54 protein-coding genes and 1 pseudogene (2 of these 55 only partly in view) are annotated in these 56,542 nt (G+C 71.5%); 40 read left to right on the top strand and 15 right to left on the bottom strand.

All coding sequences use genetic code 11. From position 1 onward, the window contains the following. The 18 genes from ACFYQ6_RS31610 to ACFYQ6_RS31525 all read left to right on the top strand — a co-directional run. Positions 1-1,736, top strand: the 3' portion of a protein-coding gene (locus ACFYQ6_RS31610) for a non-ribosomal peptide synthetase (RefSeq protein WP_361579826.1). The gene continues 46 nt to the left of window position 1, outside the view; only the last 1,736 of its 1,782 coding nucleotides appear in the window; the start codon falls outside the window, past its left edge; its stop codon occupies positions 1,734-1,736. Beyond that, positions 1,733-2,938, top strand: coding sequence for an NAD(P)/FAD-dependent oxidoreductase (locus ACFYQ6_RS31605; RefSeq protein ID WP_388766258.1), 1,206 nt, complete (start codon positions 1,733-1,735; stop codon positions 2,936-2,938). Before ACFYQ6_RS31610 ends, ACFYQ6_RS31605 begins: the two co-directional genes overlap by 4 nt. A 280-nt stretch (positions 2,939-3,218) precedes the next feature. Then, the gene (locus ACFYQ6_RS31600; RefSeq protein WP_361579822.1) at positions 3,219-4,046 is read left to right on the top strand and encodes an alpha/beta hydrolase; all 828 of its coding nucleotides are present in this window, start codon (positions 3,219-3,221) and stop codon (positions 4,044-4,046) included. A 15-nt stretch (positions 4,047-4,061) separates the two neighbouring features. Beyond that, entirely contained in the window at positions 4,062-5,063 is a 1,002-nt protein-coding gene (locus tag ACFYQ6_RS31595; protein ID WP_361579820.1) for a thioesterase family protein, read from the top strand. Positions 5,064-5,108: 45 nt separating this feature from the next. Further along, complete coding sequence (locus ACFYQ6_RS31590) at positions 5,109-5,828, top strand: DsbA family protein (RefSeq protein WP_361579818.1); 720 nt, start codon at positions 5,109-5,111, stop codon at positions 5,826-5,828. Positions 5,829-5,917: 89 nt separating this feature from the next. Further along, complete coding sequence (locus ACFYQ6_RS31585) at positions 5,918-7,630, top strand: NAD(P)/FAD-dependent oxidoreductase (RefSeq protein ID WP_361579816.1); 1,713 nt, start codon at positions 5,918-5,920, stop codon at positions 7,628-7,630. Between the two features lie 108 nt (positions 7,631-7,738). Further along, complete coding sequence (locus ACFYQ6_RS31580) at positions 7,739-7,993, top strand: acyl carrier protein (protein ID WP_145809406.1); 255 nt, start codon at positions 7,739-7,741, stop codon at positions 7,991-7,993. A 414-nt stretch (positions 7,994-8,407) separates the two neighbouring features. Beyond that, on the top strand, positions 8,408-9,664 hold the full coding sequence (locus ACFYQ6_RS31575; protein WP_388766254.1) for a beta-ketoacyl-[acyl-carrier-protein] synthase family protein: 1,257 nt from the start codon (positions 8,408-8,410) through the stop codon (positions 9,662-9,664). After that, positions 9,661-10,800, top strand: a complete 1,140-nt coding sequence (locus tag ACFYQ6_RS31570) for a beta-ketoacyl synthase N-terminal-like domain-containing protein (RefSeq protein ID WP_361579812.1) — start codon at positions 9,661-9,663, stop codon at positions 10,798-10,800. Before ACFYQ6_RS31575 ends, ACFYQ6_RS31570 begins: the two co-directional genes overlap by 4 nt. Further along, positions 10,797-11,747 (top strand): beta-ketoacyl synthase N-terminal-like domain-containing protein, encoded by a 951-nt coding sequence (locus tag ACFYQ6_RS31565; protein ID WP_388766252.1) that lies wholly within the window; start codon positions 10,797-10,799, stop codon positions 11,745-11,747. The genes ACFYQ6_RS31570 and ACFYQ6_RS31565 overlap by 4 nt, the downstream gene beginning before the upstream one ends. Before the next feature lie 43 nt (positions 11,748-11,790). Further along, positions 11,791-12,906 carry a beta-ketoacyl synthase N-terminal-like domain-containing protein gene (locus tag ACFYQ6_RS31560; protein ID WP_388766250.1) on the top strand — a complete coding sequence of 372 codons (1,116 nt, stop codon included), beginning with the start codon at positions 11,791-11,793 and terminating at the stop codon, positions 12,904-12,906. Between the two features lie 33 nt (positions 12,907-12,939). Beyond that, on the top strand, positions 12,940-13,203 hold the full coding sequence (locus ACFYQ6_RS31555; protein ID WP_361579806.1) for an acyl carrier protein: 264 nt from the start codon (positions 12,940-12,942) through the stop codon (positions 13,201-13,203). Next, entirely contained in the window at positions 13,200-13,598 is a 399-nt protein-coding gene (locus ACFYQ6_RS31550) for a hypothetical protein (protein ID WP_361579804.1), read from the top strand. The genes ACFYQ6_RS31555 and ACFYQ6_RS31550 overlap by 4 nt, the downstream gene beginning before the upstream one ends. Next, positions 13,595-14,077, top strand: a complete 483-nt coding sequence (locus tag ACFYQ6_RS31545; protein WP_361579802.1) for a beta-hydroxyacyl-ACP dehydratase — start codon at positions 13,595-13,597, stop codon at positions 14,075-14,077. The genes ACFYQ6_RS31550 and ACFYQ6_RS31545 overlap by 4 nt, the downstream gene beginning before the upstream one ends. A gap of 27 nt (positions 14,078-14,104) precedes the next feature. Continuing rightward, on the top strand, positions 14,105-14,854 hold the full coding sequence (fabG, locus tag ACFYQ6_RS31540) for a 3-oxoacyl-[acyl-carrier-protein] reductase (RefSeq protein WP_356744270.1): 750 nt from the start codon (positions 14,105-14,107) through the stop codon (positions 14,852-14,854). Between the two features lie 169 nt (positions 14,855-15,023). Next, on the top strand, positions 15,024-15,455 hold the full coding sequence (locus ACFYQ6_RS31535; protein WP_361579880.1) for a YbaK/EbsC family protein: 432 nt from the start codon (positions 15,024-15,026) through the stop codon (positions 15,453-15,455). Between the two features lie 169 nt (positions 15,456-15,624). After that, complete coding sequence (locus ACFYQ6_RS31530; protein ID WP_388766247.1) at positions 15,625-16,578, top strand: ATP-binding cassette domain-containing protein; 954 nt, start codon at positions 15,625-15,627, stop codon at positions 16,576-16,578. 37 nt (positions 16,579-16,615) lie between these two features. Further along, a complete protein-coding gene (locus tag ACFYQ6_RS31525; protein ID WP_361579799.1) occupies positions 16,616-17,461 on the top strand; it encodes an ABC transporter permease in 846 nt (281 codons plus the stop codon). Positions 17,462-17,634: 173 nt separating this feature from the next. On the opposite strand, the gene ACFYQ6_RS31520 is transcribed toward ACFYQ6_RS31525, so the two are convergent. After that, a complete protein-coding gene (locus tag ACFYQ6_RS31520) occupies positions 17,635-19,596 on the bottom strand; it encodes an AarF/UbiB family protein (RefSeq protein ID WP_361579797.1) in 1,962 nt (653 codons plus the stop codon). 580 nt (positions 19,597-20,176) lie between these two features. On the opposite strand from ACFYQ6_RS31520, the gene ACFYQ6_RS31515 reads away from it, so the two are divergent. Further along, positions 20,177-21,130 carry a helix-turn-helix domain-containing protein gene (locus ACFYQ6_RS31515; RefSeq protein ID WP_361579795.1) on the top strand — a complete coding sequence of 318 codons (954 nt, stop codon included), beginning with the start codon at positions 20,177-20,179 and terminating at the stop codon, positions 21,128-21,130. Positions 21,131-21,221: 91 nt separating this feature from the next. Here ACFYQ6_RS31515 and ACFYQ6_RS31510 read toward each other — a convergent pair whose 3' ends face one another. Beyond that, positions 21,222-21,674: a MarR family transcriptional regulator gene (locus ACFYQ6_RS31510; protein ID WP_361579793.1), complete on the bottom strand. Its 453-nt coding sequence runs from the start codon at positions 21,672-21,674 to the stop codon at positions 21,222-21,224. Further along, positions 21,671-22,282, bottom strand: coding sequence for a DJ-1/PfpI family protein (locus tag ACFYQ6_RS31505; RefSeq protein WP_361579791.1), 612 nt, complete (start codon positions 22,280-22,282; stop codon positions 21,671-21,673). The genes ACFYQ6_RS31510 and ACFYQ6_RS31505 overlap by 4 nt, the downstream gene beginning before the upstream one ends. A gap of 171 nt (positions 22,283-22,453) precedes the next feature. On the opposite strand from ACFYQ6_RS31505, the gene ACFYQ6_RS31500 reads away from it, so the two are divergent. The 3 genes from ACFYQ6_RS31500 to ACFYQ6_RS31490 all read left to right on the top strand — a co-directional run bounded on the left by ACFYQ6_RS31500 (position 22,454) and on the right by ACFYQ6_RS31490 (position 25,375). Continuing rightward, entirely contained in the window at positions 22,454-23,827 is a 1,374-nt protein-coding gene (locus tag ACFYQ6_RS31500) for an aspartate aminotransferase family protein (RefSeq protein ID WP_388766243.1), read from the top strand. A gap of 89 nt (positions 23,828-23,916) precedes the next feature. Further along, a complete protein-coding gene (locus ACFYQ6_RS31495) occupies positions 23,917-24,633 on the top strand; it encodes a GntR family transcriptional regulator (RefSeq protein WP_388766241.1) in 717 nt (238 codons plus the stop codon). Positions 24,634-24,724: 91 nt separating this feature from the next. After that, a complete protein-coding gene (locus ACFYQ6_RS31490) occupies positions 24,725-25,375 on the top strand; it encodes a hypothetical protein (RefSeq protein ID WP_356744288.1) in 651 nt (216 codons plus the stop codon). A gap of 278 nt (positions 25,376-25,653) precedes the next feature. On the opposite strand, the gene ACFYQ6_RS31485 is transcribed toward ACFYQ6_RS31490, so the two are convergent. Then, positions 25,654-26,442: an SLATT domain-containing protein gene (locus ACFYQ6_RS31485; protein WP_361579785.1), complete on the bottom strand. Its 789-nt coding sequence runs from the start codon at positions 26,440-26,442 to the stop codon at positions 25,654-25,656. 371 nt (positions 26,443-26,813) lie between these two features. Between ACFYQ6_RS31485 and ACFYQ6_RS31480 the strand changes: the two genes are divergently transcribed. The 7 genes from ACFYQ6_RS31480 to ACFYQ6_RS31450 all read left to right on the top strand — a co-directional run bounded on the left by ACFYQ6_RS31480 (position 26,814) and on the right by ACFYQ6_RS31450 (position 33,467). Beyond that, positions 26,814-27,152, top strand: a complete 339-nt coding sequence (locus tag ACFYQ6_RS31480; RefSeq protein WP_356744554.1) for a YbaB/EbfC family nucleoid-associated protein — start codon at positions 26,814-26,816, stop codon at positions 27,150-27,152. A gap of 61 nt (positions 27,153-27,213) precedes the next feature. After that, entirely contained in the window at positions 27,214-27,813 is a 600-nt protein-coding gene (gene recR / locus ACFYQ6_RS31475) for a recombination mediator RecR (protein WP_073750344.1), read from the top strand. 83 nt (positions 27,814-27,896) lie between these two features. Next, entirely contained in the window at positions 27,897-28,556 is a 660-nt protein-coding gene (locus tag ACFYQ6_RS31470) for a DUF5063 domain-containing protein (RefSeq protein WP_361579782.1), read from the top strand. Between the two features lie 363 nt (positions 28,557-28,919). After that, complete coding sequence (locus ACFYQ6_RS31465) at positions 28,920-30,191, top strand: aspartate kinase (RefSeq protein WP_361579781.1); 1,272 nt, start codon at positions 28,920-28,922, stop codon at positions 30,189-30,191. Then, positions 30,188-31,252 carry an aspartate-semialdehyde dehydrogenase gene (locus ACFYQ6_RS31460; RefSeq protein WP_388766237.1) on the top strand — a complete coding sequence of 355 codons (1,065 nt, stop codon included), beginning with the start codon at positions 30,188-30,190 and terminating at the stop codon, positions 31,250-31,252. Before ACFYQ6_RS31465 ends, ACFYQ6_RS31460 begins: the two co-directional genes overlap by 4 nt. Before the next feature lie 359 nt (positions 31,253-31,611). Continuing rightward, positions 31,612-32,187, top strand: coding sequence for a SigE family RNA polymerase sigma factor (locus ACFYQ6_RS31455; protein ID WP_361579876.1), 576 nt, complete (start codon positions 31,612-31,614; stop codon positions 32,185-32,187). After that, on the top strand, positions 32,184-33,467 hold the full coding sequence (locus tag ACFYQ6_RS31450) for a hypothetical protein (protein ID WP_361579778.1): 1,284 nt from the start codon (positions 32,184-32,186) through the stop codon (positions 33,465-33,467). Before ACFYQ6_RS31455 ends, ACFYQ6_RS31450 begins: the two co-directional genes overlap by 4 nt. A gap of 634 nt (positions 33,468-34,101) precedes the next feature. Here ACFYQ6_RS31450 and ACFYQ6_RS31445 read toward each other — a convergent pair. Together ACFYQ6_RS31445 and ACFYQ6_RS31440 are read right to left on the bottom strand one after the other, a co-directional pair. After that, positions 34,102-34,884, bottom strand: a complete 783-nt coding sequence (locus tag ACFYQ6_RS31445; protein WP_361579776.1) for an SURF1 family protein — start codon at positions 34,882-34,884, stop codon at positions 34,102-34,104. Positions 34,885-34,946: 62 nt separating this feature from the next. After that, on the bottom strand, positions 34,947-36,806 hold the full coding sequence (locus ACFYQ6_RS31440; protein WP_361579774.1) for a prolyl oligopeptidase family serine peptidase: 1,860 nt from the start codon (positions 36,804-36,806) through the stop codon (positions 34,947-34,949). Positions 36,807-36,896: 90 nt separating this feature from the next. Between ACFYQ6_RS31440 and ACFYQ6_RS31435 the strand changes: the two genes are divergently transcribed. Beyond that, positions 36,897-37,733 carry a class I SAM-dependent methyltransferase gene (locus ACFYQ6_RS31435; RefSeq protein ID WP_361579772.1) on the top strand — a complete coding sequence of 279 codons (837 nt, stop codon included), beginning with the start codon at positions 36,897-36,899 and terminating at the stop codon, positions 37,731-37,733. Positions 37,734-37,783: 50 nt separating this feature from the next. Further along, entirely contained in the window at positions 37,784-38,203 is a 420-nt protein-coding gene (locus tag ACFYQ6_RS31430) for a nuclear transport factor 2 family protein (RefSeq protein ID WP_361579770.1), read from the top strand. A gap of 148 nt (positions 38,204-38,351) precedes the next feature. Here ACFYQ6_RS31430 and ACFYQ6_RS31425 read toward each other — a convergent pair whose 3' ends face one another. After that, positions 38,352-39,146 (bottom strand): SGNH/GDSL hydrolase family protein, encoded by a 795-nt coding sequence (locus tag ACFYQ6_RS31425; RefSeq protein WP_388766233.1) that lies wholly within the window; start codon positions 39,144-39,146, stop codon positions 38,352-38,354. 412 nt (positions 39,147-39,558) lie between these two features. Next, entirely contained in the window at positions 39,559-41,469 is a 1,911-nt protein-coding gene (gene htpG, locus ACFYQ6_RS31420; RefSeq protein WP_361579766.1) for a molecular chaperone HtpG, read from the bottom strand. Positions 41,470-41,659: 190 nt separating this feature from the next. Between htpG and ACFYQ6_RS31415 the strand changes: the two genes are divergently transcribed. Next, on the top strand, positions 41,660-42,901 hold the full coding sequence (locus ACFYQ6_RS31415) for a damage-control phosphatase ARMT1 family protein (RefSeq protein ID WP_361579763.1): 1,242 nt from the start codon (positions 41,660-41,662) through the stop codon (positions 42,899-42,901). On the opposite strand, the gene ACFYQ6_RS31410 is transcribed toward ACFYQ6_RS31415, so the two are convergent. Beyond that, positions 42,876-43,529, bottom strand: coding sequence for a helix-turn-helix domain-containing protein (locus tag ACFYQ6_RS31410; protein ID WP_361579761.1), 654 nt, complete (start codon positions 43,527-43,529; stop codon positions 42,876-42,878). The two genes, ACFYQ6_RS31415 and ACFYQ6_RS31410, sit on opposite strands and share 26 nt — an antisense overlap. A gap of 117 nt (positions 43,530-43,646) precedes the next feature. Between ACFYQ6_RS31410 and ACFYQ6_RS31405 the strand changes: the two genes are divergently transcribed. The 8 genes and pseudogenes from ACFYQ6_RS31405 to ACFYQ6_RS31370 all read left to right on the top strand — a co-directional run bounded on the left by ACFYQ6_RS31405 (position 43,647) and on the right by ACFYQ6_RS31370 (position 50,299). Further along, positions 43,647-44,207, top strand: a complete 561-nt coding sequence (locus tag ACFYQ6_RS31405) for an NAD(P)H-dependent oxidoreductase (RefSeq protein WP_388766229.1) — start codon at positions 43,647-43,649, stop codon at positions 44,205-44,207. Positions 44,208-44,439: 232 nt separating this feature from the next. Then, positions 44,440-45,090 (top strand): GntR family transcriptional regulator, encoded by a 651-nt coding sequence (locus ACFYQ6_RS31400; protein WP_361579757.1) that lies wholly within the window; start codon positions 44,440-44,442, stop codon positions 45,088-45,090. Between the two features lie 117 nt (positions 45,091-45,207). Continuing rightward, positions 45,208-45,915, top strand: a complete 708-nt coding sequence (locus tag ACFYQ6_RS31395) for a 4-carboxy-4-hydroxy-2-oxoadipate aldolase/oxaloacetate decarboxylase (RefSeq protein WP_361579755.1) — start codon at positions 45,208-45,210, stop codon at positions 45,913-45,915. Then, on the top strand, positions 45,912-47,042 hold the full coding sequence (locus ACFYQ6_RS31390) for a 4-oxalomesaconate tautomerase (protein WP_388766226.1): 1,131 nt from the start codon (positions 45,912-45,914) through the stop codon (positions 47,040-47,042). The genes ACFYQ6_RS31395 and ACFYQ6_RS31390 overlap by 4 nt, the downstream gene beginning before the upstream one ends. Continuing rightward, positions 47,023-47,973, top strand: coding sequence for a catechol 2,3-dioxygenase (locus ACFYQ6_RS31385; protein WP_388766224.1), 951 nt, complete (start codon positions 47,023-47,025; stop codon positions 47,971-47,973). The genes ACFYQ6_RS31390 and ACFYQ6_RS31385 overlap by 20 nt, the downstream gene beginning before the upstream one ends. A gap of 284 nt (positions 47,974-48,257) precedes the next feature. Next, a complete protein-coding gene (locus ACFYQ6_RS31380; RefSeq protein WP_388766222.1) occupies positions 48,258-49,589 on the top strand; it encodes an MFS transporter in 1,332 nt (443 codons plus the stop codon). A 165-nt stretch (positions 49,590-49,754) separates the two neighbouring features. Next, a pseudogene (locus ACFYQ6_RS31375) lies at positions 49,755-49,928 on the top strand (IS1380 family transposase); the annotation flags it as partial. A gap of 2 nt (positions 49,929-49,930) precedes the next feature. Then, positions 49,931-50,299 carry a hypothetical protein gene (locus tag ACFYQ6_RS31370; protein WP_388766271.1) on the top strand — a complete coding sequence of 123 codons (369 nt, stop codon included), beginning with the start codon at positions 49,931-49,933 and terminating at the stop codon, positions 50,297-50,299. A gap of 91 nt (positions 50,300-50,390) precedes the next feature. Here the strand turns inward: ACFYQ6_RS31370 and ACFYQ6_RS31365 are convergent, their stop codons facing one another. The 6 genes from ACFYQ6_RS31365 to ACFYQ6_RS31340 form a co-directional block, all read right to left on the bottom strand. Further along, positions 50,391-50,765: a nuclear transport factor 2 family protein gene (locus ACFYQ6_RS31365; protein ID WP_388766219.1), complete on the bottom strand. Its 375-nt coding sequence runs from the start codon at positions 50,763-50,765 to the stop codon at positions 50,391-50,393. 89 nt (positions 50,766-50,854) lie between these two features. Continuing rightward, on the bottom strand, positions 50,855-51,643 hold the full coding sequence (locus ACFYQ6_RS31360; protein ID WP_388766217.1) for an SDR family oxidoreductase: 789 nt from the start codon (positions 51,641-51,643) through the stop codon (positions 50,855-50,857). Then, positions 51,636-53,408, bottom strand: a complete 1,773-nt coding sequence (locus ACFYQ6_RS31355) for an ABC transporter ATP-binding protein (protein WP_388766215.1) — start codon at positions 53,406-53,408, stop codon at positions 51,636-51,638. The genes ACFYQ6_RS31360 and ACFYQ6_RS31355 overlap by 8 nt, the downstream gene beginning before the upstream one ends. After that, the gene (locus ACFYQ6_RS31350; protein ID WP_388766211.1) at positions 53,405-55,738 is read right to left on the bottom strand and encodes an ABC transporter transmembrane domain-containing protein; all 2,334 of its coding nucleotides are present in this window, start codon (positions 55,736-55,738) and stop codon (positions 53,405-53,407) included. The genes ACFYQ6_RS31355 and ACFYQ6_RS31350 overlap by 4 nt, the downstream gene beginning before the upstream one ends. 24 nt (positions 55,739-55,762) lie before the next feature. Next, complete coding sequence (locus ACFYQ6_RS31345) at positions 55,763-56,110, bottom strand: DUF1330 domain-containing protein (RefSeq protein WP_388766209.1); 348 nt, start codon at positions 56,108-56,110, stop codon at positions 55,763-55,765. Beyond that, positions 56,107-56,542, bottom strand: the 3' end of a protein-coding gene (locus ACFYQ6_RS31340; RefSeq protein WP_388766207.1) for a dienelactone hydrolase family protein. It continues 449 nt past the right edge of the window; only the last 436 of its 885 coding nucleotides appear in the window; the start codon falls outside the window, past its right edge; it ends in the stop codon at positions 56,107-56,109. The genes ACFYQ6_RS31345 and ACFYQ6_RS31340 overlap by 4 nt, the downstream gene beginning before the upstream one ends.

The raw sequence follows: 56,542 nt of genomic DNA, 5'->3' as shown, positions 1-56,542 counted from the left end.
GCACCCCGCACGCCCCCGCCGTCCGCGACGGCGACCGGACGCTGACCTACGGGGAGCTCAACACCCGGGCCAACCGGCTGGCGCACCACCTGACCGCCCGCGGGATCGGCCCCGAGCACCTCGTCGGTGTGCGGCTGCCGAGGTCGGCCGACCTGGTGGTGGCGCTGCTCGGCGTGCTCAAGTCCGGTGCGGCCTACGTCCCGCTGGACACCGGGGCCCCCGCGGAGCGGACCGCGTTCATCGTCGAGGACACCGGGCTCGGCCTGGTGCTGGGGGAGCGCGCCGCACCGCCCGGCGCGGGCACAGGACCTGAGACCCTGACGGTCGCCGGGGCCGTCGCCGCCGCGGAGGCGGCCGGCCTCCCGGACCACGACCCCACCGGGGACGACCGCACCGCGCCACTGCGGCCCGGCAACCTCGCCTACGTCATCTACACCTCCGGCTCGACCGGTCGCCCCAAGGGCGTCGCCGTGCAGCACGACACCCTGGCGCGCTACCTGGACTTCGCCTGCGAGGCGTACCCGGGGCTGGCGGAGGGGGCGCTGCTGCACTCCCCGGTGACCTTCGACCTCACCGTCACCGCGCTGTACGGGCCGCTGCTCCTGGGCGGCTGTCTGCGGGTGGCGGAGCTGGACCACGAGCCGGCGACGGACCCGGCGGACGGCCGGCCGGGCTTCGTCAAGGCGACGCCGTCGCACCTGCCGCTGCTCACCGTGCTGCCCGGTGCGCTGGCACCCACCCGCGAACTGGTGGTGGGCGGCGAGATGCTGCGCGGAGACGTCGTCGACCGCTGGCGCGCCGCGCACCCCGGCGCGGCCGTCATCAACGAGTACGGGCCCACCGAGGCCACCGTCGGATGCTGCGTGTTCCGCATCGAGCCGGGGGACACGACGGCCCCGGGCGCCGTCCCCATCGGCACGGCGACACCGGCGACCGAGCTGTACGTCCTGGACGAGCGGCTCGCGCCGGCCGGGCACGGCAGGGCCGGCGAGCTGTACATCGCGGGCGGGCAGGTCACCCGCGGCTACCTCGGCCGGCCCGGCCTCACCGCCGGGCGGTTCGTGGCGAACCCCTTCGGCGCCGGCCGGATGTACCGGACCGGGGACATCGCCAGGATCGGCCCCGGCGGGCTCCTGGAGTACCTCGGCCGCACCGACGACCAGGTGAAGATCAGCGGTTACCGCATCGAGCTGGGTGAGGTCAGCTCGGTGCTCGCCTCCCGGCCGGGCGTGCGGCTCGCCGCCGCGGTGGCGCGCGAGGACACGCCCGGCGAGCGGTACCTCGCCGGTTACGCGGTGCCGGAGGACGGGGTGCCCCTCGACCCCGCCGCGCTGCGCGCGGCCGTCGCGGAGGTGCTCCCCGCCTACATGGTGCCCGCGCGGATCATGGTGGTCGACGCCCTCCCGCTGACCGCGAACGGCAAGCTCGACCAGGCCGCTCTTCCCGAGCCCCCGGCGCTCGGAGCGTCCCCGGGCGCCGAGCCGGAGAGTCCCGCGGAGGCACGGCTGTGCGAGCTCGTCGCCGATGTGCTCGGGGTGCCGTCGGTCCGCCTCGACGACGACTTCTTCGCGCGGGGCGGAGACAGCCTGCGGGCCGTACGCCTCGCGGGCCGGGCCCGCAAGGAGGGCTGGACCTTCGGCCTGCGCGACGTACTGGAACTGCGCACGCCCCGCCGCCTCGTCGGCCTCGCGGCCGACGCGGAGCCGGCCCCGGTCCGGGACGGGGCGGCGCTGTGAACGCCGGGCGCGTGGTGATCGTCGGTGCCTCCGTCGCCGGCAGCCGCGTCGCGAGCGGCCTGCGTCAGGCGGGGTTCACCGGCCTGATCGCACTCGTCGACCCCGACCCGGACGCACCCTACGACCGGCCCCCGTTGTCGAAGCAGATCCTCACCGGGGAGTGGACACCCGACCGGGCGTCGCTCGGAGACCCCACGCAGTGGCAGGCGGAGCGTCACGTCATGTCCGCCGCCGGGCTCGACCCGGTGAACCGTACGCTGCGGCTGTCCTCGGGTCTCGAACTCCCCTACGACAAGCTGGTCCTGGCGTGCGGAGCGGTCCCCAGAGCGCTGCCGGGCACCCCGCGCCGGGGTGTGTACCCGCTGCGGACCATGGCGGACTCGCTGCGGCTGAGGGCGCGCCTGGACGGCATGGCCCGTCCCGGCCGCCTGGTGGTGGCCGGCGGCGGCTTCATCGGCGCCGAGGTGGCCTCCGCCGCCCGCGCGCGCGGGATCGGCGTCACGATCGTCGAGGCACTGCCCGCCCCGCTGTCCGGTCTGCTCGGCGAGGAGGTCGCCGCCGAACTCGCGCGGCTGCACACCGACAACGGCGTACGGCTGCTGTGCGGCGCCTCGGTCGCCGCGGTGACCGGCGACCCCGACGTCACCGGGGTGGAGCTCGCCGACGGGACCACGCTGCCCGCCGACGCGGTCGTCGCCGGTGTCGGCGTACGGCCCGCGACGGACTGGCTGGCTGACTCCGGCCTGCCGCTGGACGGCGACGGCGGAGTGCTGTGCGACGAGTTCTGCGCGGTCGACGCCGGGCGGACCGTGTACGCGGTCGGGGACGTGGCCCGGTGCCGTGACCCCCGGCTCGGCCGGCACGTGCGGGTCGAGCACTGGACGGACGCGGTGGAGCAGGCGGACGTCGCCGTCCACAACATCCTCGGACCGCGACCGGTGGCGCACCGGCACGAGTACTTCGTCTGGTCCGACCAGTACGGCGGCAAGGTCGCCCTGCTCGGCCGCCCTGAGCCCGGCTCGCAGGTGACGGTGGTACGGGCCGACGGGCCCCGCCGGCGGTTCGCGGTCGCCTACCACCGCGGCCCGCGGCTGTGCGCGGCGCTGACGGTGAACTGGCCCAAGGCCCTTCTCGCGGCCCGCCGTTCGACGGGCACACCGGACGGCGCCGAGGCCGCTGTCACCGCTTGGAAGTCTTTGTAGTCGCAGCTTGCTGTAAAGGCCCTGTCGTCGCTCAGGGCTCCTCCGGCACGATCGGACCACGTCGAACCGATGCCGGTACGACACCGCAGGACGGCCTCCGCAGGGGTACGCGTCCACTGTCCCCGGCCCGCTCCATGACCCACGGGGATTCCCGGGGCGGGCCGGGACAGTCCTCGTACGAGGACGGTGCGTCCGCCCTCCGCCGACGGCCGGCCCTCTCGCTCCGGTCGTCTCCCCACGTCCTCCTGTTCTTCTCCCGTGCCTCCGAAAGGGCTCTCCGGTGCTCCGAGACAGCGATGTCGAGCCGCTCGTGCTCCGACGGCGAGGTGTGCCCGGCCCGCGGCCGGACCACCGGGCGCTGCTGTTGCACGGCCTCGGCAGCGGCGAGAGCTGCTGGGACGCCTTCGTCGCACACCGGCCCCCGGGGCTCGACCTGTGGACGGCCGGTCTGCCGTGGCGGGCCGGCGGCCCGTACGCGGTGACCGGGCGCGACGAGAAGGCGTGGGTGGGCGAGGCGGTCGACGGGGTCCCCGGGGGCGCCGACGTGGTGGTCGCGCACTCCTACGCCACGATCCTGCTGCTCGCCCTGCTCTCCGACACGATCGCCGCGGGGGAGGACCCGCGCGAGCGGTTCGGCATCCGCGGCGTGGTGCTGGTCTCACCCTTCTACCGGCACGACCCGACCGACTTCACCTGGTCCCAGCTGCCGACGACCCTGGACGCCATGCGCCGCAGCGCGGACGAGTACATCCGCCTGACGGCCCGTGACCGTCTGGACCCGGCCGTGCGGGCGGACATGGCCGAGCTCGCCTGTGCGCGGCTCGGCCCCTACTGGGCGGTCCGCTACCTCGACGCCTACCTGCGCACACCGTTCCTGCACGCCGACCGGATCGACCTGCCCGTCCACATCGTCATCGGCACGGGCGACACGCTCGCGCCGCCGCCCGAGGGCGAGGCACTCGCCCGCGAGCTGCGCCGCGCCTCGGTCACGCGCATCGAGGACTGCGGGCACTCACCGATGACCGAGCGCCCTGAGCACTTCGCGCTCGCTGTCCAGCAATTCCTCGCCACCCTGCCGGCCGGGCGCACCCCGGCGGCGGTCAACTGAGTACGGGAGCCCACGATGACCACCCTGTCCGACGTCGCGCTCAAGCAGCTTCTCGACGAACCGAGTTCGGTCACGCTCCGGCCCCCCTACGAGGGCGGGAACATCAACACCGCGATCGGCTTCAAGTGCGTCAACTACCTGCTCGAGGCCGCGGTCCTCGACCACTTCCGGGCCGTCGGCCTCGGCGCGAGCGAGCTGTACCTCGTCCACGGCGTCAACTTCGACGTGGCCGGACTCGAGACCCGTCTGCACACGGTGCTCACGCTCGACGACGACGTCCTGCTGGAGGTCACGCCGAAGACGAAGGACACCGACACCATGATGGTCTTCGCGGTCACCGCGACCGTCGAGCGTGACGGCGCGCCGAAGAAAGCCGTCACCTCCAAGCTGCGCGTCCTGCTGCGCCGTGACGGCAACGTCGAAGCCACCCAGGCGCTCCCCGAGGGGCTCCAGCGCTTCGTCGTCGACCGGCTCGCCACGGCGGAGCCCACCGCGCTGGCCGCGACGCCCTCCGACGACTTCGCCGGAGCCATGCACCGCGGCGAGAACAGCGACACCGATCCGGTGCTCGCCGAGATCATCGGCGACACCAACGCGGTCGGCTGGAAGTGGCGGGTTCCGTACTACTACTGCCACTTCACCGAGCGCATGCAGATGTCGGGCTACCTGCGGCAGATGGAGGAGGCGAAGCACGTCTTCGTCGCCTCCCGCGGCATCAGCATCAAGCGGATGCTGAACGAGCGCGGCTGGATCCCGGTCGTGACGCAGTGCAAGATCCGCTTCACGGACGAGACGGTCATGGAGGAGGACCTCTACACCGTCTACACCGTGGAGTCCGTCTTCAAGGACATGCTCTACACCTCCCGCGTGGACTTCTACGTCGTGCGGGACGGCGCGCTCGTCCAGACCGCCACCGGCTCGATCACCCACGGCTACTGCCACAAGGAGTCGCCGGAGGCCGAGTGGCAGATGACCGTCTTCGACGACGAGGTCCTGCGCGCCCTGCGCGGCGAGTGACCCGGCCCGTACACAGCCCCGGACGACCGAGCCCCGGAGGAACCGATGGCTTCCAAACGCCCACCGCGCTGGTACTTCTCCCTGCGCAGCCCGTACTCCTGGTTCGCCTACCGCGATCTCATGGCCACCCACCCCGAGGTGCTCGACTCCCTCGACTGGCTGCCGTTCTGGGAGCCCGACCAGGAGACCGCGAAGCTGCTGGCGGAGGAGGGGGTCACCCTTCCGATCGTCGCCATGAGCCGCGCGAAGAACTTCTACATCCTGCAGGACACCCGCCGGCTGGCCACCGAACGCGGACTGACGGAGATCACCTGGCCCGTCGACCGTGAGCCGTGCTGGGAGGTCGCCCACCTCGCCTGGATAGCGGCCGAGGACGAGGGCCGGGGCAAGGACTTCGTGGCGGCGGCGTACCGCGCCCGCTGGCTGGAGGGCAAGAACATCTCCGAGCCCGCCGTGATCGCCGGCGTCGCGCAGGAGCTGGGCCTGGACGCCGAGCGGCTGTCCACCGCCCATCAGGACGCGGAACTGCGCAAGCGGGGCGCCGCCCTGCTCGCCGAGTCGGCCCACGACGGCCTGTTCGGCGTGCCGTTCTTCATCACCGGCAGGGACAAGTACTGGGGCCTCGACCGGGTCGAGTCCTTCGTCCGTGCCGTCCAGGGCGCCGGAGGCACCACCGCTCCGAAGACCGCCACGCCGGACCCGGCGGCCCACGCCGACCTGCTGCCTGCCGGCGGCGACGCGGGACACGCCGGCGGCTGCGGCTGAGACCGGCCGGTGGCCGCGGCACGGAACGCGGCCACCGGCCTCCGCGCGGCGACGAAGAAGCATCAGCGGCAAGCGACAAGGAGAGCACTGTGGGCAACAGCAACCCGGGCGGAGGCGAGTGGGACGCCGTCGTGGTCGGTGCCGGCCTGGGCGGCCTGACGACCGCCGCCTACCTGGCCACCGCCGGCCGGCGTGTCCTGGTGCTGGAGCAGTTCTCGGTGGTGGGCGGGAACAGCCACGTCTTCCGCAGGCGGCGGAGCTACGAGTTCGACGTCGGCGTCCACTACCTCGGTGACTGCGAGCCCGGCGGTGTCATCCCGTCCGTCCTGGGCGGGCTCGGGCTCCGCGACCGCGTCGAGTTCCTGGAGATGGACCAGAGCGGTTTCGACCTCATCAGGGTGCCCGGGGCCTCCGTGGACATGCCGGCCGGCTGGCCGGAGTACCGCAAGCGGCTCGTCGCCGCGATGCCGGAGGAGGCCGAGGGCCTGCGTACCTTCACCGACATCTGCGAGGCCGTCGGCGAGGAGCAGCGCGCGGCCCTCTTCGAGTCGCACACCTGGGGGCCCGCGGACATCGCGAAGGGCACCGTCGCGGTCCGGGAGTGGGGCAGGCGGACGCTGGACGACCTGTTCAGCCACTGCGGCCTGTCCTCGCGGGCCCGTACGGTGCTCGCGGCGCAGGCGCCCAACTACGGACTGACCCCGCGGCAGGCGACGGTCGCCCGCCACACCAGCGTCACCGACCACTACCTCCGCGGCGCCTACTACCCGGCCGGTGGAGGGCAGACGCTCGCCGCGGGCCTCGTGGAGGTCATCGAGGCCCACGGCGGAGAGATCCGGACCCGGAGCAGGGTGCGGCGCATCCTGGTGGAGGACCGCAAGGTCACCGGGGTCGGCCTGGACGGTGGCGAGACGGTCACCACCGGCCTGGTGGTGTCCAACGCGGACTACCGCCGCACGGTGCTCGACCTGGTCGGCCCCGGACACTTCCCGAAGTCCCTCGCCGAACGCACCCGCAACGCACGCATGGGCATGCCGTGGCTGGTGCTCTACCTCGGCCTCGACATCGACCTGCGGGACCGGCCGAACGCCAACCTGTGGTGGTACGACACCGACGACATCGACGGCTACTTCGACCGGGCGCGCGCCGGCGACGTCGGCGAGGTCCCCTTCCTCTTCTGCTCGTTCGCCTCGCTCAAGGACCCCGGCAACAGCGCACTGTGCCCGCCGGGCCACGCCAACCTGCAGGTGATGACGCTCTGCCCGCCCGACCACGAGTGGTGGGGCGTCACCGACGGGGCCGAGGGCGGCAGCGCCACGTACCGCCACCAGGCGCGCTACCTGCGCCGCAAGCAGGAGCTCACCGAAGCCACCCTGCGCGCGGCGGAGAAGGCCATCGGCCCGCTGCGGGGGCACATCACGCACCTGGAGGCGGCGACCCCGCTGACCCACGAGCGGTACACCCTGGCCTCCGGAGGCACCCCCTTCGGCATGGCCGAATGGGGCGGCACGGCCCGGCCCGGCACCACGACCGGCATCGCCGGGCTGCATGTGGTCGGGGCCAGCACCCAGGCGGGCAACGGTGTCGCGGGCGTCATGCTCGGCGGCATCTCGTGCGCCTCCCACATCCTCGGCCGGCCGCTGCTCGCGCAGGGCCGGCAGGGAGTGGTGTCCGGGGATCCGGACCTCCTCCCCGCCCGGCCGGACGGCTGGGACCCGAGGGAGGTCTGCCGGGGCGCATCCCGGCGGGCCCGCTCGGGCCGCGCAACGGCGGCCCGGGATCCGGCCGGCACAACCGGCTGAGATCGGGCGGCAGGCGGGTCACCGCCCGCCTGTCGCCGAGCAAGTGACCGATGGACACCCCGTCCGGTCGAGCCATGCACACCTTCCGAAGAACTGAGAGTGATTCACATGAGCGCTTCCACCGTCGAACAGCGGGCCGGCATCAAGGAGATCGTCTGCGACATCCTCGAGCTGGAGGAGGACGAGGTGACCGACGAGGGCCTCTTCAAGGAGGAGTACGGCGCGGACTCGCTGCGCGCCATCGAGATCCTCGCGGGCCTCGAGAAGGAGTTCAAGATCACGATCGACCAGTCCGAGCTGGAGCGGATGGTCAACCTCGACGGGGTCTACGCCGTCGTCCAGGAGTCGATCGACGCCAAGTAGGCGCGTTCCGGCGGCTCCTGGTGGGCCGGCGCACCGCGCCGGACGCGGAGCACGGCGCGGCGGACGAGCGCACGGCGCCCCGGGCGCTGCGGCGACCGCGAAGCGGGCCGGAACCGCCGCCGGGCGGCCCGCGGGGTACCTACCGGCACCCGCAGAGTACCTACGGTCCCGGGCGCCCGCGGGGTACCTACCGGTCCCCGGCGCCCGCGCGGGACACCTACGGGTCCCGCCGGGACGGACCGCCCGCCCGGAAGCAGGCGCGGGGGGCCGGCACACCGCCGGCTCCCCGGCCCCGGCGGATCACCCGGCCCTGACCGACGGGTGATCCGCCGACCCCCTTTCCGTGGTGACCCGTGATGCCCGTGGTGAGCACGTGGTGGACCAGTGGTGACCAGGCCGTACCGAGGGAGATTGATGTCTGACAGCCTTTCTGACGCGATGCGCGACGACGCGGCGTCCCGGGTCGTGCTGACCGGGTTCGGCGTGTTCTCCAGCATCGGTGTCGGAGCCGATGAGTTCGCCGAGGGCCTGCGCGCGGGCCGCAGCGGCGCCAAGCCGATCACCCTGTTCGACACCGAGGGTTTCGCGCACGCCAACGGGTGCGAGATCACGGGTGCCGAACCGGAACGCTGGATCCACAACCTGCCGGTCGAGACCCTGGGCAGGGCGACCACCTTCTCGGTCGCCGCGGCCCGGATGGCCGTCGAGGCCTCCGGAGTCGACCTCGACGCGCTGCGCGCCATGCGCGGGATGATCTCGATCGGCACCACCGACGGGGAGTCCTACGACCTCGACCAGCTGGTGGAGACCGAGGTCCGGTCCGGGCCCGACGCCATGGACCCGACCGTCGCCCGCCGGATATCCCCGAACCGGCTGTCCATCGCCGCCGCCCAGGAACTGGGCCTGTCGAACGTGGACGCGGTGACCATCGCCACCGCCTGCTCCGCCGGCAACTACGCGATCGGCCAGGGTTTCGACGCCATCCGCTCCGGAGCGGCCGACTACGCGCTCTGCGGCGGCGCGGACGCCATGTGCCGCAAGACGTTCACCGGCTTCTACCGGCTCGGCACCATCGCCCCCGACGTCTGCCGCCCCTTCGACTCCGAGCGTAAGGGCATCCTGACCGGTGAGGGCGCGGGCGTGCTGATGCTGGAGAGCCTCGCCTCCGCCCAGGCGCGAGGCGCCCGCATCTACGCCGAGGTGCTCGGCTACGGGATGAACTGCGACGCCTACCACCAGGTCGCCCCGAACCAGGCGAGCGTGGCCCGGGCCATGCAGATCGCGCTGGAGAACGCCGGTGTGAAGGAGGAGGAGGTCGACCTGATCTCCGCCCACGGCACCGGGACCAAGGCCAACGACGTGACCGAGTCGCGCGCGATCCACGACGTGTTCGGCGACACCCCGCCGCGCACCGTGTCCCTGAAGTCGATGCTCGGCCACACGATGGGCGCCGCGAGCGCGCTCGCCGCGATCGCCTGCGCGCTGTCCGCGTACCACGGCTTCATACCGCCGACCATCAACCATCGCGAGACCGATCCCGAGTGCGAGATCGACTGCGTGCCCAACGAGTCCGTCGAGGCGGACCTGCGCATCGTGCAGAACAACGGGCTCGCCTTCGGCGGCAACAACGCGATCGTCATCCTCGGCAGATACCAGGAGGGTGAGCGGTGAGGCTGCCCATCACAGGAGTCGGCGCGGTCGCGAGCATCGGCCGGGACGCGGACGAGATCTTCACCAGCCTCTGTGCGGGGCGCGGAGGTCTCGGCCCGATGCGCGGGTTCGACCACGACCTGTACACCGGCACCCAGCTCTTCGAGATCGACGACCGGCCCGAGCCGGGGGTGGACCGTACGCTGCGCGCCACCGGCTTCCTGCTGGACGCCGTCGGCCAGGCCGCCGAGTCGGCCGGCCTCGGCGACGACCTGTCGGACTGCCCGGTGCTCGTGGGCACCGGACTGCGCGAGCTGCGCTCCGCCGAACTGTGGTGGCGTGACGGGGCGTCCTTCGGCCCCGAGCGGCTGCACTTCGGCACCGCCCTGAGGGAACGGTTCGCCACCGCCGACACGCACACCTTCTCCAACGCCTGCTCCGCCTCGCTGTACGCCCTGGCACTGGGCGCCGACATGCTCGAACTCGGCGAGGCCGACACCGTGATCGTCGCGGGAGTCGACTCGATCACCGAGAGCATGTTCGGCCTGGCCGACCGGGTCCAGCCCGAGCCGCCCGGCGCGCTGCGGACCCTGGACGTGAACCGGAAGGGCACGATCCTCGGCGACGGAGCAGCCGCGGTCGTGCTGCGCCGCGAGGACTTCGCGGGGCCGGAGGGCACGCTGTGGGGCAGGCTCCGCGGCGTAGGGATGACCTGCGACGCCAAGCACCCCACCGCGCCCGACCAGAAGTACGTCGCCGAGGCGATCCGGCAGGCGCACCGGCACGCCGGCACGCGGCCCGCCGACATCGACCTGCTGATGCTGCACGGGACCGGGACGCCGCTCAACGACCTGGTGGAGGCATCCGCGTACGCCGAGGTCTTCGGCGAGGACGCGGGCGGCCCGGTGGTCACCGGCATCAAGCCGATGACCGGGCACACCAGCGGATCGGCGGGGGTGCTGAGCCTGGTCACCGCCCTGCAGGTGATGGCGACCGGCAAGGTCCCGCCGCTGGTCGGGCTGGAGCAGCCGATCGAGGAGGCCGCCGGCTTCCGGCTGGTCCGCGACGAGGAGGCCGGGCACGAGGTCTCGCTCGCCCAGGTACACGGATTCGGATTCGGCGGGATCAACGCCGTCGCGATTGTCGAGGCGCCATGAGCATCTACGTGACAGGAGTCGGGGTCGCCCTGCCGGGTGCGGACTCCGCGGCCGAACTGGCCGCCGCCGAACGCCCCGTGGGCTCGGTCGACCCGGCGGCGGTCCTGGGGAAGAAGGGCCTGCGCTACAAGGACCGTGCCACCCAGCTCGGGCTCGTCGCCGCACAGCGTGTGCTCACCGACGCGGGCCTGCTCCACGACGGCACGCTCACCACCGACGGCACCCGGGTGGCGGTGCTGGTGAGCTCGAACCTGGGCAACGTCGACACGGCCTGCCGTGTGGCCAGGACCATCGCGGACGAGGGCACCCGCGGGCTGAGCCCCATGGACACCCCGAACGCCTCCAGCAACATCATCGCCTCCGAGATCGCCATCAGGTTCGGCCTGCACGGCCCCAACCTGATGGTCTGCAACGGACCGGCCTCCGGCATCGACGCGATCCGCTGGGGCACCGCCCTGCTGCGCTCGGGCCGTGCCGACCAGGCCGTCGTGGTGGGCGTCGAGCCCGACAACGAGATCGTGCGCGAACTCATCGGCGGCCCGGTGGCCGACGGCGGCGCGGCCCTCGTGCTGGAGCACGCCGACGCGGTCGTGGCCCGCGGGGCCACGGTCCGGGCCGTGATCGGCGGCCACACCCGGGGAGCGGACGTGGCCGCCGGCTTCCGGGAGCTCGCCGACGGTGAACCCACCCGGCTCACGGGCTGGTTCGCCTCCGGCGCCGCGGCCAAGGCGCTCCCCTCCGAGCTGCCGGGCCACGACCTCGCCGCGATCTGGGGCGAGTTGTCCGGTGCGCTGGGTGTCGTGCAGGCCGCTGCCGCGATCGGTGGCTTCGGAGCCGGCACGGACGGCCCGGTGTGCCTGGTCGCCGGCAGCGACGACGACGACGGCAGCGCGGCGCTGGTGCTCCGGCCGCCCGCCCCGCCGGCCGCCGGGCCGGACGCGGTCTGAACGAGATGTCGGCCCCAAGGAATCCGAGCAGGACGGAATGACCATGACCTTTTCGGCGAGCGCGTCCGCGACCCTCAACCGCCCGGTGATCACCGCGTGGTCCGCGGTGTCGCCGTACGGCATCGGCAAGGACGAGTTTGCGGCCGGTGTGCTGGCCAGCAGGGACGCCACGTCCGTACTGGACTCCGGCGAGTGGGCCGCGCCGGACGACCGGGCGTGCCTGGTTCCCGGCTTCGACCTCCGCGAGGTACTCGGCAAGAAGGGCACCCGGTCGATGGACCGGGTGACCGGGCTGGCCGTCACCGCCGTCCGGGACCTGCTGCGGGACAGCGGGGACCGGCGCAGGGGAGGCGACGAGGAGACCGCCCTGGTGCTCGGCACGACCACCGGCAGCGCCCAGAGCATGATGGACTTCACCCGCGCCTCCCTGGTCGGTGAACGCCCCTTCTACGTCGACCCCTCCCTGATGCCGAACGCGGTGATGAACTGCGCCGCCGGCCAGTGCGCCATCTGGCACAGGCTGAAGGGGCCGAACACCACGATCGCCGGCGGCCGGGTCGCCGGACTCTCCGCGCTGAGCTACGCGGCCGGACTGCTGCGCGCGGGCCGCGCCGAGACCGTGCTGTGCGGCGCCGTCGAGGAGTTCTCCGACGCGCGGGCGTGGCTGGACCACCACCGTCGTGCCGAGGACGCGGCGGGCGCGCTGCTCGGTGAGGGCTGCGCCATGTTCATGCTGGAGTCCGCGTCGGAGGCCGGCCAGGACGGCCGGGCCCTCGCCGAGGTGCTGGCCGTGGAGTCCCGGGTCTACTCCGGGACGGGGCTGCGCCCCGTGCTCGACGCCTGCCTCGACGGGGTACTGGCACGGGCCGGTGTCGACGCCGAGGAGGTCCGGTCGGTCTCGGCCTCCGGTCTCGCCGGACGCGCCGGTGACGAGGAGCGCGAGGTGCTCACCGCTCGCTTCGGCGCCCTGGCCCTGGACCGGGCGCCGTCCCTGGACGGAGTCGGGGACACCTCCGGCGCGTCCGCCGCGTTCCAGATCGGCTCCCTGCTGAGCGCCGCAGGCCGGGAGGACTCGGCGGCGGGCGACATCGCCGTCATCTCATCGGTGGACGACGACGGCCTCGTCGCGTGCGCCGTGATCCGCACCCTCGCCGGCTGACCGGCCGGTCCGAGCGCAACCGGAAGGAAGAGCATGTCAATCGACGCGGTGGCCCAGCTCGATCGGGAGGAACTCCGTGCGTTGCTGGCCGAGACCATCGACGCCGACGCGTCCGAGGTCGGGGACGCCACGGACTTCGTGGAGGAGCTCGGGGTCGACTCGCTGATGGCCCTGGAGGTCGTCGTCGTGCTGGAGCGGACGTACGGCGTCAAGTTCGCCGAGCACGAGATGCGCACGGTGCGGACGCTGGACAGCGCCTACGAAGAGGTGCTGCGCAAGCTGGGGGAGCGTTCGTGACGACCGCTGTCCTGGCCCGCCCCCGGACGGTGCGGGAGCCGGGCCACGACACGGGCACGGGGAAGTGGTCCGCCCGGTACTCGGTGGTGATCGACGCGGAGGAACCCGTCTTCGCCGGGCACTACCCGGACTTCCCGATCCTCCCCGGCGTGTGCGTGCTGGAGTGTGTGCGCACCGCCGCGGAGACCTCCGTACCCCCGGACGCCGGGCGTGTCCGGCTGGCCTCGGTCGAGTCCGGCCGCTTCCTCGCCGCGGTGCACCCGGGCGACGTACTGGACATCGAGCTGGTCTGGGAGCCGCGCGGCGCGGACTGGCGCTGTACCGCGAAGGTGGCGACCGGCCGGGGGCCCGCCGCCACGGCCCGGCTCCGCTACCGGCACGGGGCGGCACGGTGACCGGCGCCGGGGAGACACGCGCCGCGTTGCCCCACCGCTACCCGATGCTCCTCGTCGACCGGGTCCTCATGACCGCAGCCGACGAGATCCGCTCGCTCAAGGCCGTCACGCTGAACGAGCCGTGGTACGCCCGGCTCGGCGCCGATCCCCCGGAGGCGGACTTCGCCTACCCGGACTTCCTGCTGCTCGAGTCCTGGACCCAGACCGCGGGCCTGCTGGCCGCACGGCCGGACGGGCCGGAGTCCGGCACGACCATGCTGTTCGGCTCCATGAGGGACGTCGAGTTCCACCGGCGGGTGTTCCCGGGCGACGTGGTCGAGCATCACGTGCGGCTGCTGCGCGCGGTGGACGACACCTTGGTCCTCGAGGGCGGAAGCAGGACCGGCGACGAACCGGTGCTGAGCGTCGGCACCGTCACGGTGGCCTTCCGCCCCCGCGAGCAACCCCACACGAAACACACCGGACCAGCGACCCGCTGACCGGCAGCCGGCGAGGAGAAGAAGTACATGACAGACGACAACGGGACGCGCGTCGCCCTGGTCAGCGGGGGTTCACGCGGCATCGGCCGGGCCGTCGTGCTGCGGCTCGCGGCGGAGGGCCACGACGTCAGTTTCTGCTACCGGTCCGACGAACCGGCCGCACTGGCGCTGGAGAAGGAGGCGGGCGAGCTCGGCGTGCGCGCCATGGCGGTACGGGTCGACGTGACCGACGCCGCCGCCGTGAAGGAATGGGTGGCACGGACGGAGTCCGCACTCGGACCGGTCGAGGTGGTGGTCTGCTCGGCGGGCATCACCCGGGACAACCCGCTGCTGCTCATGTCGGACGAGGACTGGCACAGCGTGCTGGACACCAACCTCGACGGCGTCTACCACGTCTGCCGCTCGGTGATCTTCGAGATGATGAAGCGGAAGTCCGGCACGATCATCAACATCTCCTCGGTCGCCGGCGTCTACGGCAACGCGACGCAGTCCAACTACTCCGCGTCCAAGGCGGGCATCATCGGTTTCTCCAAGGCGCTCGCCAAGGAGGTAGGCCGGTACGGCATCCGGGCCAACGCCGTGGCCCCCGGCTACATCGAGACCGACATGACCGCCGAACTGGCCGACAAGGTCAAGAAGGACGCGGCCAAGCAGATACCCCTGCGCCGCTTCGGCCGGGCCGAGGAGGTCGCCGATCTCGTCGCCTTCCTCGCGAGCGACCGCGCCGCCTACATCACCGGCTCGGTGCTCCAGGTCGACGGCGGCATCACCGTATGAGTACCGGCCGGGTGGTGACATGACCGCGACCGGATCCCCTCCCGGCCCGGTGTACGCGGTGCCCGGGGTCCCGGGCGGGCCCGGCGGCCCCGACGGTGCCGCGCCGGACGGCCGGACCGTCTACCAGCGACTGCGGCAGCTGGCGGACCTGCACGGGGCCGGCTACCGGATGATCGCGCACGCACCGGAGGGCCGCACCGAGGCCGCCAGCGCCCTGCGCGGGCACGCCCTCGCGCAGGGCGCCAAGTCACTGGTCGTCGAGGCCCGTCCGACCAAGCGGACCTGCCGTTACGTACTGGCCGTCGTGCCGGGTGACCGGCGCGTCGACCTCGGCCGGATCGCGGAGCTGGCCGGCGGACGCAAGGCGGGCTTCGCGGCCCGGGGGACGGCGGAGCGGCTGGCCGGTTCGGTCAGCGGCTCCATCATCCCGTTCTCCTTCCACCCCGAACTCGAGCTGATCGTCGACGAGGACCTGCTCCGTCACGACGTGCTGTACTTCAACGCCGCCCGCCTCGACCTGTCGATGGCGCTGCCCACCGACGACTACGTCCGTATGGCGCGTCCACGTACCGCCCGGATCAGCGAAGCCCTCAGGGGCTGACACGACCGGGCCCCTGCCGCGAGCCGGAGTTTCCGCAACCTGCAGCGCCCCGCTTTCCGGCCGCTGCGCGGTTCTACGATCGCCACCCGGCGGCGGTGGCTTGTCCGAGCCCACATCCGAACCGGGGCCAGCCATCGGGCCACCGGACACAGCAACGGAGGCCGAGCACGTGGCCAAACCCATGATTCAGGCAGTCGGCGTAGTGAAGTCGTTCGGTGACGTGAAAGCGCTGAACGGAGTCGACGTCTCTGTTCCGGAAGGCTCGATCCACGGCTTGCTCGGCCACAACGGCGCCGGCAAGACCACCCTGGTGCACATCCTGTCCACGCTGCTGCCGCCGACCGGCGGCTCCGCGAGCATCTGCGGCTACGACGTGACCGCCGACGCGGAGGCCGTACGCCGCTGCATCGGCCTGACCGGACAGTTCGCCTCGGTCGACGAGCAGCTCAACGGGCGGGAGAACCTCGTGCTCGTCGCGCGTCTGCTCGGCGCGAGCAGGCGGCAGGCCGTCGCCCGCGCGAACGAGCTCCTGGAGCTGTTCGAGCTGACCGACGCGGCGACACGGCCGGTGCTCCAGTACTCCGGCGGCATGCGCAGGCGTCTGGACATCGCGGCCAGCCTCGTCGGCGGCCCCCGGGTCATCTTCCTCGACGAACCGACGACCGGGCTCGACCCGAACGCCCGGATCGGGGTGTGGGAGACCATCGAGCGGCTCGCCAAGGACGGCACCGCCGTGCTCCTCACCACCCAGTACCTGGAGGAGGCGGACCGCCTCTGCGACCAGATCACCGTGCTCTCCGCGGGCAGCGTGGTGGCGGGCGGAAACCCCGCCGAGCTCAAGGCCGAGGTCGGCCAGCGCCTGGTGACGGTGACCCCGGCGTCGGAGTCCGGCGTGCGGGACGCGGTGGACGCCCTGGAGAAGGCCGGCATCCGGGCCACGCCGCAGGAGTCGGGGACGGCGCTGAGCGCCCCCGTGGCGGCGGCATCGGACCTCGCGGTCGTCGTACGTCTCCTCAGCGACGCCGACATCGAGATCGCCGAACTGGCCTTCTCCGAACCGACCCTGGACGACGTCTACCTGACGCTGACCCACGAGCCGGCCGCGAAGCCGGTGTCCGCGTGACCGTCCCGACCAGCCTCACCCAAGAAGGAGCATCCCGATGACGGTCATCGACGCCGAGACCGCACCCCGACCGACCTCCCGGACAGGCGTGAGCGTGTCCGAGGAGTGGGGCGGCAGCAGTCTGCTGACCCAGACCCTCGCGCTCACAGGCCGTTCCGTACGGCCCTACCTGCAACCGGGCGTGCTCATCGTGACGTTCATCGAGCCGCTGGTGATGCTGCTGATGTTCGGCGGTGTGCTGCGCGCACTGGGCGACACCGTCGCGCCCCAGGGGAGCGACCTGTCGTACATCGCCGGACTGGCTCCCGCCATCATGATCATCACCTCGGTGGCAGCAGGGGCGCAGGCCGGGAACGGGCTCATCAACGACCTGCGCAACGACGTGATCACCCGCTTCCACACGATGCCGATCTCCCGGTTCGGCGTACTGCTCGCCCGGAGCCTCGCGGACGCCGCACGGTCCCTCTACCAGCTGATCGCCGTGGCCGTCCTGGCCGCGCTGATCTTCGGCTTCAACCCGCCCGGCGGCATACTCGGGGTCGTCGGCTCGATCCTGCTGGCCCTGTTCGTCGGCTGGTCGATGAGCTGGATCTTCATCGCCCTGGCAGCGGTACTGCGCAACGGTGACGTGCTGCGCATGATCACCACCCTCTGCACCTTCCCGCTGCTGTTCGCCTCCAACGCCTTCGTCGACCCGGAGTCGATGCCGGTCTGGCTGCGGGTCGTCGCCGAGGCCAATCCCATCTCGTACGCGAACGACGCGATGCGCAGCATGGTCGCCGGCCAGATCCCGCTCACGCAGCTCGTCACCACCGTGGGTGTCTCCTGCGTCCTGGTGGCCGTCTGCGCACCCATCGCGAACCGGTCCTTCCGGGTGCTGTGACCCACCGTCGCGGTACCCCGTGACGGGTACCGGACGGCCCGCGGCCGGGAGACGCACACCGCGTCTCCCGGCCGACGTGTGTGACGGGCCGGGCTCCAGGGCCGACGCCCGGGATCAGCCCCGGTCCGGTGCCGACGTGTGTGACGGGCCCGGCCCGGTGCCGGCGTCCGCGATCAGCCCCGGCCCCGGGAGATGGAGAAGACCACCCGGAGCACCAGGATGAAGCTGACGACGAGCAGGTTGTAGCCGATCAGCTGGCTCAGCGAGACGGACCCGATGATCGTCGGCTTGCCGTCGACGCTCAGCAGCACGGAGGCGACCAGCGCGATGACCCCGCCGAGGAACGTCAGCAGCACGTCGTGCACGAGCCCTCGCACGAAACGCCGGTCCCGTTCGTCCGCCAGCAGCCGGATCCGGATCCCCAGCCGGCCGCCCTCCAGCGCGCTGCTGACCCGGTCCACCCGGCGCGGCAGCCGGCGCAGGACCGAGGTGAGCGAGATCGCCTCCTCGATCAGCGAGTCCTTGACCCGCTCGTAGCTCAGCTGCTCCTGGACCCGCGCGGCGGCGAAGGTACGGGCCTGCGCGACGAGGTCGAAGTCCGGCACGAGCCGCTCGACCGTGCCCTCCACGGTGGCCAGGGCCCGGAAGGTCGCCGCCACCTCCGGCGGTACGGTCAGGCCGTGGCGGGCGACCAGCACGAAGAGCTCGGAGAACATGTCGCGGTGGGGCTTGCCCCCGGGGCCCAGGTACCGGGCCATGAACCGCCCCAGCGCACGCTCCAGCTGCCTCTCGTCGATCTGCTCCGGGCGGTCCACGATCTCCAGCAGCGCGTCACTGAGGGCGGCGGGATCGTTGCGGTGCAGGGCGAGCAGCAGGTCCTGGAGCGCGGCGCGCATCCGCCGGTCCAGCCGGCCGACCGAGCCGAAGTCGAGCAGTCCGAGCTCGCCGCTGCTCAACAGCAGCACGTTCCCCGGGTGCGGGTCGGCGTGGAACACCCCGCCGAGCGTGATCTGTTCGAGGATGCAGTCGAAGAGCTGGCCCGCGAGCTTCGCCCCGTCCAGGCCGCGTTCGGCGATCGTCTCCCTGGCGGAACTGAGGGGGACGCCGTGCAGGCGCTCCAGTGTCAGCACCCGCCTGCTGCTGTACTGCTCGTACACGCGGGGCGTGCGGATGGAGCAGACCGCGCCCGACTCCGCGGCCCCCGCGACGATGGCGGCCATGTTGCGGGCCTCGGTCCGGAAGTCCAGCTCCTCGTTGAGCGAGACGGCGAAACCGTTCATCAGCTCACCGAGGCCCATGGTGCTCGCCCAGTTCGTGTGCTCCTCCAGCTTGTGGCTGATCCGGAACAGGATGTCCAGGTCGCGCTCCACCACCTGGCAGGCGCCCGGGCGCTGGATCTTCACCGCGACCTCCTGACCGTCCCTCAGCCGCGCCAGGTGCACCTGGGCCATCGACCCGGCGGCCAGGGGAACGGGGTCGAACTCGGCGAAGACCGCCTCCGGTTCGCAGCCCAGCTCCTCGGTGAGAAGCTCCCGTACGCGGTCCCAGGGTTCGGCGGCGGCCTGGTGATGGAGCTCGGAGAACTCCTCGACGTATTCGGCGGGGAGCAGGTCGTAGCGGGTCGAGAGCATCTGCCCGAGCTTGACGAAGGTCGAGCCCGCTTCCTCCAGGGCCCGCCTCAACTGACGTGCGGAGTGCCTGCGTCCGGCGGACGTCCCCTTCGGAGAGCCCGCCCTGGAGAGTCCGCGCAACGAGGGCGAGAGACCGTTGCGCATGGCGATGGCGCTGAGTTCCGCGTAACGCCGTGTCCGCACGACGCGGCGGCGCAGTACGCCGGGCAGCCGCACGATCTCGGTCAGCCGGCCACTGGGCAGCACGACCTCCGAGACCGCCAGGAAGAGCATCGTGACGAGGATGCCGCAGCCCACCTGGACGGAGGTCATGGCCGGCCGGTGGCTGCTCGGTCCCATGGCCGCGATGATCTGCATCGTCGCGAGGACACCGACGGTGCCGCCGAGCGCCGCCCGTATCGTGCCGATCCTGATGCCGAGCAGCCGTCGGGCGCCCATGGAGAGGCCGACCAGGGTGCCCACGAAGAGGACGGGTATCAGGATCAGGAACGCTGTGTGCTGCATGGCAGAGCCTTTCCCGGACCGGAGTCCATGTGCGGTGCGGGTACGGGGAATCTCGCGAAGGGCACCGGGCTGCCGTTCCTGGCCGGCTGCCTCCGCCGTGCCGTGCCGGGCGCCCGAGCCGCTTACGCCGAGCCCGAGCTGCTTCCGCCGTGCCGTGTGCCCGGCGCCGGCGGCCAATTCTCCGTGCCCGCGCCGGAACCCTCCACCGATGCCCGGTACAGGAAACTGCAGATGCGGACGGGGGCGACGGCCCCGGCGCGAAGGCGCAGGCGGGCCGCGCGGGGCCGGGGCGGGCGGGGGCCCGTGGTGTCGAAGGGCCGGGCGGGTCGCCGTGCTGGCGGAGAGCCGAGGCGTGGGCGTGTCGCTGGGGCGGGAGACCGAGGCACAGGAGGCCCCGCCGCGACGGCGGATGGCCGGTTGTGCCGCCTACCCGGCTGCGCGCGAGGGAAACCCGGGTGGGCGTGGCACCAAGCTGTCGCAATCGGTTCTCGGACACGCCGACCGCGCTGGAGGCGGCCTAGGTTGACCACGTCAGAGGGGCGTGGTTCTGCCCGGAGAGAGCAACTGCCGAGAGGTTGACGTGGCTGATACGGGGATCGGTTTGGATGTGCGGTCGGAGCTGCTCTACCGCACGATGCTCCAGCGTGCGACATGGCGGACGCGGGAACTGGCTCAGACTCTCGCATGGCCGACGGACCAGGTCGTGAGGGTGCTCGACACCCTGCGGGCCGAAGGTCTCGCCGGTGTCTGCGGGGAGGACGGGACGGCGTCCCGGGCCGTCGAGCCGTGCATCGCCCTGCCGACGCTGCTCGCCTCCCGCATGCGTGAGGGCCGCTCGCCCCAGCCCTGCCCGGTCCGGATCGGCCGGTTCATCGCCCTGCACGAGCAGGCGGAACGTTTCGGTGACTCCGGTGAGGGCGGCGAGAACCGTCACGACGCGTCCGTCATCATCGAGCGGCTGGTCGCCAAGGTCCAGCGCGAGGTCGTCCTCCTCGTCCCGCACCACGACGAGGGCGGCTTCGAGTTCTCCCGGCCCGTCGTGGACATGGTTCTGAGGCGAGGCGCCAAGGTGCGTGCGGTGTGGGCCTCCTCGGTGATCAAGGCGCCGGGTGCCATGGCGCACGCCCAGTGGCTCTCGCAGGAGGGCGTCGCCCTGCGCTCGGTGAGCACCCTGCCGCCGCGCGCGATGATCATGGACGGGGCGGTCGCCGTGATCGTCGACGAGAGCGAGGGGATCCGCGTCGTACGGTCCGCGGCGGAGCTGGAGCGGCTGAGCGCGCTCGCCGAGCGGTTCTGGGAGCGCGGAGCGACCGTACGGCAGACGGGGCGGCAGCCCGTCGCCCCGACTCGCCGCCCGCGCTCCGAGGTCGTCCTGCGGCTCCTGTCGGAAGGCCTCACGGACGACGCGATCGCCCGCCGGCTGGGGTGCAGCGTCCGCACGGTGCGCAACGATGTCGCCTCCGCCATGGAAGCACTTGACGCGCGTAGTCGATTCCAGGCCGGGGCCCGCGCCATGCAGGTCGGCCTGATCTGACCGTTCCGTCCTCGCCGGACGGGGCGTCACCTGCCCGGCGGGCGCGGCGGGTCCGGCGGCGGCGGGTGCGCGCCGGACAGCCGCGGTGGTCTCACCGGCGGTCCGAAGCCACCGAGTCCATCGCCACGGAGAGCCGCTCCAGCACCCGGACGGTCTCCGCGAACCGCTCCTCGCCCAGCTCCTCGGCCAGCCGGGCGGCGAACGCCGCGTGACCCGGGTCGATCCGGGCCACGGCGGCGCGCCCCTCCTCGGTGGGGCGCAGGAGTTTGGCCCGCCGGTGCGCCGGGTTCTCCAGGTACTCCGCGAGGCCCCTGCCGACCAGCAGATCCGCGATCCGCTGCACGCTCTGCCTGGTGATCCCCATCGCGCGGGCGATCCCCGACACAGGGAGCGGCTCGGCCAGGACGGCGCCGAGCACCTGCCACCACGCCGCCGTGAGACCGGCGGGCTTCGCCAGCTCCTCCGCGAGGGAGAGGAACTGACCGTTGAGCCGGAACACCCCGAGGGCCGTCCGGCTGAGGTGGTCCTGGTCGTCCGCGCTCACGCCTGGAGCTCCTCGTAGGCGCTCGCGTCGGAGTCGTGGAAGAGGCGGTACCAGGCGTCGAGCTTCTTCGGCTCGTACACCCCGAGCAGTCCGAGGATCTCCCGGGCGAACGCCACCGGTTCGGTCGGCCCCGCCGTGACGAGGGCGCCGCGTGCGGGCCCGCCGGGATCCGTGACCGCGTCGGCCTCCGTGTAGTGCGGCGCACCCGCGTAGCCCGTGGCCGCCAGGTAGAAGGACACCGCGCTCGTGTGGGCGCGGTCGTCGAGCAGGCCTTCGCGGGCCAGGCCCGCGGTCGCCCCGCAGATGGCCGCCACGGGCACACCGGCGTCCAGGAAGGAGCGCGCCGCGCGGGCGAAGGGGGCGAGGGTGTCGCCCGTGTCCCAGAGGGACGCGCCGGTGAGGATGAGCAGCCCGCTGTCGGCGGGATCCAGCTCGTCGAGCGCCAGATCCGGCTGGACGCGCATCCCGCCCATGGTGGTGACGGGCGCGGTGGTGGGGCCGACGGTGCGCACGGTGTGGCCGTTCTGGGTGAGGTGCGCCGTGGCGAAGCCCGGCTCCCAGTCGGCGAAGGTGTCGTAGACGGCCAGGTGAACGGTCGTACCGGTCATGATGACCTCCGGATTCGGAACGGGCCTTATGACAGAAGGCTGTCATGTTGGCAGCATCCTGTCAAGGTGTGCGGGGGGTCGGCCGGGACCCGACACCCTGCCGAGCCCAGCGCCGAAGGCCATACACAGTGGCCATGGAGGCCGGGCCGCGCCGCCGCCTACGCTCGCCGCATGACCCCCGATGCCTCTCGCGCCCCGTACGTCGACTCCGCGGCGGGTGCGGCCGTGAAAGCCGCCGACCGCGCTCACGTGTTCCACTCCTGGTCAGCCCAGGGCCTCATCGACCCGCTCGCCGTCGCCGGCGCCGAGGGGGCCTACTTCTGGGACTACGACGGCAACCGCTACCTGGACTTCACCAGCGGTCTCGTCTTCACCAACATCGGCTACCAGCACCCCACCGTCGTCGCCGCCATCCAGGAGCAGGCGGGCAAGCTCGCCACGTTCGCCCCCGCCTTCGCCGTCGAGGCGCGGTCCGAGGCCGCCCGCCTCATCGCCGAACGCACCCCCGGCGACCTGGACAAGATCTTCTTCACCAACGGCGGTGCCGAGGCCGTGGAGAACGCCGTCCGGATGGCGAGGCTGCACACAGGCCGGCCGAAGGTGCTGTCCGCCTACCGCTCGTACCACGGTGCCACCGCCACCGCGATCAACCTCACGGGCGACCCGCGCCGCTGGGCGTCCGACAGCGGCGCCGCCGGGGTCGTCCGCTTCTGGGCGCCGTTCCTCTACCGCTCACCGTTCCACGCGCGGACCGAGGCGGAGGAGTGCGCCCGCGCCCTCCAGCACCTGGAGGACACGCTCGTCTTCGAGGGCCCGGCGACCGTCGCCGCGGTCGTCCTGGAGACCATCCCGGGCACGGCGGGCATCATGACGCCGCCGCCCGGCTATCTCGCGGGCGTCCGCGAGCTCTGCGACCGCTACGGCATCGTCTTCGTCCTGGACGAGGTCATGGCCGGGTTCGGGCGCACCGGGTCGTGGTTCGCCGCCGGCCACTACGACGTCGTACCGGACCTGATGACCTTCGCCAAGGGCGTCAACTCCGGCTACGTGCCGCTCGGCGGTGTCGCCATCAGCGCCGAGATCGCGGCCACCTTCGACACCCGCCCCTACCCCGGCGGCCTGACCTACTCCGGGCATCCGCTGGCCTGTGCGGCGGCCGTCGCCACCATCGGTGTCATGGAGGAGGAGAAGACCGTCGAGAGCGCCGCGCAGCTCGGCGAGCGCGTGCTCGGCCCCGGTCTCAGGGAGCTCGCCGAACGCCACCCGTCCGTCGGCGAGGTCCGCGGGCTCGGCGCGTTCTGGGCGCTGGAGCTGGTCCGTGACAGGGAGACACGTGAGCCCCTGGTCCCGTACAACGCGACCGGCGAGGCCAACGCCCCCATGGCGGCCTTCGGCGCGGCCTGCAAGCGGAACGGCCTCTGGCCCTTCATCAACATGAACCGCACCCACGTCGTCCCGGCCTGCAACATCACCGAGGCCGAGGCGAAGGAGGGCCTGGCGGCCCTGGACGTGGCCCTGTCCGTCGCCGACGAGCACACCGTGTAGAGGGCACCTGGTGTGACGCCCTCCCCCGTGCCCGGAAGCGGGCATGGCTCTGGCTTAGGGTGACCCGGAGCCGAGAAGGGGAGGGCGTCATGGGTGCGAGCGGAGGTGTGACCCGCAGCACGCTGCGGCAGCAGATCGCCGACGCACTGCGTGACGAGGTGCTGGCGGGGCGTCTGCAGCCACGGGTGGAGTTCACCGTCAAACAGATCGCCGAGCAGTACGGGGTGTCCGCGACGCCCGTCCGGGAAGCGCTGTTCGACCTCTCGGCGCAGGGACTGCTCGAATCCGACCAGCACCGCGGCTTCCGGGTCCGCGAGTTCTCCGTCGCCGACTACCGGTCGATGGTGGAGGCGCGTGCTCTGGTCATAGACGGCGTGTTCCGCGGGATCTTCGACGGCACCGGCTCGGCGCCCGCCGTGATCGGCGCCCACCGGGCGGCCCTCGTCTCCGTACGGCGCCGGGCGGAGGAGGCCGCGCGTGCGGCGCGCTGCGGCGACCTCGACATCCTCATCGGGTACGACCTGCGGTTCTGGCGGGAGCTCGGGGCGGTCGTCGGCAACGTCTACATCACCGACTTCCTGCAGCGGCTGCGGATGCAGGCGTGGGCCTTCGCCGTGCCGTACCTGCGCGGCGACGCCGACGTGACCGACTGGCTGTGGAACGGCCACCAGGAGCTGGTGGAGGCGATCGAGGCCGTCGACGGCCCCGCCGTGCGCGCGGTGCTGGACGCCTACTACGCACACGGGCTGAACTGGGCGGACCGGCTTGCCGCCGGAAACCTGCCGCACCCGGGCCACGGCGGCTGACCGTACGTCCTGCCCGCGGCCTGTGCGCGGGGTCCAGGTCGCATTACGCTGTCCCGACCACCTTCACGAACCCGTTGGAGAGCGAGACTTCGTGGCCTGTGACCTGTGGCTGGTCCCCCTCGTCGATGTGCTGTGCCACAGCCCCGACAATCCGTTCGCCGAAGAGATCGCCGTCTACGACAAGGCGTTGACCGAGGCGGGGCTCCCGCCGGTGCCCGTCTACGCCTACATGCCCGGCCTCACCGGGGACGTCGCCCCGGTCGCCGGGTTCGACTACGACGCGCTGCACTTCCTGCGCCGCGCCTACCTGCTGACCCTGAGCGGACTCGCCGTGGCCCCCGTCGACGAACTGGGCGGGGACTACGAGCAGTTGCTGGAGATGTTCGAGCAGAGCGCGCAGGAGTCGCACCTGGTCTGGCACTACGACCACGCCGGGGCGTACGTCCCGGTGGACTTCCCCCATCCGCTCTCCGGCGACCAGCTCCTGGAGGGCGGAGGGCCGCTGGGCTCGGCGCACGGCCTGCTGCGCGAGCTGGAGTTCGTCGCGCCGTCCATCGGGATCGACCCCGCCAACCCGCCGGCGGCCCCGCTCCCGCCCGCTGGTCCCACCTCGCTGGAGGAGCCGGCCGCCCCGGCCCCGTACGACGACCATCCGTTCGCCAGGGAGCGGCACGTCTGGCTCGGCCTGCACGCGGCGGCGACCCGCAGCCTCGCGCAGGGCTCGATGATCATCTTCAGCTGAGGGCGACGGTGGCGGTGGCGGTGGCCGAGTCGACCGCCACCGCCACGGCCGCGCCCGCCATGTCTGCGGCTGCGGAGACGGGGCGCGACGGGGCCGCGTGTGCCCTCGCCCGCGGCGTGGCCGGAAACCAGGCGCCACGGCCGCGCCCGCCACGTCTGCGGCTGCGGAGACCGGGCGCGACAGGGCCGCGTGTGCCCTCGCCCGCGGCGTGGCCGGAGGCCGGAAGCGAGGTCCGTAGCCGGGACCGGAGGCCGTGCGGCGCGGCGGCAGGGCGCAGGTCAGCGCGGCGGCTCCGGTGGCCGTTGGCGCGGCATGTTCGGCCGGGTCACCGACGGCATGGTGAGCCGTCCGGGGGCGGAGTTGTGCTCCGGGCGGCCGCCCGGGCCGCCCGAGACCAGCGACTGCATCCCCATGGGCGCGGGCCCGGCGCGGAACTCCACCATCCAGTCCGCCGTCTCCATCCGGACGAGCTCGGTGATGTCCTCCGAGAACCGGCGCAGCACCCCCAGGCACCGCTCCGCGGCCTCGCTGGCGGTGCCCTCGGTCGGCCCGAGCATCTCCCGTACGCACTCCGACGCCCAGTCGAACTGCAGCACCTGAAGGCGCCGCTGCACGGCCTGCGCCGTCGCGAGATTCCTTATCCAGCCGGATGTCAGCCCGAAATAGCGGTCGCACGCCATGCACGCGGCGCCCAGCAGCAGTGACAGATAGCCCCAGCCGGCCGACCCGTGCAGCTCCCCGGTCAGGTCGAGCAGCGGGAGGGCGGCGCCCGCGACCACTCCGGCCGCGGTGCCGAAGCGGAGCAGCCTGGCCGTGCGCCGTTTGCGGACCCGGTCCCGCAGATACCAGTCGGCGGTCCCCAGGGCACCCGCCTCGACCCAGCGGTAGAGCTCGTCGAGCCGTTCCGCGGGCTCACCCCAGTCGCCGAGGGGGAAGGCGCGGCCGGTCAGGTCCCGGGGGCCCGGACCGTGGCGTGAAACGGATCGCCCGGTTCCGGTACCTGCACCGGATCCCGCGCCGGACTCCTTGCGGGGCGGCCCTTCGGGCTGCATCTCCGGCTGACTCACCGGGGCACTCCTCTGCACTCTGGGTCCGGCGCGTATCGGCGCGTATCGACGCGGGATCGGCACGGTTGTCGGTCACGGGAGGGACGGGTCCCCGGCATATGACCGGAGCCCACCCGTGTAACTCTGCGTTACCTTGGGTGTGCGTACGGGTACGGCTACGCATGCTCTTCCTACCGCCGAATGGTGGGCCATGGGGTCGAAATCGCGGGATTCCCGGGTGTCCACGGCCTCTGGTCAGGTATAGGAGCACGCCAGGTGCTTTTCAGATCTCACCCGAAAGAGTTGGTCCCCGGCGGGTGGGGCACCGGGTCCGGCGAGCACGTAGGCTCGGCATACCGAAACAATCCGTTGTCGAAATGCCAGGAGTGACCGTGATTCCCGGTGGTGGCCAGCCCAACATGCAGCAGCTGCTCCAGCAGGCCCAGAAGATGCAGCAGGAACTCGCCGCGGCTCAGGAGGAGCTGGCCAGGACCGAGGTCGAGGGACAGGCGGGCGGTGGTCTGGTGAAGGCCACCGTGACCGGGTCCGGAGAGCTTCGCGCCCTGGTCATCGACCCGGGGGCCGTGGACCCGGAGGACACCGAGACGCTGGCCGATCTCGTCGTCGCGGCGGTCCAGGCGGCCAACGAGAACGCGCAGCAGCTCCAGCAGCAGAAGCTGGGCCCGCTGGCCCAAGGCCTCGGCGGCGGGATGCCGGGCCTCCCGTTCTGACCCCTGTGGCTACCCGGACGTACCGGCTACGGTACGAGCAGGAAAAAGGAAAGGCGTTCCGTTGTACGAAGGCGTGGTTCAGGAGCTCATCGACGAGCTGGGCAGGCTGCCCGGCGTCGGTCCCAAGAGCGCGCAGCGGATCGCCTTCCACGTCCTGCAGGCCGAGCCCACCGACGTACGCCGTCTGGCCCACGCCCTCCTCGAGGTGAAGGACAAGGTCCGCTTCTGCGAGGTCTGTGGGAACGTCGCGCAGCAGGAGCAGTGCGGCATCTGCCGTGACGCGCGCCGCGACCGCACGGTCATCTGCGTGGTCGAGGAGCCGAAGGACGTCGTCGCGATCGAGCGGACCCGTGAGTTCCGCGGCCGGTACCACGTGCTGGGCGGCGCGATCAGCCCGATCGAGGGCGTCGGGCCCGATGATCTGCGCATCAGGGAGCTGCTGGCCCGGCTCGCGGACGGTTCCATCACGGAGCTGATCCTGGCGACGGACCCCAACCTCGAGGGCGAGGCCACCGCGACGTACCTCGCCCGGATGGTCAAGCCGATGGGCCTGCGGGTCACACGGCTGGCCAGCGGGCTGCCGGTCGGAGGTGACCTGGAGTACGCGGACGAGGTCACGCTCGGCCGCGCCTTCGAGGGGAGGCGGCTGCTCGATGTGTGACCGGGCGTCTGACTGCGGCTTTATGTGCGACGGCGCTATGTTCTACACACCGTTCGCGACCGTGCCCACGGGAGGTCTCCTCGATGTCTGACGCCACGCTGAACTCCGTCACGCAGGATCCGGACGACTTCGCCGTCCAGATCGCGGACCAGATCAAGACGTTCATCGTCGCGGTCACCGAGGTGTCCAAGGCCGAGGAGCCCGAAGAGGCGGTCCCGGTCCTGCTCCTCCAGGTCTCCCAGCTGCTGCTCGCCGGCGGCAGACTCGGCGCGTACGAGGACATCCTCCCGGACGAGCGCTACGAACCGGACCTGGGCCCCGAGCCGGACGCCGACGGGCTCCGTGAGCGCTTCGCGGACCTCCTGGAGCCCATCGACGTCTACTCCGAGGTCTTCGACCCGTACGAGCCCCGCAAGGCCCCCGTGCCGCACCGCATCTCCGACGACCTGGCCGACCTGGTCACGGACCTCGGTCACGGTCTCGCGCACTACGAGGCGGACCGCACGGCGGAGGCCATGTGGTGGTGGCAGTTCTCGTACTTCTCCAACTGGGGCTCCACCGCCTCGGCGGCGCTTCGCGCCCTGCAGTCCCTGATCGCCCACATCCGGCTGAACCAGCCGCTCCAGGAGCTCGACGGCCTGGACACGGACCAGGACCCGGGAGACGGGGACCTGGCCGAGGAGGCGGGCCGTGTGATGGCGGAGGAGATCGCGGGCCCGCTGGGCCTGCGGCCGGTCCTGTAGTTCCTGAGTCGCCGGCGGGGCCTGCGGTCGGCCTGCCCGTTTCCGGGGCGCCGGCGGGGCCTCGGTCGGCCTGCCCGTTTCCGGGGCGCCGGCGGGGCCTCGGCCGGTTCCAGGTCCCCGCGGCGCCCGCTGGCTCTCTGCCCGCTGGCCCGCGCTGTCCGCTGGGCTGCTCTGTCCGCTGTGTCCTGGGACACAAAAGGCGTGCGGGGAGAGCGAGTGGGGCAGCAGCCCGGTACGAGCAGTTCGGTGCGACACGCCGTACCGGGTGGTGGGCGGGACATCTCACCATATGGTATCGACGGGTCGATTCCGGGCTGCTCGTTAGACTGAGCCGACCGCACCATTATTGAGCGAGGAGCGCACGTGGGCCTTGTCGTGCAGAAGTACGGAGGCTCCTCCGTAGCCGATGCCGAAGGCATCAAGCGTGTTGCCAAGCGAGTCGTCGACGCCAAGAAGAACGGCAACCAGGTGGTTGTCGTGGTGTCCGCGATGGGCGACACGACGGACGAGTTGATCGATCTCGCCGAGCAGGTATCCCCGATGCCTGCCGGGCGTGAATTCGACATGCTGCTGACCGCCGGAGAGCGGATCTCCATGGCTCTGCTGGCGATGGCGATCAAAAACCTGGGTCACGAGGCCCAGTCCTTCACGGGCAGCCAGGCCGGTGTCATCACCGACTCGGTCCACAACAAAGCGCGCATCATCGATGTCACGCCGGGCCGCATCCGGACCTCCATCGACGAGGGCAACATCGCCATCGTCGCCGGGTTCCAGGGTGTGAGCCAGGAGGGCAAGAACATCACGACCCTCGGCCGCGGCGGGTCGGACACGACCGCCGTCGCGCTGGCCGCGGCGCTGGACGCCGAGGTCTGTGAGATCTACACCGATGTGGACGGTGTCTTCACCGCCGACCCCCGGGTCGTGAAGAAGGCCCAGAAGATCGACTGGATCTCCTTCGAGGACATGCTGGAGCTGGCGGCGTCCGGTTCCAAGGTGCTGCTGCACCGCTGCGTCGAGTACGCACGCCGTTACAACATTCCGATCCACGTCCGCTCGTCCTTCTCCGGACTGCGCGGCACCTGGGTCAGCAACGAACCGCAAGGGGACCAGCAGGTGGAGCACGCCATCATCTCCGGAGTCGCCCACGACGTCTCCGAGGCCAAGGTCACGGTCGTCGGCGTGCCCGACAAGCCGGGCGAGGCCGCGGCGATCTTCCGCACCATCGCGGACGCCGAGATCAACATGGACATGGTGGTCCAGAACGTCTCCGCCGCCTCCACGGGTCTGACGGACATCACGTTCACCCTGCCCAAGGCGGAGGGCCGCAAGGCCATCGACGCCCTGGAGCGCAACCGGGCCGGCATCGGCTTCGAGTCGCTCCGCTACGACGACCAGATCGCCAAGATCTCCCTCGTCGGCGCGGGCATGAAGACCAACCCAGGCGTCACCGCGGGCTTCTTCGAGGCGCTCTCCGACGTCGGCGTGAACATCGAGCTCATCTCGACGTCCGAGATCCGCATCTCGGTGGTCACCCGTGTCGACGACGTCAACGAGGCCGTGCGCGCCGTGCACACCGCCTTCGGCCTCGACAGCGACTCCGACGAGGCCGTCGTCTACGGGGGCACCGGCCGATGACCGGACGCCGCCCTTCGCTCGCGGTCGTCGGCGCGACCGGGGTGATCGGCGGCGTCATGCTCCAGATCCTCTCGCAGCACGAGGACGTCTGGGGCGAGGTCAGACTGATCGCCTCCCCGCGGGCGGCCGGCACCAAGCTGGTCGTACGCGGAGAGGAGACCGAGGTCCTCCCGCTCACCGAGGACGTGTTCGACGGGGTGGACGTGGCCCTGTTCCTGGTGCCGGACGAGGTGTCCGCCCAGTGGGCGCCGGTCGCCGCGGCCCGGGGCGCCGTGGTCGTGGACGACTCGGCCGCCTTCCGGCTGGACGACGACGTTCCCCTCGTCGTCCCCGAGATCAACTCCCATGCCGCGCGGCTGAGGCCCCGCGGCATCGTCGCGTCCCCGCACTGCACGACGCTCTCGCTGATCGTCGCGGTGGGCGCGCTGCATGCCGAATTCGGCCTGCGGGAACTCATCGTCTCCTCCTACCAGGCCGTGAGCAGCGCGGGCCGGGGCGGTGTCTCCGCGCTCCGTGACCAGCTCGCACTGGTCGCGGGCACCGAGCTGGGTACCCGCCCCGGGGACGTGCGCCGGGCGCTGGGCGAAGGGGACGAGAGTCCCTTCGCGGCTCCGGTCGCGTTGAACGTGGTGCCGTGGGCCGGGACCGACGCCGGGGACGGCTGGTCGTCCGAGGAGCTGGCGATCCGCGCGGAGTGCCGCAAGGTCCTGGGGCTGCCCGGCCTCAAGGTGACCGCGACCTGCGTGTACGTGCCCGTCGTGGCGACCCACTCCATGTCCGTGCACGCCCGCTTCGAGAACGAGGTGGCCGTGGACCGCGCGCACGAGATCCTCGCGACCGCTCCGGGTGTGGTGCTGTTCGACGATCCGGCGGCCGGCGACTTCCCGACGCCCTCCGACGTCGTGGGCACCGACCCGACCTGGGTGGGGCGGGTGAGGCAGTCGATGGACGATCCGCACGCCGTCGAGATGTTCATCTGCGGAGATAATCTCCGAAAAGGCGCAGCCCTCAACGTGGCCCAGATCGCCGAGTCGGTGGCCGGGGAATTCACCCGGGCCTGATCGAATCTCTTTTGTAGGATCTGTGTGCGCCCTGTGGGTAATTCGATGGTCTGAACCTCTTGAGCTGGGGCGTTGTCTTGTCCGACGATGATCTTCTGGCCCTCTGCAACCGCTGGCCGATTGCGGCGCGTCTATGTCGTCACTTCTTGCGTGGCCGGCCGCGTTTTCGGGGCATTTGTGGAAGAGCAGGTACGAATGAGGGCGTGTCGCACAGCATCGAACGAGGTGCCGTACGCGTACAACCCTGACGGGGGGCAGCGTGTCCAACTGGCGTGGCAGAGGTTCTCGACATCACAGTGGTGGGCCCGTTGCGAGGCGCTTCGGTGCGTCCGCTCCGGAGGCCCCGCGCACCCGGCGGTATGCCGGTGATCGCGCCCATGCCCGCTGCGCGCCCCACCCGGCTGCCTTCGCAGCGCGAGGGCGCTGAAGAGACCGTGGCGGCAGGAACCACGGTCGACCACCTCACCGAGACCTACCGGGCGCACTACCGTTCGCTGTTGGGCCTCGCGGCCCTCCTGCTGGACGACACCGCATCCTGCGAGGACGTGGTGCAGGAGGCGTTCATCCGGGTCCACTCGGCCCGCAACCGGGTGCGCGACCCGGAGAAGACACTCGCGTATCTCCGCCAGACGGTGGTCAACCTCTCCCGCTCCGCGCTGCGTCGGCGCATCCTCGGCCTGAAGCTGCTCTCCAAGCCGATGCCCGACATGGCGAGTGCGGAGGAGGGCGCGTACGACCAGCTGGAGCGGGACGCGCTGATCAAGGCGATGAAGGGGCTCCAGCGCCGCCAGCGCGAGGTGCTGGTCCTGCGCTATTTCTCGGACATGACGGAGTCGCAGGTCGCCGAGACGCTGGGCATATCGCTCGGCTCGGTGAAGGCGTACGGCTCCCGGGGCATTGCGGCACTGCGCGTCGTGATGGAGGCGCAGGCATGAGCAGGCCCGAGCACACGCACGACGATGACCGGACTGGAAACGGAATTGTGAACCACGGGCCGGAGGACATGCCGAACACCGATTCCGAGCAGGACGGTGAACGTAAGCAGGGCGAGGGCGCGCCCGACGGTGCGGAAGCGGCCTCAAGGGCCGGCACCCCGGGGCGGGGTGCCGGAGGCGGCGGCACGCTGACCGAGCTCTTCGGGGGCGCCTCGGGCGGTGGCGGCGCCTCCGGCGGCGGTACCGGTGGTGTCTCCGGCGGCGGTGACGGCGAGGACCTGGACGAGGTCGCGCTGCGCCGCTTGCTGCAGGGCGCGGTCATGGGACTGGAGCCTTCGGACGGCACCCTCGACCATCTGCACCGCGCGGTACCCGCCCGGCGGGCGCGGCGACGTCAGGGCATCGTGGGGGCGGCGGCCGCGGCGCTGCTGATCGGTACGGCGGTCCCCGCCTTCGTCCACGTGGCGAACTCGGACGGCTCGGCCACCGCCAGCCCCGCCATCGCGGGCCACGGCCAGCAGGCCCAGGGCGGCAGCGGCGAGGACGCGGGCGCCGAGTCCGAGGGCGGCAGGACCGCGGGCCCGGCGGACAGCCGGAACGCGGGCGGCGAGGGCGCGGCCGGAGACTCCGTGGCCCCGTCGCAGGGGGTGGACCCGGATGCCGAGGGCGGTGCGGGCGACGCCGAAGGCGACGACCCGGGCGCCGCGGCGGCCGCCACCGCGGCCTGCGATCCCGGCCAGCTCGGGGTCGCCTCGGCCGACACGGGCGCGGCGGGCGCCGACGGAACGGTGTACGGCACCTTCAGGATCGCCAACGTGTCGGGCGACGTCTGCTCGGTGACCAGCAACGGCACGGTCAGCTTCCACACGGCGGGCGCGGCGGACCCGGGGAAGATCACCGTGGTGCAGCACGTCGCGGGCGACCCCGCGAGCGCGCTGCCCGATCCCTCGCTGGAACCCGGCACGGTTCTGCTGAAGCCGGCGATGGCCTACGAGGTGCGCTTCGCCTGGGTTCCCTCGGACACGTGCCCGACCACCGGAGGTTCGCCCAGCCCGACGCCGACGGACGGCGGCGGGGGCGGGGGCGGGGGCGACGGTTCGGGGACCGGCACCGGAACGACGGACGCGGCACCCCAGTTCGGCAGCGCGGACGAGGGCCCGGCGGACGGCAGCGTCGCGGTCACGCACACCCCGGAGTCGGGCGCGCCGACCGCCGAGACCACGATCTCCAACGCCTGTGCCGGCACCATCTACCGCACAGGCGTGCTGGAAGCCACGTAGCTGGACCGCGGACCCGTCGGCGGGCATCTCCGCCGGCGGAGTGTCCCCGCTGACAGCGAGCCTCTACCGGTGGGGCGTCCTCGCTGACAGCGAGCTTCACCGGAGGGGCGGCCCCGCCGGCTGCGAGCTCCACCGGTGAGGGCTCCTGCCGGCGGGAGCTCCTGCCGGGGCACCCAGGTCTCCTCGGCACCGCCCCTCCGGTCGCTACCGGTCGCTACAGGTCCGGGTCTACGCGCCAGATGCTCCCGCGCCCGGCGGGATCCAGTTCGGCATTCCGGCGCCGGGGCGTACCCGGTACCAGCCCGTCGTTGGCTTCGGCCCGAACGGCCCGAACGGCCCGAACGGCCCGAACGGCCCGAACGGCCCGAACGGCCCGAGGGATTCGTGGGCAGCGTGGGAACGCGGGCGCCGTTGCGGGGCGCGCCGCCGCGGACGTCCGTGAGCCGATCCGTAGGCCGGTGCCCGTGAGTCGGGCCCCGGTGAGCCGTTGCCCGGCAGCCGGCTTTCCCCAGCCGTCGCCCGTCAGCCGGTTCTACTCAGCCGGTGTGCATCAGCCGGTTCTACTCAGCCGGTGTGCGTCAGCCGGTCTCACTCAGCCGGTGTGCGTCAGCCGGTCTCACTCAGCCGGTGTGCGTCAGTCGGCGTCCGCCGCCAGGCCCAGCTGTATGTCGCGCGCGGCTTCCGCCTCGCGGCGCATCAGCCGGAACCACATGAAGAGCACGAAGCCGCCGAAGACGAACCACTCGCCGGTGTAGCCGAGGTTCTGGAAGGCCTTCAGGTCGAGCCCGCTGCCCTGCGCCGCCGCGGCGGGTACGGGCAGCATCCCGCCGTCGTCCGCCGCGCCCGCGCCCGGCTCGGGCAGGGTCACCCAGGCGTCGTACACGTCGTACGGGACGAGGTTGACCAGGGACGCCGCGCTGATCATGCCGAGCTGGCCCTCGGGCAGCCCCCCGCTGAGGTCGACCCCGCTGGTGCCGGTGTTCTCGGACGCCTGCAGATCACCCGTCACGGTGACCTCGCCGGTCGGCGCCGGAGGAACCTCGGCCTTGCCCGGGGAACCGGGCAGCCAGCCGCGTACGACGGGCAGTGCCTTGCCGCTGTCGGTGCGCAGCAGATCCAGCACGTAGAAGCCGCTGCGGTCGTCCAGCGTGCGCCCGGGGACCAGGAACTGATCGGCGTACGTCCCCGTCGCCACTGCGGGACGGCCGGAGGTCTCCGTGCTCACCGGCAGCAGCTCGTCGAGCGGCTTCGCGGGGCGGGTGCCCGGATCGGGCCGGTTCTCGGCCTGCTCGTGCGTCTCCACGCGGTCCTCGAAGCGGCCGAGCTGCCAGGTGCCCATGAACACGCAGAACGGGATGGCCAGCACGACGAAGAGGTTGATCCCCCACCACCGCGGGGTCAGCAGGAACCGGTACACCCCTCCACGGTACGGTTCCCCGCTCCGGGCCGGTGGAGCGGGGTGCACCATTTATCCGGTCCTTATGCCCTCGGCGCCCCTTCCTCCGCGCTCCCTCCGCCTTGTGCGGCACCCAGGTGCCGCAGCGTGAAGTCCAGCTCCAGGCGCACCTGTTTGATGCGCTCCTCCACGACGAGGGAGCCGTGCCCCGCGTCGTAGCGGTACACCTCGTGGACGGCGCCACGGGCCGCGAGGCGGTCCACGTAGTTCTCCACCTGCCGGATGGGGCAGCGCGGGTCGTTGACGCCGGCCGAGATGTACACCGGGGCGCGCACGGCGTCCACGTACGTCAGGGGCGAGGAGGCCTCGAAGCGCTCGGGCACCTCCTCCGGCGTCCCGCCGAGCAACGTGCGGTCCATCGCCTTCAGGGCCTCCATCTCGTCGTGGTAAGCCGTGACGTAGTCGGCGACGGGGACGGCCGCCAGCCCCAGCGCCCAGGCGTCCGGCTGCGTACCGAGCCCGAGCAGGGTCAGATAGCCGCCCCACGAGCCACCGGCCAGCACCAGCCGCTCAGGATCGGCGAGCCCTGACTTCACCGCCCAGTCCCGGACCGCCGCGATGTCCTCCAGCTCGATCAGGCCGACCCGGTGCTTCAGCGCGTCCGTCCAGGCGCGGCCGTAACCCGTGGAGCCGCGGTAGTTGACCCGCACGACGGCGAACCCGTGGTCCACCCAGGCGGCGGGGCCGGAGGCGAAGGCGTCGCTGTCGTGCCAGGTGGGCCCGCCGTGTATCTCGAAGACCGTGGGGAACGGTCCGTCCCCCGTGGCCGGTGTCTGGACCAGGGCGTGGATGCGGCCGCCCGGACCCTCCACCCACGCGTCCCGCACCGGCACCGAGGCCGGAGCCTTCGCCCCCGGCGGGTCGAGGACGACGGCACCCGACGTGGACCGCACGGCGGGCGGCTGCGCGGCGGACGACCACAGATACTCCACCGTGCCGTCAGGGCGGGCCGTGGCCCCCGACACGGTCCCGGCGGGGGTCTCCACCCGCACCGGCTCCGCCGCTCCCGGCTCGTACCGCCACAGCTCGCTGCGGGCCTCGAAGCTGTGCTCGATCAGCAGCGCGGAGCCGTCCGGATACCACTCGGCGCCCGTGTCGCCCGGGAGATCGATCGGCAGGTCCGTCTGCGTGCCGGTCACCGGGTCCCAGATCATCGGCTCCCAGCGTCCGCGGCGCTGGTGCCCGACCAGGAGCCGGGTGTCACCCGCCACCGGTGCGAAGCCCAGCACCGACAGGCCCAGCTCCTTCGTGCCGCCCTCGGTGTCGTCCAGCTCGGCGACCGTGGAGCCGTCGGGGCGCACCACGCGCAGCGCGGAGTGCATGGCGTCTCCGTGCTCGGTGTGCTCCAGGGCGATCAAGGTCCCGTCGTGCGAGAGGTCGCCGACTCCGGCGGACTCCCGGTGCCGGTATATCTCGACGGGCTCCGCCCCGGCCCGCACCAGATACACCGTCGTGCCGTCCTCGTCCGTCGACCGGCCGACCACCGCCGTGCCGTCCCGGCCGATCGCGAGACCCGCCGGGTAGGAGGCTTCGAGCCCGGGCGTGGCGGGCTCGTCCGCCCCGCCCTCGAACGGCTGCCGCATCCATACGCCGAACTCGTCGCCGTCGGTGTCGGAGAACCACCAGACGGCCTTGCCGTCCGGCGTCAGCACGCCGTCGGTCGTGCCGTTGGGCCGGTCCGTCACCTGACGCTGCTCACCGGTCTCGCGGTCCCAGGCGTACAGCTCGTACGTGCCGGTGGCGTTGGAGACGAAGAGTGCGCGGTCGGGAGCGTCCTCCGCCCAGTCGGGCAGGGACACCCGGGGGGCACGGAAGCGCTGCTCCCACTGCGGCGGCTCCTGCTCCTGCTCGGATACGGACGCGTCGTTCTGTGTGTCGCTCATGACCCCATCCAACCCGATCTGGCCACACTGCCGGGCGCCCTGTGGATAACTGTTCGCACGCACCCCCGGCCTGTGGGTAACTTTCCCGGCATGTACGCACCGACGCCCGACGACTGGCACGAGATCAACCGCGCACGCTGGGACGAGCGGGTGCCCATCCACGCGGGAGGCGACTTCTACGACCTGGACGCCTTCCTGGCCGGCCAGGACGCCCTGCGCGACTTCGAGCTCTCGGAGGTCGGTGACGTGACGGGCCGGACACTGCTGCACCTGCAGTGCCACATCGGCGTCGACACCCTCTCGTGGGCACGCCACGGCGCGGCGCAGGTGGTGGGCCTCGACTTCTCCGAGCCGGCCGTCGAGACCGCGCGTGGCCTGGCCCGGTCGCTGGGCCTGCCGCAGGAGCGGGCCGCCTTCGTCACGGCCGATGTCCACGACGCGGCCCAGGCCGTGCCCGACTCCGCGTACGACATCGTCTACACCGGGCTCGGAGCGTTGAACTGGCTGCCGGACGTGGGGCGTTGGGCGGAGACAGCCGCCTCCCTCGTCGCCCCCGGCGGATTCCTCTACCTCGCGGAGTTCCACCCGCTGACCGACTGCATGGACGACGCGAACGGCTCCACGGTCACGTACGACTACTTCAGCCGTGACGCCTGGGTGCAGGAGTCGCCGGGCACCTACGCCGACCTCGACGCCGTCACCGTCCACAACGGCAGCGTCGAGTGGCAGCATCCGGTGGGCGAGGTGGTCTCGGCACTCGCGGCGGCGGGACTGCGGATCGAGTTCCTCCACGAGCACGACGCCTCGCTCTTCCCGCGGTACCCGGTGCTGGAGCGGCATCCGGACGGGTACTACCGCTTCCCCGCGGGCCGCCCGCGCATCCCGATGATGTACTCGATCAAGGCATCGCGGCCGGTCAGCGGCTGACCGGAATCGTCCGCCGCACGATTGTCAGTGGGGCCGGTCACACTCGGGTCATGACTGAGACGACCGGCGAGGGCGGTACGGCGTGGGGATCCAGGGCGGCACGGGCGACGGTGGAGGCCTACTGGGCCGCGGCGAACGCCCGCGACTGGGGCGCCTTCGCCGCCACGCTCACCGACGACGTGGTGTACGACCTGCCGCAGAGCCGTGAGCGCGTCATCGGCAAGGAGCGGTACGTCAGGTTCAGCCGCGCGGGTTCGGAAGACCGGCACGTCCGGATCGAGCGGATCGTCGCGGACGGAGAGGGCGGAGGAGCCGCCGCCCGGACCACGGTCCTGGCCGGCCCGCAGGAGCTGTCCGCGGTGCACTTCTTCAGGTTCGACGCGGGAGGGCGGATCACCGGAGTGACGGACGTCTGGCCGGAGCGCTACGAACCCCCGGCGGACCGGGAGCATCTGACCGAGCGGTACTGACCGACAACACGGACCGGAGCCCACGATCCGGTGGCTCACGGCCGTCCCGCGCTCCGAGGCGCTCGCGGAACGTCGAACGGGTGCGCGGCGGTATCCCGGGCGAACCCGGGATACCGCCGCGTCCCTCGAGCGGTCTGCTCTACGCGCGTTACACCGCAGAGCGGAAAGCGGGCAGATAGCCGTTCGACTGCCCGATCGCCTTCGGGTGGTAGGAGTTGGTGATCGGGATGGACACGCTGTGGATCCACGCGTCACCCGAGCAGAGCTCGTGCCCGGTGAACTCGTCCACCACGCTGGAGAAGGTGAACCCCGCATTGGCCGCCCGCTTGGCGAGCACCCCGTTCAGCACGTCCGACGCGTTGTTGATCGCGCCCCGCTCGGTCTCGGTGAGTCCGGCGATGCACGTACCCGCCAGCTTGTAGAACTTCGGGTAGCCCAGGACCACCACATGGGCCTGCGAGGCACGTGAGCGGATCCCCGAGTAGAGGGAGTCGAGGCGGCCCGGCAGCGTGCTCTGCATCTGCGAGACCGCCGTGTTCACCCGGCTCACGCAGGTGGCCTCGCTCTGCAGGACGCACGTCTGCATGACGTCCGCGAAGCCGACGTCGTTGCCGCCCGCCGTCACGCTGACGAGGGTGGTCGACGAACTGAGCGCGCTCAGCTGGCCGCTGGACACCGAGCTCGTCGTCGCCCCGGAGCAGGCGACGAACTTGAACGAGGACGGCGCGTTCGCGTTGCTCCAGAGGTAGGGATAGGCGTTGGTGCTGCGCTTGCAGTCACCGCTCTCGGATGTGTAGCTCCCGGCGCCGACTCCGGAGGAGTAGGAGTCACCGAGAGCGACGTAGTTGGCGCCCGCGGCGGATGCGGGCTGCGCGAGGCCGAGGGCGGCCACGGCAGTGATCGCCAGGGTGCAGAGGGATGCCCGGAACGTTCGTACTGACATGGCTGCCAGCCCTTCGAAATGTGGGGGACGAGTGGGGAGTTCGTGGGGCGAGCACGTTTGTAGCAGCTTCCGGTACTCGGCGGTAATGCCCCCGGGGAAAGTCGTCTGATATGCCCGAAGGATCGTTCGGTAGTCCATGCTCCGCGCGTAGATAAACCTGCAACGGGCCCTCGAAATGGTGAAGTTACGGAGCCGCCCGACACCCTGGGCGACGCCCCCGGGCCACCTCCGGCAGGTGCCTCCCGCCCGAACACGGCCGCCCCCAGCCCTCTCCCGGGCGCTCCCGCACGGCACACGGGCCCAGCACATGGGACGGCACACGGGCCCAGCACATGGGACGGCACACGGGCACGGCACACGGAAGAGGCCGCCAGGAATCCTGGCGGCCTCGTCCGTGTGCGTGTCGGTCAGGCTAGAGCGTGCGCTCCAGCCGGTCGGCCATCAGCCTGCTGAAGCGTGAGGGGTCGCTCAGCTCGCCGCCGTCGGAGAGGAGGGCCAGCCCGTGGACGAGCTCGGCCGTCTCGGCCAGCTCGGCGGTGGCATCCTGCTCGCCGGCGGCCGCATGCGCCTTCCGTAGGCCGCTGATCAGCGCGTGCGAGGGGTTGAGTTCGAGGATGCGCTTGACGTGCGGCACCTCCTGGCCCATCGCGCGGTACATGTTCTCCAGCGCGGGCGTGACGTCGTGCGTGTCGGACACGATGCAGGCCGGTGAGACGGTCAGCCGCGAGGAGAGCCGCACCTCCTTCACGTGCTCACCGAGCTGCTCCGTCATCCAGGTCAGCAGGCCGGCGTACTCCTGCTGCTGCTTCTCACGCTCGGCCTCGACCTCCTTCTTCTCCTCGTCGGTGTCCAGGTCGACCTCGCCCTTGGCGATGGACTGCAGCTGCTTGCCGTCGAACTCCGGCACGGACTGGACCCAGACCTCGTCGACGGGGTCGGTCAGCAGCAGGACCTCGAAGCCCTTGGCCCGGAACGCCTCCATGTGGGGCGAGCTCTCCATGGCGGCACGCGATTCGCCCGTCATGTAGAAAATCTGCTCCTGCCCCTCCTTCATCCGCTCCACGTACGAGCGCAGGGTGGTCAGTCCCTCCTCGTCCTGGGTCGAGGCGAACGAGCAGATCTCCAGGATCGCGTCACGGTTCTCGAAGTCCTGGAGCAGTCCTTCCTTGAGGACGCGTCCGAATTCCTTCCAGAACGTCCCGTACTTCTCCGCGTCGGAGGACCTCATGTCCTTCACCGTCGAAAGGACCTTCTTGACCAGACGGCGGCGCATCATCTCGATCTGGCGGTCCTGCTGCAGGATTTCGCGCGACACGTTGAGCGAAAGGTCCTGCGCGTCCACTACGCCCTTCACGAAGCGCAGATATGTCGGCATGAGCGCTTCGCAGTCGTCCATGATGAATACGCGCTTCACGTAGAGCTGAACACCGCGCTTGTGGTCCTGCATGAAGAGGTCCTGCGGCGCGTGCGACGGCAGGAAGAGCAGGGCCTGGTATTCGAAGGTGCCCTCCGCCTGCATGCGGATGGTCTCGAGCGGCTCGGTCCAGTCGTGGCTGATGTGCTTGTAGAGCTCGCTGTACTCCTCGGGCGTGACGGAGTCCTTCGACCGGGCCCACAGCGCCTTCATCGAGTTGACCGTCTCGGTCCCGGGGTCGGCGCCCTCCTCGCTCGTCGTCGCGGCCATGCGGATGGGCCAGGTGATGAAGTCCGAGTAACGCTTGACGATCTCCCTGAGCTTCCAGGGCGAGGTGTAGTCGAAGAGCTTGTCCTCGGTGTCCTCCGGCTTGAGCCGCAGGGTGACCGACGTGCCCTGCGGGGCGTCGTCGACGGTCTCGACGGTGTAGGTGCCCTCGCCGTCGGACTGCCAGCGCGTCCCCGTCTCCTCGCCCGCGCGCCGCGTCAGCAGAGTGACCTCGTCGGCGACCATGAAGCTCGAATAGAACCCGACACCGAACTGGCCGATGAGCTCCTCCGAGGCCGCCGAGTCCTTGGCCTCCCGCAATTCCTGGACGAACTTCGCCGTACCGGAATGCGCGATGGTACCGATCAGCTCCACGACCTCGTCGTGTGTCATTCCGATGCCGTTGTCGCGCACGGTCAGAGTGCGCGTCTCCTGGTCGGCCTCGATCGCGATGTGCAGGTCGGACGAGTCCACGTCCAGCCGGTCGTCTCGGAGCGTTTCGAGCCGCAGTTTGTCCAGTGCGTCCGAAGAATTGGAAATGAGCTCGCGCAGGAACACATCCTTGTTCGAGTAGATCGAATGGATCATCATCTGCAGGAGCTGACGCGCTTCTACCTGGAACTCGAATGTCTCGGCCGGCATAGGTACGGATTCCCTTTCCTGGGGTGGGTCGTCTGAGCCGGTACATATCGTAACCAGGCCCCGTGCCGCCCATGTGCCCTTCCGTCCGGGCCCGTTGGCCGTACGCCCGGCCCCGGAGCAGGGGCCGGCCGCCCCCTCCGGCCGCCCCCTCCGACGGGCGCCGGCCGCGCGGCCGGGCAGACTGGGGCACATGCGCGAGACACGAGCGGCTGCGGCTACCACGAACGATGCCGGACCACCGGTGATCACGGGCAGGGAGCCCGGCAGCTTCGCCCGGGGTGTGCTGGCCGAGCGCCATCCCGCACTGATCGAGCAGGTGCGCGAAGCCTTCCCGTACGGTCCCCGTCAGCTGAGGGCGCTGGACGCCCTGCTGCACGAGATCGTCCACGGCGTCGTGGAGCCGCTCGACCCCACGAGCCCGGACAGTGAGCTCTGGGCGGCGCGCGGCCGGGAGTACGTCGGACGGCCGTGGTTCGAGGCCCCGTTCCTCTGGTCCGAGAGCTACTTCTACCGCAGACTCCTGGGCGCCGTCGGGTACTTCGACGAGGGGGCCTGGCAGGGCGTCGACCCGTTCGGTCCTTTCAAGCGGGCCGAACTCGTGGGCGGCACGGTGGACGAGGAGCTCCGCTCGCTCGACGATCTCGCCGGAGCCCCCGCGCACGAGCGCGCGACGGCCCTCCTCCTCGCCTCGCTCTGGGGCAATCGCGCCGATCTCGGCTTCCGCGGCCCGGCGGGCGAGGCCGCTCCGGGCGAGGCCGATCCCCGTCTGGTCGCCGACGACAGCGCGATCCTGTGGTCGCTGCTGCCGCCCGGGGCGCCGGCGACCGTCGCCGTCGTCGCCGACAACACCGGACGCGAGCTGATCCCCGACCTGGTCCTCGTCGACCATCTGCTGGAGCACGGCCACGCGCAGCGGGTCGTGCTGTACGTCAAGCCCAGCCCTTACTACGTCTCCGACGCGATGACCGCCGACGTCGTCGACTGCCTGCGGCGGCTGTCCGGCGCTCCGGGGGAGGCGGGGCGGATCGGCGGGCGGATCCACCGGTCCATGGGTGCGGGCCGCGTCGAGGTGCGTACCCACGCGTTCTTCTGCGCCCCGTACCCGTACGAGCGGATGCCCGCGGACCTGCGCGCCGAGTTCTCCGCCGCGACGCTGACGGTCCTGAAGGGCGACCTCAACTACCGTCGGCTGGTGGGTGACCGGCTCTGGCCCGCGACGACGCCGTTCGCCGAACTCACCTCGTACTTCCCGGGGGCCGTCGCCGCGCTGCGCACGCTGAAGTCCGACGTCGCCGCCGGCCTGGATCCGCGGACCCTGGAGCGCCTGGAGCGGTCCGGGCGCGCCTGGCGCACCAGTGGCACGCACGCCCTGATCCAGGTGCGCGCGCGGTCCGCCGGGCCGGAGCTCAGCGTGCCACCCCGTGCCGGGTGACGAGGTCGTGCCAGCCCTGCTCCAGCCGTTCGACGGGCATGCCGCGTTCGCAGGTCAGGTGGTGGACGAGGGTGGCGTCGATGGAACCGAGAAGGGTGTGCGCGATCAGCTCGCGCTCGCCCTCCACGTGCGCCTCGCGCAGCAGCATGGCGACATGGCTGAGCCGCAGGCGGTACGCGGGCACGGTGTAGCCCCGGAGGGGGTCGGTGCGGGAGGCCAGGATCAGCTCGTGGTGATCGAGTTCGTGGCGCATCACCGCCGGCCCGAAGGCGTGCAGCCGCTCCGCGGCGGCGGCGCCGGGGCCCACCGGGGGTGGTCCGGAGAGGAAGGCGGCCTGCAGGAGTGTTTCGCGGTGGTCCAGGAGCGCGATGAGCAGGCCGGTGCGGTCCTTGAAGCGCCGGAAGACGGTGCCCTTGCCCACCCCTGCGGCGGCGGCCACCGATTCCATGGTGAGCTTCGCCGCTCCGCAGTGGGCCAGGAGGCGGGACGCCGCGTCGAGCAGGAGCGCACGGTTGCGTGCCGCGTCCGCCCGCAGCTGCTCGGGTTCGCCGACGGCGGCGAGCGGGAGGTTCGCCCGCACCTCACCGATGTCGGGCGGCCCAGGCAGCGGGGGAAGGGGAGCGGTCATGGCTTCAGGGTAACGCTGGAACAGCAGAAGTGGACCAGGGTCCGTTTAGGTGGTACAACATTAAACGGACCCTGGTCCGCTTACTTCTGCAGTCTCCGTCTCCCGGGAGCTAACCCCATGTCTGTACGCATCCTCGCCCTCGTCGGCAGCCTCCGCGCCGGCTCGCACAACCGTCAGCTCGCCGAGGCGGCCGTCAAGCACGCGCCCGAGGGTGCCGAGGTCGAGCTGTACGAAGGCCTGGCCGAGATCCCCTTCTACAACGAGGACGTCGACGTCGAGGGCGGCGTGCCCGCCGCCGCCGCGCAGCTGCGTGAGTCGGCCGGCCGTGCCGACGCCTTCCTGCTGTTCTCGCCGGAGTACAACGGCACCATGCCCGCCGTCCTGAAGAACGCCATCGACTGGCTGTCGCGTCCGTACGGCGCCGGTGCCCTGACCGGCAAGCCGGTCGCGGTCGTCGGTACCGCCTTCGGTCAGTTCGGTGGCGTGTGGGCGCAGGACGAGGTCCGCAAGGCGGCCGGTATCGCCGGCGGTGCGGTCCTGGCCGACGCCAAGCTCTCCATCCCCGGCTCCGTGACCCGCTTCGCGGAGACCCACCCGGCCGACGACGCCGAGGTCGTCACCTCTCTGGCCGAGGTCCTGCGCCAGGTCACCGACGGTGTCGGCGCGGCAGCCGCCTGACGCACCTGAGGTGGCGGCGCGCCGAATGCGCCGCGCGCCGCCGTCCCGGTACACCCCCGCATGTGTGGGCCCGGTTCGCTTCCTTCGAAGGAGGCGAACCGGGCCCACACGTCGTTCTGCCTCCCGTCACCGCAGCGGTCGGACCATGCTCACAGCAATATGGCAAACAGAATCGTTGACAATCCTGTCGGCAGAGATTTAGGTTCGACAGGCACTCACTCAGGGGGCAACGATGCCGAAGCAAGCCGGTCCGATCACCGGGGAGCAGGCCAAGCAGCTGGCCCTGGCGCACCTGCGGCAGGCGATCCTGTGCGGCGAGACGGCACCGGCTCAGCGGCTGGTGGAGAACGAACTCGCCGAGCAGTTCGGTGTGACGCGGGCCGGTGTCAGGGCGGCGCTCATCGAGCTGGAGGCGGAGGGACTGGTCGAGCGGATCCGTAACCGGGGATCCCGCGTGCGCGTGGTGACTGTCGAGGAGGCCGTCGCCATCACCGAGTGCCGGATGGCTCTGGAAGGGCTCTGCGCGGCCAAGGCGGCCGTCGCGGCGGACGACGAGCAGCTGGACGGACTCGCCGTGCTCGGTGCGGAGATGGCCAAGGCCGTCGCCGGCGGTGACCCCATGCTCTACTCCGAGCTGAACCACGAACTGCACACCCTGGTGCGGGAGTTCTCCGGTCAGCAGACGGCCGTGTCGCTCCTGGAGCGGCTCAACGGCCAGCTGGTGCGTCACAGGTTCCAGCTCGCTCTGCGGCCCGGGCGCCCCCAGCAGCCCCTGAGTGAACACCTGGCCATGATCGACGCGATCAGGGCCAGGGATCCGCAGGCGGCCGAGGCGGCCGTCCGCTCCCACCTCGCGAGCGTGATCGACGCGCTGCGCGCCTGAGGCGCGGCGCTGATCGGCGCATGCGCGCACGGCGCGCCGCCTCGGTGGGTCAGTCCCGTCCAGCAAGGAGAGTTCAGCCATGACAACCGAGACGGCTCGGACCGTGGGGGAGCCGGCATGAGCGGCGTCATCGTCACCGGCCCGCCGAAGGCGGACGCGCGCGACATCGAGGCCGTCGCCGGATACGGCGTGGCCACCGTGAGCGAGGCGATGGGCCGGTCCGGCCTCGTCGGGCCCGAACTGCGCCCCGTCCAGGAGGGCGTCAGGATCGCGGGCAGCGCCGTCACGGTGCTCAGCTGGCCCGGGGACAACCTCATGATCCATGCGGCGGTGGAACAGTGCGGAGAGGGCGACGTGCTCGTCGTCACCACCACGTCTCCGTCCACCGACGGGATGTTCGGCGAACTGTTCGCCACCGCGCTCAAAAGGCGCGGGGTGCGCGGACTCGTGATCGACGCGGGCATCCGCGACACCCAGGAACTCCGCGAGATGGGCTTCCCCGCCTGGGCGAAAGCCGTGTCCGCCCAGGGCACCGTGAAGGCCACCGGGGGGTCCGTCAACGTCCCGGTCGTGGTCGGGGGCCGGTCCGTCCGGCCGGGTGACGTCATCCTGGCCGACGACGACGGCGTGGTGGTCGTCCCCCGTGAACGGGTGCGCGAGATCGCCGAGGCGTCGAAGGCGCGGGAGGCCAAGGAGGCCGCGGCGCGCGCCGCCTTCCAGGACGGTCAGCTCGGCCTGGACCGCTACGGACTGCGCGAGAAGCTCGACGCCCTGGGCGTGCGGTACACCTCGTACGAGGAGTACGCCGGGGAGGCGGGCGCATGACCGCGGAGACGTCCGGGGTCCGCTGCCTCCTGATGCGAGGAGGAACGTCCAAGGGCGCCTACTTCCTCGCCGGCGACCTGCCCCGGGACACCGCGGCCCGTGACGACCTGCTGCTGCGGATCATGGGCAGCCCCGACCCGCGCCAGATCGACGGTCTGGGTGGATCGCACCCGCTCACCAGCAAGGTCGCCGTGGTCTCCGCGTCGGAGCACCCTGACGCCGACGTGGACTACCTCTTCCTCCAGGTCTCCGTCGACGCGCCCGAGGTGTCCGACCGCCAGAACTGCGGGAACCTCCTCGCCGGGATCGGCCCCTTCGCGGTGGAACGCGGCCTGGTCGCCGCGGAAGCGGCGGAGACTTCCGTACGCATCCGGATGGTCAACACCGGCGACCTCGCCACCGCGACGTTCCCCACCCCGGGCGGCCGCGTCGACTACACGGGGGCCGCGCGGATCTCCGGAGTGCCCGGCACCGCCGCTCCGGTGCTGATCGAGTTCGCGCGGGGCGCCGCCCCCCTGCTGCCGACGGGGTGCGTCCGCGACGTCATCGCCGGTACACCGGTGACCTGCGTCGACAACGGGATGCCCACCGTGCTCATCCCCGCGCAGGCCCTGGGCATCACGGGCCGGGAGAGTCCCGAGGAGCTGGAGGGCGACGCCACCCTGCGCGAACGCGTCGAGCGGATACGCCTCGAAGCGGGGCCCCTCATGGGCCTGGGCGACGTACGCGACACGACCGTGCCCAAGCTCAGCCTGCTGGCCCCGCCCGCCCATGACGGCGCCGTGGCGACCCGCACCTTCATCCCGCACCGCTGTCACACCTCCATCGGCGTCCTCGGCGCCGCGGGTGTGGCGGCCGGACTGCGCATCGCCGGCAGCGTCGCACAGGACATCGCCCGGCTTCCCCCGCACGGTGACCGGCTCCGCGTCGAGCACCCCACCGGGTTCCTCGACATCGAGGCCACCGTGGGGGCCGGCGCCGACGGAACCCCTACGGCCGAGCGCACCGCGGTGGTGCGTACGGCACGAAAGATCTTCGACGGCACGGTCTTCCCCCGGTCCGCGCAGACACCCCCGCCTTCCGAACTCTCCCCGCAAGGAGCCGCAGATGACTCCCCCTCTCGGTGACATCGCCCACGTCGGTCACGCCGAACTGCTCACCCCCGACCTCGACGGCAGCGTCCGGTTCTTCACCGACTACCTCGGCCTCACCGTCAACGGGCAGGACGGCGACTCCGTCTACCTGCGCACCTTCGACGACTACGAACACCACAGCCTGGTCCTGACCGCCGCCGAGAAGCCCGGTCTGCGCCGCACCGCCCTGCGTACGTCCAGTGAGGAGGCACTGCGGCGCCGGGTCGCGGAACTCGAGGCCACGGGTCACGCGGGGCGCTGGGTGGAGGACGAGCCCGGCATCGGCAAGCTCTACCTCACCGCCGACCCCGACGGCCACGAGATCGCCCTGTACTGGGAGACCGAGTACTACCAGGCGCCCCCGGAGCTCAGTCCCGCACTGAAGAACCAGCCGCAGGCAAAGCCCAACCGGGGCGTGGGAGTGCGCCGGCTGGACCACATCAACTTCCTCGCCGCGGACGTCGCCGCCAACGCCGACTTCCAGCAGCACGTCCTCGGAGCCCGGGCCACCGAGCAGATCCAGCTCGACGGCGGCGCGATCGGCGCCAAGTGGCTGACCTTCAACAACAAGTCGTACGACGTCGTCTACACCTCGGACTGGACCGGCTCCAGCGGACGGCTGCACCACATCGCGTTCGCCACCGACACGCGTGAGGACATCCTGCGCGCCGCCGATCTCGCCATCGACAGCGGTGTGTTCATCGAGACCGGCCCGCACAAGCACGCGATCCAGCAGACCTTCTTCCTGTACGTGTACGAGCCGGGCGGCAACCGCGTGGAGCTCTGCAACCCGCTCACCCGCCTGGTGCTCGCTCCCGACTGGCCCCTGGTCACGTGGACCGAGGCGGAGCGCGCCAAGGGGCAGGCGTGGGGCCTGCAGACGATCAAGTCCTTCCACACGCACGGAACCCCGCCGCTGGACTGAGCGAACAGGCCGTCGAGGGCGAACGGGGCGGGCGGCGCACGAGAGGTGCGCCGCCCGCCCCGTGCTGTCCGTGCGCGGCCTGTGGCCCCGCTGTGCGCGGGCTTTTGGTGCTTCAGCTGCCTGGCCAGATTGTTCTTAAGATTGTTGACAAAAGCGTTGACGTTAAATGCCGGGGTCCTTAACGTCATCGGCACACTCGGGTCCGCCGCAGTCGAGCCGCACCGACCCGCCCCGCCGAAGCTCCTTCAGGGACAGAGCTGTCCCGGACGAGAGGAATTGCCCCGATGTCCTCCCCATCCCCCGCAACCGGTGTCCGCAGCAGCCGGCTCGCCCTGCTGGTCGTCGGCCTGTGCTGGCTGGTCGTCCTCTTCGACGGCCTCGACATGTTCATCTACGGCTCCGTCCTGCCGCACATGCTGGAGACGAAGGCGCTCGGCATCGACCCGGGCAAGGCGGGCGACATCGGGTCGTACGCCACCTTCGGCATGCTGATCGGTGCGCTGTCCTCCGGAACCATCAGCGACTGGGCGGGACGCAAGAAGACGATCGTCGTCTCCACCGCCGTCTTCTCGCTGGCGTCCGCCGTCTGCGCCGTGGCCGGCAGCCTCGGCGTCTTCAGCCTCGGCCGCTTCCTCGCGGGCCTCGGCCTCGGCGGTCTCCTGCCCAGCGCGATCACCCTGGTCAGCGAGTACGCCCCACGAGGCCGCGGCGCGCTGATCGTCGGCTCGCTCATGACCGCCCACCAGGCCGGCGGCATCGTGGCCGGTTTCGTGGCGCTGTGGACCGGCGACTGGCGCGTGTCCTTCTGGATCTGCGTGATCCCGCTCTTCATCGGAGTCCCGCTGGCCATCAGGTACCTGCCCGAGTCGCTGACCTTCCTCCAGGCCAAGGGGCGTACGGAGGAAGCCCTGGCACTCGCCGACCGCTACGGCGTCGAGGCGCCCGCCCCCGCTCTCCCCGCGAAGCGCCCGGCCGCCACCGACCGCTGGAGCGCCCTCGCCGCCCTCTTCCGCGGAGGCCTGTGGGTGCAGACCCTGTTCTTCTGGCTCGCGTCCTTCGGTGGACTCCTCCTGGTCTACGGCGTCTCCCAGTGGCTGCCCTCGATGATGCGCGCCGCGGGCTACGACCTGGGCTCCTCGCTCGGCTTCGTCATCGTCATCAACCTCGGCGGCATCGTCGGCATGCTCATCGGCGGCAGGCTCACCGACCGGTTCGGCGGCTCGCTCATCGGCGCGATCTGGTTCGGCGCCACCGCGATCGGCGTCTACCTGCTCAGCGTCCACATGCCGCTGGCCCTCACGTACGCCGTCGTCTTCCTGACCGGCCTGTTCCTCTTCAGCGCCCAGGCCATGATCTACGCCACCGTCGCCGCCCGCTCCGACGACGGCAACCGCGCCACCGCGGTCGGCTGGACCTCCGGCATGGGCCGCTTCGGCGCGGTCTTCGGCCCCTGGCTCGGCGGCCAGCTGCTCGCCACCGGCTCGACGACCTCGGGCTTCACGGTCTTCGCCTCCGCGGGCGTCTTCTCGCTGATCTTCATAGCCCTGACCGGCCTGCCGTTCCTGAAGCGCACCCCCGGCACGGACGCCGCCCGCCCGGCCTCCGCCGCGGGCTGACACGCGCGCCGGACCCACGCGAACGCTCGACGGCGCCGGGCGGGCACCGAACCCGGTACCCGCCCGGCGCCGTCCTCGCTCTGGTGCGCCCCACACACGAGCCCGTTTCTAGGCTCTCCCGGACGGTCCTCGCAACAGAGGAAGGGCACGACCCGCTCTGCTGAGGGAGACCCCGCGGCGGCCGACCACATCACCGCCACCCAACCGGCCCTGGCCCAGCTGCCGAAGCAGTACCGGCGCGGGCACCGGACACTGATCCGCAGCGACTCCGCGGGCGGCACCCACGACTTCGTCGCCTGGCTCCTGCCGGCGACAGCCACGCTCGTCCGTTGGCGTTCCACGTGACCGCAGGCCAGGCGGGCGATGCGCCGTCGCTCGAAGCGGTGCTGGCAGGCATTCGTGTCCCGCGGCTTGGGCCGGGACGACCGAGGGTCCGGCCGAACGCTGTTCTGGCGGACCGCGCGTATTCGTCCCGTGCGGTCTGGAGCCATCTCCGTCGGCGCGGGATCCGTGCCGTCATTCCCCAACCGTCCGACCAGGTAGGTCCCCGAGGGCGACGCGGTCATGCCTCACGGAACTCGATGAGGGCTCTCGCCAGCCGCGCAGATCCTCTCCGCTCATGTCCGCGGTATGTCGCAGAGCACAGGCTGGGACAGCCCGCTGACTTTTTTCGCCCTCGCCATGCAGCCGGCGATAGTCACCAGCCCTGACCCGCACGCCAATCCCATGACAGAGTCAGATATCAGACAAAGACTCGCATGCCGCCCCATGGGGCAGTGACCCGATTCGGGCGATCGTCGACTACTGCTCGACCTGCATGCGACGGACCAGACGACCCTCGAACTCGTACACGTGACGGACCTCCTCTCGAGCAAGGACGGAACCGCCCGGGTCGCGAGCCACCAGTCTGACCGCGACTTCGATCCGGCCGTCGCCACGTTCCCGAAACTGCACAGGTATGAGAGACAGCCGAAGCTGAGCCCACTGGCGAATCCAGTAGTCACGGACCGACGCCCGTCCTTCGAGGTGCCCGCCTTCCCAGCCGTTGGGCCACTGGACATCGGCGGTCATGGCCGCGAGGATCCGATCGATCTCGCGGGCGTTGAACGCCTCGTACAGCTCGCGGAGTTCTCGCGATCGGGCGGACGTCGACGGCCTGTCGTCACTGTGGGGCACTGAATCATCCTCTCGCCAAAACGCGCGTCCTGCGCTGGTGCTGCGGGCTCGACATCGCCGGCCTTCGCGATCGTCAGCGGCCGAGCGGGTCACAGTCCACCAGCCGCTCGGATGCTGGCTCCGGTGACATAGCTGGCCTCGGTGCCGAGCAGCCAGACAATGGCCGGAGCGATCTCGTCGGGCTCTCCGGCTCGGCCCAACGGGATGCGTGTGGCAACGCGCCCGGCGCGGTCCGGATCCCCGGCATCGGCGTGGATCCTCGTGTGCACCGTGCCCGGCGCCACGGCATTGACCCGGATCCCTTGGTCGGCGACCTCCTTGGCGAGTCCCACGGTCATCGCTTCGACCCCGGCCTTGGCTGCGGCGTAGTGGACGTAGTCGTGTGCCGAGCCCAGCGTGGCTGCTGCCGAGGAGACATTGACGATTGCCCCACCGTGTCCGCCGCGGGTGGTGGACATTGCCCGGACCGCCTCACGCGCGCACAGCAGCGCGCCGACGAGGTTCACGTCGACGACCCGGCGCAGCACCGCGACCGGGGTATCCGCCAAGTCTCCGAGGTGTGCGGTCAGTCCGGCGTTGTTCACCAGTCCGGTGACGACGCCCAGGTCCGCGGCAGCGGCGAACAGCTCGGCAACGTCATTCTCGTCGGTCACGTCGCCGGCCACGGCGACGGCTCTCACGCCGTGGTCCTGTGCTGCCGCGGCTGCCTTCTTGGCGGAGGCGCGGTCGTCGCGGTAGCCGACGATCAGGTCGTGTCCTGCACGCGCCAGGTGCGCGACGGTGGCGGCGCCGATCCCTCGCCCCCCGCCGGTGACGATCGTGAGCGGACGGACTGCCGGTGGCACGCATCCCGCGGGTCGGCTTCGTGTGTCACTCATGGTTGTCAGTCCTGTCGTGGCTGGTGTCTGCACTCCAGGTTTCCCAGAGGGCTGCATAGGAGGTCGCGGTGGTGACGAGGTGGTCGTGGTGGCCGAGCTCGGTGATGCGGCCCCCTTCCATGACGGCGATGCGGTCAGCGTCTCGGGCAGTCTGGAGTCGGTGGGCCACGGCGATGATGGTGCGGCCCTGGATGGTGGCGGCGAGGGCTTGTTCGGTGCGGCGCGCGGTTGTGGGGTCCAGCAGGGCGGTGGCCTCGTCGAGGACGAGGGTGTGGGGATTGGCGAGCAGGACTCGGGCGAGCGCGACGTGTTGGGCCTGGGCGCCGCCGAGCCGATGGGTGCCGAGGTCGGTGTCGAGCCCGTCGGGGAGGTCGTCGAACCAGTCTGCGCCGAGGACGTCGAGGGCCTCGAGGAGCTCGGCGTCGGTGGCGTGAGGTGCCGCGATGGTGAGGTTGTCGCGCAGGGGGTCGGCGAACACGTGGTGCTCCTGGGTCACCAGGACGATGTGCTGGCGAAGCTGCTCGGGTGCGAGGTCGGCGACGTCCGCACCGCCCACGGTGACCCTTCCTGATCTGGGACGGTCGATGCCGGCAATGAGGCGACCCAGGGTGGTCTTGCCTGCTCCCGACGTCCCCACGACGGCGAGGTGCTCGCCGGCCCGGACGTCGAGGTCGACACCGTGGAGGACGTCGGCCCCGTCGTAGGCGTAGCGGACGTCGGTGACGACGATGTCCTGGTCGGTGGGGACGGGCGTGACACCCTCGGCGCTGCGTCGTGGCGGTTCCGCTGACGAGGCGAGGCCCTCGACGCGGGCGAACGAGGCGGCGCTGCTCTGCAAAGTCTCCACCCAGATCAGGATCGTGTCGATCGGGGTGGTGAGCTGGCGCAGGTAGAGGACGACCGCGACGACGGTGCCGAGGCTGAGCTGGTGGTCGAGGTGGAGCAGGCCGCCCACGCCGAACGCGGCGCCGACGGCAAGGGCGGTGGAGGCGTCGATGGTCGGGAAGAACACGCTCCGCAGGCGAAGGGTGCGCAGCTGGGCGGCTGTCGCGGCAGCGATCGCGGACGAGCAGTCGGCGGCCCGCCGCTCCTGCAGGCCGAGCGCTTCCACCGTCCGGGCGCCGGCGGCGGTGCCGGCCAGGACGTCTGCGACCTCGGCATGCGCGGCTGCCTGGGCCAGATAGGCCGACCGGGCGCGGCGCAGGTACCAGCGCAGGACCACGGGGATGGCGACGAGAGCGACCAGTCCGACGGCGCCCAGCACGGGGGAGAGCAGGACGACGGCGACGATGATGATCAGTGCCTGGGCAAGGGCGAACACCACCTCTGGCGCGGCGTCGCGCAGAGCGAACGACACCAGGCCGGCGTCGGTCGTGGCACGTGAGGTCAGGTCGCCGGTGCCGGCCCCTTCGACAGCTCGTGCAGGGATCCGCATGAGCCGGTCGGCCAGCTGCTCGCGCAGTCGGGCGGCGGTCCGTTCGCCGAACCGGTAGCCCAGGCGGCGGGCCTGGTGCCCGATCAGGAGCTGCGCGGCCGCGGCAAGCACCACGAGGAGGCCCAACCGGTCGATGATCGCGACCCCAGCCCCGGCCTGCACCTCGTTGACGATCTGCCCGAGCAGCCACGGCCCGACCAGACCTGCGCCCGCCGCCGCGCAGTTGGCGAGCAGCACGGCGATGAATGCTGCGCGGTCGGAGCGGATGAGCCGCCACGCAGCACGGCGGACCTCGCCGGGCTCTGCCACCGGCAACGGCTGCGCGCTCATGCCTGGATCTCGGGGGCGTGGACGCTGGTGTCCGGTCCTCCGCGGTGGACCAGAGCGGCGTAGGCGGGGTTGGCCAGCAAGGTGGTGTGGGTGCCACTTGCGACCACCCGACCGTCGGCGAGCAGGTGCACCTCGTCGGCTCCTTGCAGCACGAGCGCGGACGCCGAGGTGACCAAGGTGGTCTTGCCGCGACGGTGGTGGGTGAGGCGGTCGACGATGGTGGCCTCCGTGGCGGCGTCGAGCGCCGAGGTCGGGTCCACCGCGAGCAGGACGGCCGGGTCGGCGATCGTCGCCCGAGCGAGCCGGACGCGTTGGCGTTGACCGCCTGAGAGGTTCCGTCCCCCGGAGTCGATCCTCGACCCCAGGCCTTCGGTCAGGCCCCGCACCACGTCGTCGGCGGCGGCGGTGTGCAGCGCGTCCAGGATCGCTGCCTCACCGAGGTCGGCGACGTCGAGGCGACCGGCCACTACCTGGGCCAGGGACCCGGCGAACAGGGCGGCGTCGTTGTCGGCCACCAGTACCTGCTCGTGCAGCTGGGCGGGATCGAGCTCGGAGGTCGGCTGCCCGGCCCAGGTGGCACCTGGGCGGAAGCCGCCGAGTCGGTCGACGAGGGCCACGGCGTCGGAGTGCTGGGCGGTGGCGACCGCAGCGAACGTCCCCGGTGTGATCCGCAACCCGGAGGCCTCGTCGATCAGGTCTCCCCGCCCCGGGGGCACCGCCGAGCCGGTGCTGTCGGGGCGCACGTCCAGGAAGTCGGTCACCCGACGTGCGGCCACGAGAGCCTGGCTGAGATCGAGCGCGCCCTCGATGAAGGAGGCCACGGGCACAGCCAGCACCGCGGCGTAGCCGGCGACCGCGACCAGTTCGCCCACCGTGATGCTGCCCTCGACCGCGAGCCGGGCGGCCAGCCACACCACCACTGCGGAGAACAGTGTCGGCAGCCCCAGACCGGCTGCCTGGATCACGCTCGTGACGCGGCCGACCCGATAGCCGTGCTGCAGCAGCCGCTGCGACTCGGCGCGGAAACGGTCGGCGTAGACCGCTTTGCCGCCCAAGCCGTTCAGGACGCCCAGCCCCGCGACGATGTCCACGATCCGACCCGTCACTCGGCCCTGCTGCTCGCGATACGGCGTACCGACCGTCCGGAGCCGACGCGTCGCCGGACCCACGACCAGGGCCAGGACCGGAACCCCCGCCAGCACGACCACAGCCAGTGGCACCGAGATCCGCAACAGCAGCACCGCGATCACCACGTAGGCGAGCACCGCACCGACTCCCGGCCCGGTCGCGGTGAGGCTGCGCCCGATCGTCCACGCGTCCCCACCTCCGATGGCCACGACCTCCCCGGTGAGCGCGCGACGCGCCATCGTGTCTCCCAGACGGATGCCGTGGGCGTTCACCTCTGACACCGTCCGCAGTGCCGCATCCATGCGCACCCGGGTCATGGTGCGATGCCGCCAGATGCTCAGGCCCGCCAGGACGCCCCCGACCAGGAGCAGGACAGCCGTCCACCCCAGCACCACGTTCTGCTGGCTCTCCGCGAGGCTGTCGATCGCACGGGACAGCACGTACGGCGGTAGGGCGAGCCCCACCATCCAAGCGCTGCCGAGCACCGCTCCGAGCGTGACCCGGCCGCGCTGCCGGGAAACGAGCCACGCCAAGTACGACCACGGGCCACGGGTGTGGGGGCGCGTCGGCGGCACGGTGCTCCGGCGCATGTGTCGGCGTCCCCATGCCCTGCCCGTCTGGACCACGACGACCAGCATCACGGCGAGAAGTGCGGCAGAGGTCGCCGGGACGAGGTCCGCGGCGGCGTCGATCGACGACCGCATCGTCATGGCCAGCACCCCGGCGTCGACATCCGCGGCCTCACCCGTCGCCTGCCCTCGCTCGGTCAGCTCTCGCAGGTGGGCGCTCAAGGGATCCTCGCCTCCCCGGGGGCCGTTCGCAGGTCGCATGTTCGCCGCCACCTCCATGACTGCGCGCACGTGCCTCGGATGGTCGGCGACCAAGGTGAGGTTGCTCCTGATGTAGTTCGCGAGCTCGCCGATCACCGAGCCGCACCCGCCCGTCGCCTGGCCGATCTGCTCGCCGGCCTCGCGGTAGAGGGAGGTCACCACCTCGCTCAACGAGTCCTCCTTTGTCGGGAAGTGGTAGGTCACCACTCCTTTGCTGACGCCTGCGTGGCGAGCAACCTCGACGACGGACGTGCCTGCGAACCCCAGCTCCACCAGCACGTCCACCGCGCAGTCGACCAGCTGGGCCTTCCGGGCCGGGCCGCCGGGCGACGGGGTGGGTGAACGTGTCGTACGCAGGTACGAATCTGACACCGCCGCCTTGCAGGGTCGACGACCTCAGCGCGATGCCGGGGCGTTCCGGATGCCCTGCGCGGTGGCGCTCGGGTCATAGTCCTGGGGAACGCCGCCGACGAGGATGATGTCGCCCTGGATGTGCCGGGAGCGGAGGGGTGCGATCCCCCGGTAGGCGGGAGAGTCCCACCAGTCCCTGGCCTCGTTGATCCCGGGAAAGGCGATCACCACGACGTGTCCGGCCCACGCGCCCTCTTTCACCTCCGGTGGCGTGCCGTGCACGAGGAAGCGGCCCCCGAAGGGCTCGAACGTGCCGGCGATCCGCTCCATGTACTCGGCGACGTCCGGGTGCGGCTCGGCGTCGCGCAGATGCGCGATGGCGTAGGCAGTCACAGAAGGTTCCTATCTGGAGAGGGTCGGTTCGCATGAGCGTCGGTCGAGCGGTCCGAGTTGGCGTGGCCGTGAAGCCGGTGGACAAGGAAGTCGAGGATCTCGTCGCGTGCCGTGGCGGTCGGTTCGCCCTCGCGATCGACGAGGTGAACAGTGACCACGCTGTGGGGATAGGGAACGTGAGCGGCGAAGAACGGTGGTGCATCACGATTCGCGGCAGTGTCGGGGAGTTCGCGGCTGACGAAGGAGTCACCCAAGGCTTGCGCGTAGGCATCGAAGCGTGCCCTGGTGCAGACCTTGTCACCCTCGAATCGGTAGGCCAGGACGGTGAGATCGTCACGGTCGAGACGTTCCTTCACGGCGGTGAGCTCGGCGTCGCTGATCTCCAGGACACCCGGCTCATCCAACGGCAGGGACGGCTGGCAGGCCACCGGC

This window comes from Streptomyces sp. NPDC005494, assembly GCF_042872025.1.
In the GTDB taxonomy this organism is placed as follows: Bacteria; Actinomycetota; Actinomycetes; order Streptomycetales; family Streptomycetaceae; genus Streptomyces.
Note: the sequence above shows the minus strand (reverse complement) of the source record. Positions and strands in the feature narration are given on the sequence as shown.

Bases quoted from the DNA above. Each gene is read 5' to 3' on its own strand.
- ACFYQ6_RS31435 (WP_361579772.1), top strand. From the start codon at position 36,897: ATGTACGCACCGACGCCCGACGACTGGCACGAGATCAACCGCGCACGC.
- ACFYQ6_RS31390 (WP_388766226.1), top strand. From the start codon at position 45,912: ATGACCGCGGAGACGTCCGGGGTCCGCTGCCTCCTGATGCGAGGAGGA.
- ACFYQ6_RS31425 (WP_388766233.1), bottom strand. From the start codon at position 39,146: ATGTCAGTACGAACGTTCCGGGCATCCCTCTGCACCCTGGCGATCACT.
- ACFYQ6_RS31400 (WP_361579757.1), top strand. From the start codon at position 44,440: ATGCCGAAGCAAGCCGGTCCGATCACCGGGGAGCAGGCCAAGCAGCTG.
- ACFYQ6_RS31565 (WP_388766252.1), top strand. From the start codon at position 10,797: ATGAGCATCTACGTGACAGGAGTCGGGGTCGCCCTGCCGGGTGCGGAC.
- ACFYQ6_RS31385 (WP_388766224.1), top strand. From the start codon at position 47,023: ATGACTCCCCCTCTCGGTGACATCGCCCACGTCGGTCACGCCGAACTG.
- ACFYQ6_RS31580 (WP_145809406.1), top strand. From the start codon at position 7,739: ATGAGCGCTTCCACCGTCGAACAGCGGGCCGGCATCAAGGAGATCGTC.
- ACFYQ6_RS31410 (WP_361579761.1), bottom strand. From the start codon at position 43,529: ATGACCGCTCCCCTTCCCCCGCTGCCTGGGCCGCCCGACATCGGTGAG.
- ACFYQ6_RS31595 (WP_361579820.1), top strand. From the start codon at position 4,062: ATGACCACCCTGTCCGACGTCGCGCTCAAGCAGCTTCTCGACGAACCG.
- ACFYQ6_RS31450 (WP_361579778.1), top strand. From the start codon at position 32,184: ATGAGCAGGCCCGAGCACACGCACGACGATGACCGGACTGGAAACGGA.
- ACFYQ6_RS31415 (WP_361579763.1), top strand. From the start codon at position 41,660: ATGCGCGAGACACGAGCGGCTGCGGCTACCACGAACGATGCCGGACCA.
- ACFYQ6_RS31535 (WP_361579880.1), top strand. From the start codon at position 15,024: ATGATCGCGCACGCACCGGAGGGCCGCACCGAGGCCGCCAGCGCCCTG.
- ACFYQ6_RS31505 (WP_361579791.1), bottom strand. From the start codon at position 22,282: ATGACCGGTACGACCGTTCACCTGGCCGTCTACGACACCTTCGCCGAC.
- ACFYQ6_RS31520 (WP_361579797.1), bottom strand. From the start codon at position 19,596: ATGCAGCACACAGCGTTCCTGATCCTGATACCCGTCCTCTTCGTGGGC.
- ACFYQ6_RS31555 (WP_361579806.1), top strand. From the start codon at position 12,940: ATGTCAATCGACGCGGTGGCCCAGCTCGATCGGGAGGAACTCCGTGCG.
- ACFYQ6_RS31560 (WP_388766250.1), top strand. From the start codon at position 11,791: ATGACCTTTTCGGCGAGCGCGTCCGCGACCCTCAACCGCCCGGTGATC.
- ACFYQ6_RS31430 (WP_361579770.1), top strand. From the start codon at position 37,784: ATGACTGAGACGACCGGCGAGGGCGGTACGGCGTGGGGATCCAGGGCG.
- htpG (WP_361579766.1), bottom strand. From the start codon at position 41,469: ATGCCGGCCGAGACATTCGAGTTCCAGGTAGAAGCGCGTCAGCTCCTG.
- ACFYQ6_RS31360 (WP_388766217.1), bottom strand. From the start codon at position 51,643: ATGAGTGACACACGAAGCCGACCCGCGGGATGCGTGCCACCGGCAGTC.
- ACFYQ6_RS31405 (WP_388766229.1), top strand. From the start codon at position 43,647: ATGTCTGTACGCATCCTCGCCCTCGTCGGCAGCCTCCGCGCCGGCTCG.
- ACFYQ6_RS31495 (WP_388766241.1), top strand. From the start codon at position 23,917: ATGGGTGCGAGCGGAGGTGTGACCCGCAGCACGCTGCGGCAGCAGATC.
- ACFYQ6_RS31590 (WP_361579818.1), top strand. From the start codon at position 5,109: ATGGCTTCCAAACGCCCACCGCGCTGGTACTTCTCCCTGCGCAGCCCG.
- ACFYQ6_RS31395 (WP_361579755.1), top strand. From the start codon at position 45,208: ATGAGCGGCGTCATCGTCACCGGCCCGCCGAAGGCGGACGCGCGCGAC.
- fabG (WP_356744270.1), top strand. From the start codon at position 14,105: ATGACAGACGACAACGGGACGCGCGTCGCCCTGGTCAGCGGGGGTTCA.
- ACFYQ6_RS31470 (WP_361579782.1), top strand. From the start codon at position 27,897: ATGTCTGACGCCACGCTGAACTCCGTCACGCAGGATCCGGACGACTTC.
- ACFYQ6_RS31380 (WP_388766222.1), top strand. From the start codon at position 48,258: ATGTCCTCCCCATCCCCCGCAACCGGTGTCCGCAGCAGCCGGCTCGCC.
- ACFYQ6_RS31455 (WP_361579876.1), top strand. From the start codon at position 31,612: ATGCCGGTGATCGCGCCCATGCCCGCTGCGCGCCCCACCCGGCTGCCT.
- ACFYQ6_RS31440 (WP_361579774.1), bottom strand. From the start codon at position 36,806: ATGAGCGACACACAGAACGACGCGTCCGTATCCGAGCAGGAGCAGGAG.
- ACFYQ6_RS31500 (WP_388766243.1), top strand. From the start codon at position 22,454: ATGACCCCCGATGCCTCTCGCGCCCCGTACGTCGACTCCGCGGCGGGT.
- ACFYQ6_RS31525 (WP_361579799.1), top strand. From the start codon at position 16,616: ATGACGGTCATCGACGCCGAGACCGCACCCCGACCGACCTCCCGGACA.
- ACFYQ6_RS31575 (WP_388766254.1), top strand. From the start codon at position 8,408: ATGTCTGACAGCCTTTCTGACGCGATGCGCGACGACGCGGCGTCCCGG.
- ACFYQ6_RS31355 (WP_388766215.1), bottom strand. From the start codon at position 53,408: ATGAGCGCGCAGCCGTTGCCGGTGGCAGAGCCCGGCGAGGTCCGCCGT.
- ACFYQ6_RS31460 (WP_388766237.1), top strand. From the start codon at position 30,188: ATGACCGGACGCCGCCCTTCGCTCGCGGTCGTCGGCGCGACCGGGGTG.